The organism is Kaistella yonginensis (assembly GCF_030409525.1).
Lineage (GTDB): Bacteria > Bacteroidota > Bacteroidia > Flavobacteriales > Weeksellaceae > Kaistella > Kaistella yonginensis.
Map to the genome: position 1 here is coordinate 57,672 of NZ_JAUFQB010000003.1, position 57,671 is coordinate 115,342.

Annotated in this window: 49 protein-coding genes, 2 tRNA genes and 1 other RNA gene (1 of these 52 only partly in view); 25 read left to right on the top strand and 27 right to left on the bottom strand. The window is 35.8% G+C overall.

What is annotated here, in order from left to right; all coding sequences use genetic code 11:
- Positions 1 to 19: 19 nt before the first annotated feature.
- Positions 20 to 508, top strand: coding sequence for a DUF1573 domain-containing protein (locus tag QWY78_RS01180; RefSeq protein ID WP_290215838.1), 489 nt, complete (start codon positions 20 to 22; stop codon positions 506 to 508).
- Between the two features lie 75 nt (positions 509 to 583).
- Entirely contained in the window at positions 584 to 1,453 is an 870-nt protein-coding gene (locus tag QWY78_RS01185; protein WP_290215839.1) for a polyphosphate kinase 2 family protein, read from the top strand.
- 5 nt (positions 1,454 to 1,458) lie between these two features.
- Here the strand turns inward: QWY78_RS01185 and rnpB are convergent.
- Positions 1,459 to 1,787, bottom strand: an RNA gene (gene rnpB / locus QWY78_RS01190) — RNase P RNA component class A.
- Positions 1,788 to 1,886: 99 nt separating this feature from the next.
- Between rnpB and QWY78_RS01195 the strand changes: the two genes are divergently transcribed.
- The 6 genes from QWY78_RS01195 to QWY78_RS01220 all read left to right on the top strand — a co-directional run bounded on the left by QWY78_RS01195 (position 1,887) and on the right by QWY78_RS01220 (position 8,647).
- On the top strand, positions 1,887 to 2,723 hold the full coding sequence (locus tag QWY78_RS01195) for a mechanosensitive ion channel family protein (RefSeq protein ID WP_290215840.1): 837 nt from the start codon (positions 1,887 to 1,889) through the stop codon (positions 2,721 to 2,723).
- A 106-nt stretch (positions 2,724 to 2,829) separates the two neighbouring features.
- Positions 2,830 to 4,461, top strand: a complete 1,632-nt coding sequence (locus QWY78_RS01200; RefSeq protein WP_290215841.1) for a T9SS type A sorting domain-containing protein — start codon at positions 2,830 to 2,832, stop codon at positions 4,459 to 4,461.
- Positions 4,462 to 4,565: 104 nt separating this feature from the next.
- Complete coding sequence (locus QWY78_RS01205) at positions 4,566 to 5,042, top strand: Dps family protein (RefSeq protein WP_290215842.1); 477 nt, start codon at positions 4,566 to 4,568, stop codon at positions 5,040 to 5,042.
- Between the two features lie 91 nt (positions 5,043 to 5,133).
- Positions 5,134 to 6,315, top strand: coding sequence for a nicotinate phosphoribosyltransferase (pncB, locus tag QWY78_RS01210; RefSeq protein ID WP_290215843.1), 1,182 nt, complete (start codon positions 5,134 to 5,136; stop codon positions 6,313 to 6,315).
- Between the two features lie 51 nt (positions 6,316 to 6,366).
- Positions 6,367 to 7,878 carry a DNA recombination protein RmuC gene (locus QWY78_RS01215; RefSeq protein WP_290215844.1) on the top strand — a complete coding sequence of 504 codons (1,512 nt, stop codon included), beginning with the start codon at positions 6,367 to 6,369 and terminating at the stop codon, positions 7,876 to 7,878.
- A gap of 4 nt (positions 7,879 to 7,882) precedes the next feature.
- Positions 7,883 to 8,647 carry a TrmH family RNA methyltransferase gene (locus QWY78_RS01220; RefSeq protein WP_290215845.1) on the top strand — a complete coding sequence of 255 codons (765 nt, stop codon included), beginning with the start codon at positions 7,883 to 7,885 and terminating at the stop codon, positions 8,645 to 8,647.
- Between the two features lie 50 nt (positions 8,648 to 8,697).
- Here the strand turns inward: QWY78_RS01220 and QWY78_RS01225 are convergent, their stop codons facing one another.
- Positions 8,698 to 8,955: a hypothetical protein gene (locus QWY78_RS01225; RefSeq protein ID WP_290215846.1), complete on the bottom strand. Its 258-nt coding sequence runs from the start codon at positions 8,953 to 8,955 to the stop codon at positions 8,698 to 8,700.
- 180 nt (positions 8,956 to 9,135) lie between these two features.
- Between QWY78_RS01225 and QWY78_RS01230 the strand changes: the two genes are divergently transcribed.
- Together QWY78_RS01230 and QWY78_RS01235 are read left to right on the top strand one after the other, a co-directional pair.
- Positions 9,136 to 10,305 (top strand): hypothetical protein, encoded by a 1,170-nt coding sequence (locus QWY78_RS01230; RefSeq protein ID WP_290215847.1) that lies wholly within the window; start codon positions 9,136 to 9,138, stop codon positions 10,303 to 10,305.
- A complete protein-coding gene (locus QWY78_RS01235) occupies positions 10,289 to 10,873 on the top strand; it encodes a hypothetical protein (protein ID WP_290215848.1) in 585 nt (194 codons plus the stop codon). Before QWY78_RS01230 ends, QWY78_RS01235 begins: the two co-directional genes overlap by 17 nt.
- On the opposite strand, the gene QWY78_RS01240 is transcribed toward QWY78_RS01235, so the two are convergent.
- The 8 genes from QWY78_RS01240 to QWY78_RS01275 all read right to left on the bottom strand — a co-directional run bounded on the left by QWY78_RS01240 (position 10,810) and on the right by QWY78_RS01275 (position 17,864).
- Positions 10,810 to 11,397, bottom strand: coding sequence for a 5-formyltetrahydrofolate cyclo-ligase (locus tag QWY78_RS01240; RefSeq protein WP_290215849.1), 588 nt, complete (start codon positions 11,395 to 11,397; stop codon positions 10,810 to 10,812). The genes QWY78_RS01235 and QWY78_RS01240 overlap by 64 nt on opposite strands.
- Positions 11,398 to 11,457: 60 nt before the next feature.
- Positions 11,458 to 11,688 (bottom strand): ferredoxin, encoded by a 231-nt coding sequence (locus tag QWY78_RS01245; protein ID WP_290215850.1) that lies wholly within the window; start codon positions 11,686 to 11,688, stop codon positions 11,458 to 11,460.
- A gap of 25 nt (positions 11,689 to 11,713) precedes the next feature.
- Positions 11,714 to 12,961, bottom strand: a complete 1,248-nt coding sequence (locus QWY78_RS01250) for a peptidase U32 family protein (protein WP_290215851.1) — start codon at positions 12,959 to 12,961, stop codon at positions 11,714 to 11,716.
- Positions 12,958 to 14,316 carry an oxygen-dependent tRNA uridine(34) hydroxylase TrhO gene (gene trhO, locus QWY78_RS01255; RefSeq protein ID WP_290215852.1) on the bottom strand — a complete coding sequence of 453 codons (1,359 nt, stop codon included), beginning with the start codon at positions 14,314 to 14,316 and terminating at the stop codon, positions 12,958 to 12,960. Before trhO ends, QWY78_RS01250 begins: the two co-directional genes overlap by 4 nt.
- 219 nt (positions 14,317 to 14,535) lie before the next feature.
- Positions 14,536 to 15,840, bottom strand: a complete 1,305-nt coding sequence (locus tag QWY78_RS01260) for a dicarboxylate/amino acid:cation symporter (RefSeq protein ID WP_290215853.1) — start codon at positions 15,838 to 15,840, stop codon at positions 14,536 to 14,538.
- A gap of 329 nt (positions 15,841 to 16,169) precedes the next feature.
- Positions 16,170 to 16,589: an SH3 domain-containing protein gene (locus QWY78_RS01265; protein ID WP_290215854.1), complete on the bottom strand. Its 420-nt coding sequence runs from the start codon at positions 16,587 to 16,589 to the stop codon at positions 16,170 to 16,172.
- Positions 16,590 to 16,594: 5 nt separating this feature from the next.
- Positions 16,595 to 17,074: a BON domain-containing protein gene (locus tag QWY78_RS01270; protein WP_290215855.1), complete on the bottom strand. Its 480-nt coding sequence runs from the start codon at positions 17,072 to 17,074 to the stop codon at positions 16,595 to 16,597.
- Between the two features lie 178 nt (positions 17,075 to 17,252).
- Positions 17,253 to 17,864 (bottom strand): alpha-ketoglutarate-dependent dioxygenase AlkB family protein, encoded by a 612-nt coding sequence (locus QWY78_RS01275; RefSeq protein WP_290215856.1) that lies wholly within the window; start codon positions 17,862 to 17,864, stop codon positions 17,253 to 17,255.
- A gap of 62 nt (positions 17,865 to 17,926) precedes the next feature.
- Here QWY78_RS01275 and QWY78_RS01280 point away from each other — a divergent pair, with 62 nt between their 5' ends.
- Positions 17,927 to 19,783 carry a CocE/NonD family hydrolase gene (locus QWY78_RS01280; RefSeq protein ID WP_290215857.1) on the top strand — a complete coding sequence of 619 codons (1,857 nt, stop codon included), beginning with the start codon at positions 17,927 to 17,929 and terminating at the stop codon, positions 19,781 to 19,783.
- Between the two features lie 96 nt (positions 19,784 to 19,879).
- Here QWY78_RS01280 and QWY78_RS01285 read toward each other — a convergent pair whose 3' ends face one another.
- From QWY78_RS01285 to smpB, 3 genes are all read right to left on the bottom strand, one after another.
- Entirely contained in the window at positions 19,880 to 20,620 is a 741-nt protein-coding gene (locus QWY78_RS01285) for a YebC/PmpR family DNA-binding transcriptional regulator (protein ID WP_290215858.1), read from the bottom strand.
- 89 nt (positions 20,621 to 20,709) lie between these two features.
- Positions 20,710 to 22,173 (bottom strand): OmpA family protein, encoded by a 1,464-nt coding sequence (locus QWY78_RS01290; protein ID WP_290215859.1) that lies wholly within the window; start codon positions 22,171 to 22,173, stop codon positions 20,710 to 20,712.
- A gap of 77 nt (positions 22,174 to 22,250) precedes the next feature.
- Positions 22,251 to 22,709 (bottom strand): SsrA-binding protein SmpB, encoded by a 459-nt coding sequence (smpB, locus tag QWY78_RS01295; RefSeq protein ID WP_034719015.1) that lies wholly within the window; start codon positions 22,707 to 22,709, stop codon positions 22,251 to 22,253.
- 178 nt (positions 22,710 to 22,887) lie between these two features.
- On the opposite strand from smpB, the gene QWY78_RS01300 reads away from it, so the two are divergent.
- Positions 22,888 to 24,510 (top strand): ABC-F family ATP-binding cassette domain-containing protein, encoded by a 1,623-nt coding sequence (locus QWY78_RS01300; protein WP_290215860.1) that lies wholly within the window; start codon positions 22,888 to 22,890, stop codon positions 24,508 to 24,510.
- A gap of 166 nt (positions 24,511 to 24,676) precedes the next feature.
- Here the strand turns inward: QWY78_RS01300 and QWY78_RS01305 are convergent, their stop codons facing one another.
- Both QWY78_RS01305 and QWY78_RS01310 read right to left on the bottom strand, forming a co-directional pair.
- Positions 24,677 to 25,483, bottom strand: a complete 807-nt coding sequence (locus QWY78_RS01305; protein ID WP_290215861.1) for a ferritin-like domain-containing protein — start codon at positions 25,481 to 25,483, stop codon at positions 24,677 to 24,679.
- Between the two features lie 28 nt (positions 25,484 to 25,511).
- Complete coding sequence (locus QWY78_RS01310) at positions 25,512 to 26,222, bottom strand: ferritin-like domain-containing protein (RefSeq protein ID WP_290215862.1); 711 nt, start codon at positions 26,220 to 26,222, stop codon at positions 25,512 to 25,514.
- Between the two features lie 312 nt (positions 26,223 to 26,534).
- Between QWY78_RS01310 and recJ the strand changes: the two genes are divergently transcribed.
- A complete protein-coding gene (gene recJ / locus QWY78_RS01315) occupies positions 26,535 to 28,244 on the top strand; it encodes a single-stranded-DNA-specific exonuclease RecJ (RefSeq protein WP_290215863.1) in 1,710 nt (569 codons plus the stop codon).
- Positions 28,245 to 28,254: 10 nt separating this feature from the next.
- Here the strand turns inward: recJ and QWY78_RS01320 are convergent, their stop codons facing one another.
- Positions 28,255 to 29,406 (bottom strand): hypothetical protein, encoded by a 1,152-nt coding sequence (locus QWY78_RS01320; protein ID WP_290215864.1) that lies wholly within the window; start codon positions 29,404 to 29,406, stop codon positions 28,255 to 28,257.
- A gap of 81 nt (positions 29,407 to 29,487) precedes the next feature.
- On the opposite strand from QWY78_RS01320, the gene QWY78_RS01325 reads away from it, so the two are divergent.
- Together QWY78_RS01325 and QWY78_RS01330 are read left to right on the top strand one after the other, a co-directional pair.
- On the top strand, positions 29,488 to 30,009 hold the full coding sequence (locus QWY78_RS01325) for an NAD(P)H-dependent oxidoreductase (RefSeq protein ID WP_290215865.1): 522 nt from the start codon (positions 29,488 to 29,490) through the stop codon (positions 30,007 to 30,009).
- Entirely contained in the window at positions 30,006 to 31,847 is a 1,842-nt protein-coding gene (locus tag QWY78_RS01330; protein WP_290215866.1) for a monovalent cation:proton antiporter-2 (CPA2) family protein, read from the top strand. Before QWY78_RS01325 ends, QWY78_RS01330 begins: the two co-directional genes overlap by 4 nt.
- A gap of 34 nt (positions 31,848 to 31,881) precedes the next feature.
- Here QWY78_RS01330 and QWY78_RS01335 read toward each other — a convergent pair whose 3' ends face one another.
- On the bottom strand, positions 31,882 to 32,289 hold the full coding sequence (locus QWY78_RS01335) for a type II 3-dehydroquinate dehydratase (protein ID WP_290215867.1): 408 nt from the start codon (positions 32,287 to 32,289) through the stop codon (positions 31,882 to 31,884).
- Positions 32,290 to 32,474: 185 nt separating this feature from the next.
- Between QWY78_RS01335 and QWY78_RS01340 the strand changes: the two genes are divergently transcribed.
- The 3 genes from QWY78_RS01340 to QWY78_RS01350 are packed head-to-tail and all read left to right on the top strand — an operon-like array spanning position 32,475 to position 40,769.
- A complete protein-coding gene (locus QWY78_RS01340) occupies positions 32,475 to 37,472 on the top strand; it encodes a translocation/assembly module TamB domain-containing protein (protein ID WP_290215889.1) in 4,998 nt (1,665 codons plus the stop codon).
- Positions 37,472 to 39,823, top strand: a complete 2,352-nt coding sequence (tamL, locus tag QWY78_RS01345; protein ID WP_290215868.1) for a translocation and assembly module lipoprotein TamL — start codon at positions 37,472 to 37,474, stop codon at positions 39,821 to 39,823. Before QWY78_RS01340 ends, tamL begins: the two co-directional genes overlap by 1 nt.
- Positions 39,824 to 39,830: 7 nt before the next feature.
- Positions 39,831 to 40,769: a YihY/virulence factor BrkB family protein gene (locus QWY78_RS01350; RefSeq protein ID WP_290215869.1), complete on the top strand. Its 939-nt coding sequence runs from the start codon at positions 39,831 to 39,833 to the stop codon at positions 40,767 to 40,769.
- Between the two features lie 171 nt (positions 40,770 to 40,940).
- Here the strand turns inward: QWY78_RS01350 and QWY78_RS01355 are convergent.
- From QWY78_RS01355 to QWY78_RS01370, 4 genes are all read right to left on the bottom strand, one after another.
- A tRNA-Glu gene (locus QWY78_RS01355) sits at positions 40,941 to 41,015 on the bottom strand.
- A gap of 24 nt (positions 41,016 to 41,039) precedes the next feature.
- Positions 41,040 to 41,294: a 30S ribosomal protein S20 gene (gene rpsT, locus QWY78_RS01360; protein ID WP_290215870.1), complete on the bottom strand. Its 255-nt coding sequence runs from the start codon at positions 41,292 to 41,294 to the stop codon at positions 41,040 to 41,042.
- A gap of 88 nt (positions 41,295 to 41,382) precedes the next feature.
- Positions 41,383 to 41,454 (bottom strand) — tRNA-Glu (locus tag QWY78_RS01365).
- 60 nt (positions 41,455 to 41,514) lie between these two features.
- On the bottom strand, positions 41,515 to 42,804 hold the full coding sequence (locus tag QWY78_RS01370; RefSeq protein ID WP_290215871.1) for an N-acetylmuramoyl-L-alanine amidase family protein: 1,290 nt from the start codon (positions 42,802 to 42,804) through the stop codon (positions 41,515 to 41,517).
- Positions 42,805 to 42,861: 57 nt separating this feature from the next.
- Here QWY78_RS01370 and QWY78_RS01375 point away from each other — a divergent pair, with 57 nt between their 5' ends.
- Genes QWY78_RS01375 through QWY78_RS01385 form a run of 3 tightly spaced genes read left to right on the top strand, consistent with a single transcriptional unit; the run spans position 42,862 to position 46,322 of the window.
- Positions 42,862 to 45,447: a putative LPS assembly protein LptD gene (locus QWY78_RS01375; protein WP_290215872.1), complete on the top strand. Its 2,586-nt coding sequence runs from the start codon at positions 42,862 to 42,864 to the stop codon at positions 45,445 to 45,447.
- Positions 45,448 to 45,495: 48 nt separating this feature from the next.
- Positions 45,496 to 45,876, top strand: coding sequence for a RidA family protein (locus tag QWY78_RS01380; protein ID WP_290215873.1), 381 nt, complete (start codon positions 45,496 to 45,498; stop codon positions 45,874 to 45,876).
- Positions 45,876 to 46,322 carry a hypothetical protein gene (locus QWY78_RS01385; protein WP_290215874.1) on the top strand — a complete coding sequence of 149 codons (447 nt, stop codon included), beginning with the start codon at positions 45,876 to 45,878 and terminating at the stop codon, positions 46,320 to 46,322. The genes QWY78_RS01380 and QWY78_RS01385 overlap by 1 nt, the downstream gene beginning before the upstream one ends.
- A gap of 51 nt (positions 46,323 to 46,373) precedes the next feature.
- On the opposite strand, the gene QWY78_RS01390 is transcribed toward QWY78_RS01385, so the two are convergent.
- On the bottom strand, positions 46,374 to 47,888 hold the full coding sequence (locus tag QWY78_RS01390) for a trypsin-like peptidase domain-containing protein (protein WP_290215875.1): 1,515 nt from the start codon (positions 47,886 to 47,888) through the stop codon (positions 46,374 to 46,376).
- Positions 47,889 to 48,215: 327 nt separating this feature from the next.
- Here QWY78_RS01390 and QWY78_RS01395 point away from each other — a divergent pair, with 327 nt between their 5' ends.
- Positions 48,216 to 49,130 (top strand): dimethylarginine dimethylaminohydrolase family protein, encoded by a 915-nt coding sequence (locus QWY78_RS01395; RefSeq protein WP_290215876.1) that lies wholly within the window; start codon positions 48,216 to 48,218, stop codon positions 49,128 to 49,130.
- Positions 49,131 to 49,226: 96 nt separating this feature from the next.
- Here QWY78_RS01395 and QWY78_RS01400 read toward each other — a convergent pair whose 3' ends face one another.
- Positions 49,227 to 49,889, bottom strand: coding sequence for a copper homeostasis protein CutC (locus QWY78_RS01400; protein ID WP_290215877.1), 663 nt, complete (start codon positions 49,887 to 49,889; stop codon positions 49,227 to 49,229).
- Between the two features lie 73 nt (positions 49,890 to 49,962).
- Here QWY78_RS01400 and ctlX point away from each other — a divergent pair, with 73 nt between their 5' ends.
- Positions 49,963 to 50,886: a citrulline utilization hydrolase CtlX gene (gene ctlX, locus QWY78_RS01405; protein ID WP_290215878.1), complete on the top strand. Its 924-nt coding sequence runs from the start codon at positions 49,963 to 49,965 to the stop codon at positions 50,884 to 50,886.
- A gap of 79 nt (positions 50,887 to 50,965) precedes the next feature.
- Here ctlX and QWY78_RS01410 read toward each other — a convergent pair whose 3' ends face one another.
- The 4 genes from QWY78_RS01410 to nadD all read right to left on the bottom strand — a co-directional run bounded on the left by QWY78_RS01410 (position 50,966) and on the right by nadD (position 55,579).
- Positions 50,966 to 51,826, bottom strand: coding sequence for a hypothetical protein (locus tag QWY78_RS01410; RefSeq protein ID WP_290215879.1), 861 nt, complete (start codon positions 51,824 to 51,826; stop codon positions 50,966 to 50,968).
- 217 nt (positions 51,827 to 52,043) lie between these two features.
- Entirely contained in the window at positions 52,044 to 54,260 is a 2,217-nt protein-coding gene (locus tag QWY78_RS01415) for a TonB-dependent receptor domain-containing protein (protein WP_290215880.1), read from the bottom strand.
- A gap of 316 nt (positions 54,261 to 54,576) precedes the next feature.
- Positions 54,577 to 54,918 (bottom strand): DUF3817 domain-containing protein, encoded by a 342-nt coding sequence (locus QWY78_RS01420; protein WP_290215881.1) that lies wholly within the window; start codon positions 54,916 to 54,918, stop codon positions 54,577 to 54,579.
- A gap of 76 nt (positions 54,919 to 54,994) precedes the next feature.
- The gene (gene nadD, locus QWY78_RS01425) at positions 54,995 to 55,579 is read right to left on the bottom strand and encodes a nicotinate (nicotinamide) nucleotide adenylyltransferase (RefSeq protein WP_290215882.1); all 585 of its coding nucleotides are present in this window, start codon (positions 55,577 to 55,579) and stop codon (positions 54,995 to 54,997) included.
- 95 nt (positions 55,580 to 55,674) lie between these two features.
- On the opposite strand from nadD, the gene QWY78_RS01430 reads away from it, so the two are divergent.
- Together QWY78_RS01430 and QWY78_RS01435 are read left to right on the top strand one after the other, a co-directional pair.
- Positions 55,675 to 57,306 (top strand): BamA/TamA family outer membrane protein, encoded by a 1,632-nt coding sequence (locus tag QWY78_RS01430; RefSeq protein ID WP_290215883.1) that lies wholly within the window; start codon positions 55,675 to 55,677, stop codon positions 57,304 to 57,306.
- A gap of 204 nt (positions 57,307 to 57,510) precedes the next feature.
- Positions 57,511 to 57,671, top strand: partial view of a sensor histidine kinase gene (locus tag QWY78_RS01435; RefSeq protein WP_290215884.1) — the beginning only. The gene runs 1,585 nt beyond the window's last position; the window shows 161 of its 1,746 coding nt (coding positions 1-161); the start codon lies at positions 57,511 to 57,513; its stop codon lies off the right edge, out of view.

The window sequence follows — 57,671 nt, forward strand, 5'->3', positions numbered from 1 at the left end:
TTATAAAAATTTAAACAAAATGAAAAAAATTTTTGCAGGCTTATTTTTAGCCGGATCTTTCGCCTTAGCTTCTGCACAGACCATCTCTTTTGACAAAACCACTTACGATTACGGAAAAGTTAAAGTGGGCGCAGACGGACATCGCTTTTTCACTGTTAAAAACACAGGAGACAAACCTTTAATTATATCAAGAGTTCAGGCATCTTGTGGATGTACGACGCCAGAATGGAGCCAAGACCCAATTATGCCAGGAAAAACTGCACAGTTAAAAGTGGGTTACAACACTACATTGGTGGGTCCATTTTCAAAAATCATCGAAGTATATTCTAATGATGCTGCCAACAGCAGATCGGTTATTACGATTAAAGGTGATGTGAATGATAGCGTTGCCACTTCAAATGAATCGATTGCTCCACAACAAGCAGTGCAAGTTGAAGCTGCAGTACAATCTGCAAAAGCACAACCTGCCGCAAAAAAGCCGGCCCCTAAAAAACTAGAGGCGATGTAATCTTATTAACAGATAAAAAATTAAATCATTTCAGCAGTGAAATGATTTTTTTATTTTAGTACAAATATTAAACTTATGGATTTAGATTTTAGTGATGATTTTATCGTACAAGACAAATTCTCTATGAGAAATTTCTCAACGGAATATGAGGGAAATCTCTCGAAAAATGAGGAAAAAAAAATGCTGGTCGAAGAACAGGAAAAACTGCGAGAACTGCAGCAAAGATTATATAGCGATGGCAGCAAATCAATTTTGATTGTATTACAAGCGATGGATGCTGCGGGGAAAGATTCGCTTATCAAACATGTTTTTGGCGGTGTAAATCCACAGGGTTGCGAGGTTCATAGTTTCAAAACGCCAAGTTCGAAAGAATATGATCATGATTTTCTTTGGCGTCATTATATCGCGCTGCCAGAAAAGGGTAAAATTGGAATTTTTAATAGAAGTCATTATGAAAGTGTTTTAGTTTGCAAGGTTCATCCTGAATATAACCTTAATGAAAAAGTCTGGAAAGATGTTGATGATTTTGATGATGAATTCTGGGAAAACCGGTACGAAAGCATTAGAAACTTTGAAAAACATCTGGCAAACAACGGAACTACAATTGTGAAAATATTCTTGAATGTTTCCCAAGAAGAGCAGAAAAAAAGATTTCTCGACCGCATTAACGAACCCGATAAGAATTGGAAATTTGCGGCTTCAGATCTCTCAGAAAGAGCGCTTTGGCCTGATTATATGAAAGCGTATGAGGAAGCAATTAATGAAACTTCAAAAGAATACGCGCCTTGGTATGTTATTCCTGCTGATAACAAATGGTTTGCAAGAGTTGCTGCAATTCAAATTATCATCGACACCATGGAAAAAATGGATTTAAAATATCCAACACTTTCAGAAAAAGAGACCAACGCTCTAGCTGAGGCAAAGAAACAACTGGAAAAGGACTAAAAAAACCCACAAGAAAAACGATAAGCCGGATTCTGTTTTCTGACCGAAGTCAAAATGCCTGTTATTTATCTACGCTTTACATTGCTGCAAAGCTTGAGCTGTTTACCCCTCGGTTTTTGGAGCGAGCCACTCCTATCTCGACGAATCGAGAAATCCGATATACTTAACATTGCACCGCAAAGAGTTTACCTGGTTTCACTATAAATTAATATACATACTTTCTGTTGCACTGGTCCTGATCTCGCGACCGACGGATGTTATCCGCTTTGCTGCCCTATGGTGTCCGGACTTTCCTACCTCCGCTGGAGCGGAAATCAACAAGCCATTTTTCTTGTGGACTGCAAATATACATAAAGTTGAAAATCTAGAGTGCCATTTTTTTGGAAAGAAATTTGCAGGCATGACCCCTAAATTATATTAATATCTTTGATTTATGAATTACTTTGAAATTATTTTAGCTGTACTTGACCGTTGGTATAAAAGTTTTGCACAGGCAACACCAAAACTTGCAGTCGGAATATTGGTTTTCCTGTTTTTTTTAACCATGAGTTCATACCTAAGCAAACTGTCGGTAAAGATTTTTCATCGCTTTTTTCCGAAAAGCAAAAACAACTCTATTGTCACTTTAATTAAAGTTTTTAAATTTCTTATTATTTTATCCGGTGCATTTATCTCCTTTGAAATAATGGGACTTGGTGGATTTGTTTTAAAGTTCATTGGAAGTTTAGGAGTTGCTGGTGTGGTCGCTGGTGTGGCATTGAAAGATCTGGTATCATCAATGTTTTCTGGTGCTTTGGTTGGAATTGATAAATCATTTGCGCCTGGTGATTATGTTTCGATTAAGGACGTGACAGGGGTGGTAGAAAAGATCGGATTTTTGACTACCAAAATCATCACTGATGAAGGTAAAAAAGTTTTTGTGCCCAATCAATTAATTTTCAGCGCGCCATTTACCAACTATTCCTCTTCCGGACAGCGAAAAGTTTTTTTGGATTTACAAGTTTCAGCGACTCAAGATTTAGAGAAAACAATACAAGTTATATTGGACGAAATTAAAAGCTTCGATTTTACGGATCATTTGGATGAGGCTCAAGTCATTATTCTTAAACAATCATTTGGTGTTTTTTATTTTCAAGCGCGGTTCTTTATGAAAAGCGGGGAAAATATTATGAAAGTAAAAAGTGAAGCATTGCTTAAACTGAAAACCAAATTAGAAGAAGCGGGTGTAGAACTCGCTACCCAAATGAAAATTGATACAACAGGCTTATAGCGTAAAATTTAGTTTTTAAAGAGAAATGGAACTGGTAAATTTTGCTGAAAATTTTATAAATCAACTTTTAGCATATATTTGTATTCTCTAAAAATCTAAAAACGCAGTGAAAAAACTTTTATTTTTTATTCTTATCTCAACTTATACCTTTGGACAAAGCTGGAGTATTTCTTTTGCTGAAAGATCCGCTTTGGTCAATTTGTTTAATACGACCAATGGTGAACATTGGAGTGTAAAATGGGATTTAAATAAAGACCCTCGGTATTGGTTTGGCATTAAAATTAAAAACGGAACAGTAAGAGAAATTAATCTGAGCGGCAATGCTTTGCAAGGCAACTTCCCTGTATCGCTTGCTGGTTTTTCAAAACTCGAAAAGCTTGATTTGAGTTCTAACCAGCTATCTGGTGAGGTATCAACTGCAATATCTGGCTTAACCACTTTGGTTCGATTAGACCTTAGCAATAACAGGTTGACGGGTGATCCAACAGCAGCGCTACTAACTCTTTCAAACCTGAAGGAGATGTCAGTTGGAAATAACGAATTTATCTTTGCTGACATTGAAACCCTTTTGCAAAACTTTCCGAATATTGAAGTACTCGACTTGTCGCACACTGGATTAACTGCAGTGCCACAAAAAATTTCTACTTTAACAAAGCTAAAAGCACTTAATTTAAGCAACAATTCGATTTCGCAAAACGTCAATCCGCTATCCACCTTATTGAATCTGAAAGAATTAAACCTTTCCGGAAATCAATTAGCAGAATTGCCAACAGAATTATCTGCGCTAACTCAATTAATATCTCTTAACCTAAGCAACAATGCAATTTCAGCACATACAACCGGATCTTTAGGCCAATTGAAGAATTTAGAATGGTTGTCTTTTGCGGGAAACCAAATGATAAATTTCCCACCACAACTTTCACAATTAGCAGCATTAATTCATCTAAATCTTTCTGACAATAAAATTTCCAGTGGATTTGAAACCATCGTTGGTTTACAAAATCTAGAACAAATCTATTTGGACAAGAATTTAATTACAGGTGATTTTCCCAATGCACTGCTTCAACTAAAAAAATTGCAAATGATCTCCTTAAATGGAAATCAACTTTCCGGTGAAATCCCAGAAACCATTCCCGCCTTAACCTTTATTGATAACAATCGATATACGAAACAAGACCTTAAAACATTTTTATTAAAAAATCAGCCACGAACAGATTTCATTTATTCACCGCAACGATATGATGAGCCGAAAACAGTTTTTGCAAGTCTCGGAAATCCCGCGACCTTAACGCAATCACTTTCAGGCGAAGAATACCAATTTGCTTGGTTTAAAAACCTAGACCAAAGAACCCCTGTTCAGTCCGAAAACTACTATATCAGCAGTATTGAAGATGAAGATTATACAAAATACACCTGTGAAGCATACTATTTTGAAGTTCTACCAAATGAATTGATCGAGCTTTCTTTCTTCCGTGAACCTGTTACCATCGAAAAATCATTAAAAACTGCCGAGGTGAATACCGACTTAACCATATATCCAAATCCGGCAACAGATGTGATCAATATCAGAACCTACAAGTTAAATATTGAAAAGGTGTTTATTTTTGATTTAAGTGGGAAATTAATTATGACCGAGACCTCCAAAAAAATCAATATTAATCATTTACCATCTGCAACTTATATTATTTCTATTAAAACTTCTGAGGGCCTGAAATCCTTTAAGTTTATCAAAATTTAATTGTTCTTATGAATCACAACTAATGATTTGAATAGTTTTCATCAATCAATAAGTTGAGCAATTCCGCTCTCTATTAATTACCTTTGATTTTAATAAAAAAGATTATGAACAATTCAAAAATCATCGGTTTAAGCGAAACCGATTGTCAACAGATTTCCGCACAATTAAATATCCTTTTAGCAAATTATTCTATATTTTATCAAAATACCAGAGGCGCACATTGGAATATTAAAGGTGAAAAATTTTTTACGCTTCATCCTAAATTTGAAGAATTATATGATAATCTCGTCTTGAAAATAGATGAAATTGCAGAAAGAATTCTAACTTTAGGTTTCACCCCAAACCATAATTATTCAGAATATTTAAGTCTGTCAATCATCAAAGAAAGCAAAGAAGTTTCCGATGCAAACAAAGCGGTAGAAAACATCCTTGCCTCCTTTAAAATCGTGATTGATTTGCAAAGAGAAATCCTAGACCGAACTGAAAAAGCAGGCGATGCCGGGACCAATTCTCAAATGAGTGATTATATTACCGAGCAGGAAAAAGAAGTTTGGATGTACAACTCCTATCTTGGAAAGTAAGTCATAAAATACTATTAAATTTAAAAATCGCCCTTTATTAGGCGATTTTTTATTTTTGAATATTTACATTTGTTTGAACTTATATTAAATTATGATTGAAGTCCGCTTAAAGTCAATTCTCGATAATGATTTCTATAAAATCACCATGCAAAATGCAGTGATTAAGCTTTTTCCGAACGAAAAAGTAAAATACCAATTCATTAATCGTGGCAACCACCATTTTCCGGAAGGTTTCGCAGTGGAGTTGCGAAAATCTGTAGACGCAATGGCAGAGCTAAAATTAACCAAAGACGAGAAGCAATTTCTAAAAGAAACCTGTCCGTATTTGGATCTTCCTTACTTGGATTTTTTAGCAGGATATCATTACGACCCGAGTGAAGTGAAAATCGTGCAAACAAAAAACTCCTTAGTAGTTACGGTGGAAGGGGAATGGTACAGAACAATTCTATGGGAAGTCCCGATTTTGGCTTTAATATCTGAGCTTCATTATGAGATGAACCACATGGAGCGTAATTCTAATGAAGCAGTGATCAAAAAAACTTTGGAAAAAGCAACCCAACTTAACGTATTGAATGTAACTTTTGCAGAATTTGGCACAAGACGAAGACACTCCTACAAAGTACATGATTTGGTGGTAGATTCTTTGGTGAAAAATAATAAATCAGGTCATTTTATTGGCAGTTCAAATGTTCATTTCGCCATGAAATACGGCGTAAAACCTATTGGAACACACGCGCATGAATGGTTTATGTTCCATGCTGCAGAATATGGATTTAAAATGGCAAACGCTCTTTCACTCGAGCATTGGGTAGATGTTTACCGTGGAGATTTAGGAGTTGCTTTATCTGACACGTATACAACGGAGGTCTTTTTCCGACAGTTTGATAAAAAATTTGCAAAACTGTTTGATGGTGTTCGTCATGACAGCGGCGACCCGATTGAATTTGCCAATAAAACCATTGAACATTATAAAAGAAATGGTATTAATCCGCTGTTCAAATACATCATTTTTTCTGATGGACTTAATTTAGAAAAAGTAGAAGAAATTACAAAAGCCTGCGAAGGCAGAATTGGAATATCATTCGGAATTGGCACCAACCTTACCAATGATGTTGGTTTAAAACCCATGAATATCGTAATGAAACTCATTGGCGCACAATCAATTAATGGCGACTGGATCCCGACTGTAAAACTATCGGATGAACATGGTAAATACACAGGAGATCCGAAAATGATCGAACTCGCCAAAGAATTTCTTCGCATAGAAAACTAAGAATTTCTCTACTTTCTAGATTACTATATTTAACTTTTGTATTTTTGAAAAATGGATTTTACTTCTATTATTTTCGGTTTATTTTTCGGTGTCATTTTGGGTGCAGTGATTCCGTATTTCATCTTAAAAGCCTCACATATTCCTCGACAAAAATTTGATAATTTGAATCAAAATTATATTAAAACAAATTCAGATTTAGACAATTACTTAATCAGAAATAAGGAGATTCAGCACGATTGGCAACAAGAAAAACAGACCAATCACATTCAAGCAGAAGTTCTCCATCAGGTGAAAAATGATTTAGCGACAGTTTCAGCAGAAAATATTTCACTCCATTCCCAATTTGAAGATCAGCGGGAAATTAATGCAAGACAAACGGTTCAAATAGAAAACCTTTATACAGAAAAACAGAATTTCTTCGCAAAAAACGCAGAACTATCAGCTAATAATAAAGCGCTAAAAATATCATTAGAGAATCAAAAAGAAGAAATCCTAAAAATACAAGAATTGGCCAAAACTGAGTTTCAAAATTTAGCCAATAAAATTTTAGAGGAAAAAACAAAAAAATTCACGGAGCAAAATCAACATCAGTTGAAAACAATTCTCCATCCTTTACAAGAAAAAATTACCGATTTTGAGAAAAAAGTAGATCATACTCATAAAGAAAGTATTGATTATCACGCCGCTTTGCGGCAGCAGATTATGGGTTTACAAGATCTGAACAAGCAAATGAGCCTAGAAACACTGAATCTAACCAAAGCATTAAAAGGCGACCATAAAATACAGGGCAATTGGGGCGAATTGGTGCTAGAAAGAGTTTTAGAAAAATCTGGCTTAGAAAAAGGCAGAGAATATGATATTCAAAAAAGCCATCAAACCGGCGAAGGTCGTTTACAGCCAGATGTTGTTATTAATTTACCCGATGGGAAAAAGATGATTATCGATTCAAAAGTTTCCCTCAATGCCTATGAAAGATACATTAATGAAGAAAGTCAGGATCTAAAACCAACGCATTTAAAAGAACATGTTTTGTCGTTAAAGCGTCATGTTGAACAGCTAGGTACCAAAAATTATCAGGCATTATATCAAATGGAAAGTCCGGATTTTGTTTTACTTTTCGTCCCGATCGAACCTGCTTTTGCCATTGCTTTGAATGAGGATACTCATCTTTATAATAAGGCATTTGAAAAAAACATTATCATCGTTACCCCATCCACGCTTTTAGCAACTCTAAAAACGATTGACAGCATGTGGACAAATCAAAAACAACAGGAAAACGCTCTAGAAATAGCCAGACAGGCAGGTGCATTATACGATAAATTTGAGGGATTTGTCACTGATTTATTAAAAATCGGAAAGAAAATGGAAGATGCAAAAACGGAATACGAAGGTGCCATGAATAAATTGGTTACTGGAAAAGGAAATCTGGTCAACAGTGTTCAAAAATTAAAAATCATGGGTGCGAAAGCGAAGAAGTCTTTACCAGATCACCTAATTTCGCAAGGACAATCCCATAATGAATTGGAGTTAGACCTTAAGGAAGAACCACAAAATCGCAATTAAAGAAATGATAGAAAGTTTTCAAAACGAAAAAATAAAATATGTAACCCGTTTGATCACCGATAATCGATTCCGAAAAAAGGAAAGTATTTTCATTGTGGAAGGACAGCAGGAAAACGAGCGAGCCTTGCAATTAGGATTTGATTCTCAGGAATTTTTTGTGGCACAAGATATTTTCAGTGGCGACTTACCCATAGGAAAAGTTCATTTGGTAACAGCAAAAATTTATGAAAAAATTGCTTACCGAGGAACTTCGGAAGGAATTATAGGAATTTTTAAAACGAAGGAATCAAATTTACAAGATTTCGAGCCGGCAGAAAACTCAGCGGTAATCGTTGTTGAGGGTATCGAGAAACCTGGAAATTTAGGTGCTATTTTAAGAAGTTGCGAGGCTTTTGGAGTAGATGCACTGATAGTCACCGATACGAAAGTCGACTTTTATAACCCGAATGTAATCCGCTCTAGTGTAGGTTGTCTTTTTGGAATGAATATTTTTTCTTGTAGTAATGAAGAAACGTACCACTTTTTAAAAGAAAATGGTTATCAGATTTATACCACGATCATGGATCAGCAATCTGAAAACATACAGAACCGAAAATTAAAAGAAAAGAGCGCTATTGTTTTTGGAACAGAACATTCTGGCTTAACTGATTTTTGGATTGGCAAAGGAAAAAATACAATAATTCCTATGGCAGGAAGTATCGACTCCTTGAATTTAAGCAATGCAGTAGCGATAAGTTGTTTTGAGATTTTACGTCAGAAATTGACATAAAAAAAAACCGCTTCTCAAAGAGAAACGGTTAATTTGTAAGTAGATACTAATTATTTAGTAGCTTCTTTAGCAGCTTCACCAGCTTCTACAGCAGCATCAGCAGCACCTTCTACAGCAGTAGCGCCAGCTTCAACAGTTACAGCAGCAGCAGAATCAACTACAGCAGCAGCAGAATCAACAACAGCAGCAGCAGAATCAACAACAGCAGCAGAAGAATCAACAGCAGAAGCAGTTTCTACAGTTTCAGTTTTGTTACAAGCTACAAGAGCTAAAGCAGCGATAGCAGCTACGAATAATGACTTTTTCATAATAAATTAAATTTAATTGTTTTGTTGTATTAAAATTTGTTTGTTCTCATTCATCATTTTGAACAGGACAAAGATAGGGCGAGAAAAAAATTTGTATTGGAAAATTAATTGTAATATATTTGTAAAATCATTTTACAAAATTACGTTACTGAAAATCAATAAATTACATACATTTAGCAATTGAGCGATTTAGATTTATTACACTTCGAACAGCTAAAAAATGAGGTTCAATCTCAATATTTAGACAATCACACTCCTTCCTTTGATGATATATCAAAATGGAAAGGCATAGATATAATCTATTTTCAAGAAGATTTGAGAAAAATCGCAAAGGGAAATATGAGTGAGAAATCTTTTTATACCTACTTCAAAAATTCTCCTGTAACCAAACTTCCAAGAATAGATATGCTTAATATCCTGAGTATCTATGCGGGTTATGTGTCTTGGTACGATTTTAAAAAGAAGCATCTTTTTGCCAATGAAATTTTAAAAGAATTCGAAGATTCTGATGAAAACATTCAAGAAAAACTAGAGAAAGAGGTAGAAAAAGCAGAAAATATCGCAGAAGAGCATCAAAATGAGCAAAAGCGATCTATTCCCATTCAAAAAGAGAATCTAAAGCCCGAATTAATAACCGATTTACAAATTTCAGCTACTGATAATCAGTTGATTAGTGAAAAAGCGCCGGTTTTTAGCACTTATGATACTTCTGAGCAAAAATCAACTTTAACAATTGTAAAAAAATATATTTGGTTGGGTATTTCTGGTATTTTGGCTGTTTTGGTTGGACTTTTAGGTTTCAAAGATGAACTCTTCAGCAAAAAATTCTACTACAGCTTTATTGATGCGGATCGAAACTCAAGGATCAATGCTGAATTACAGGTTCAAATTTTAAAGGAAAATGAATCACCTATTTTGTATAATGCCAAACCAAACGAAGCCTTTGTGTACACTACAAAATCAAAAAACTTGACCATGGTGGTTTCATCTCCTTATTATAGAACAGATACCATACGCCGCAATTTAGAAACTGCACCAGAGGCAGAAACCATAGAGTTGAAACCCAATGATTATGCGATTATGCTTTTCTATTACTCCAAATCAATAAAAGATTTGAAACGAAAAAGAGAATCGTTAAATTATTTGATCAGTGACAACGCGCTTATTTACCAAGTGTATGAGAATGAAACTTATGGTGTAGAAACCATGGATAAACAGAGATATATTAATTTAGTGACTTTGCCGTCCACCTCATTGGAGAATTTAGAAGTTATCGATACAAAAGATGATAAATCCAATAAAATAATTATGATTAAATTTAAAATTGCCACCGATGAAAAGCAAAAATAATATCGTTATTCTCCTAATCAGTTTACTTTTACTAGTATTTTCCTGCAATAAAGAAACCACCCAAAGATCTGATTTAGAAATTATTAGAAACAACAATAATAAAAAATCATATCCTGTTACGAAAATGGACAGTGTTCAGGCGATTGCCTCGATTACCAAACAAAAGATTCAGGAGCTGCTTGATTTGTCTACCTTGTATACCTCTGGTAACCGCGATACAGAAATAGACTCCGTTATTTATGCGCAAATGAACAGTTACTTCGTCAAACAAGACTCTAACAATCTAGGGCCTTTGTTGCTGCAATTAGACAGTTTAAAAGTTCAAACCGCCAAGGTCGGAAACATCAAGGTAACCAAGGAAATCAGAGGAAATGACACGCTTGATATGGCGAAGTTTTATGTAGAATACTTCGATTTTAGAAACCGCTTAATTGGCTCATTCGAAAAAAACGCGCAATATGTATTGCAACCATCGCCCGTGAAATTTCAGAAAGAGTTTAAATTTTATTTCGTGAATTTCGATTCAAAACTACCAAAAGACAGTACTTCTGTCGGGGTGACCAGATAATTTAAGGGAACATCAAAATCAGAAACATCATCAATTTCTTCATTTGGCGGAAAGAAACTTACACCAATTTTAACTGCATTGCGATTAATTTCAGAAAAAAACCGATCGTAAAAACCTTTGCCATAGCCTACTCTATTTCCAAATTGATCTGCATACAAAAGCGGAGTAATGACGAAATCATAATTTTTCACGCCGCAATCTTCGCTTCCGGCAGGTTCTTTTATCCCCCAAGAGTTTTCTATTAATGGGGTTTCTGCTGTAATTTCCAGGGCGATCAATTTACCTTTTATGATTTTTGGAACAAAAACCTGAATGTTATTTTCAAAAAAATAATTAATAAAAAGTGTTGTATCAACTTCCCCTTTCTCTGGAAGTGATAAAAAACAGTGAACGATCTGGTTCTCTTTTACATAAAATTGAGCAATAAAATTTTCAAATATATTTTTCGATAAAATTGAAATTTCAGCAGGAACTAATGTTTTCTTCTTTTCTAAATAAACTTTTCGGATTTCAGATTTTTTCATTTTCAAAATTACTAAAAAAATGACGTTTCAAACTTAGAAACGTCATCTCAGAATTACTCTTTATATTTCTTTAACCGTAATAATCTTTACCGGACAGGCTTTCGCAGCTTTATCGCATACCTCAAAAGCCTCATGATTTGAAATCTTTAAGGTATAGAAACCTTTTTTATTTTCTGTGTTTAATAAAACGGATTTCCCATCTTTCTTAGACATCCGAAAAAACTCCGGAGCGAATTCAGCGCAATAATTACAGCCGATGCATTTCTCCCGTTGAAGCGTTACGATGATCATTTTTTATAATGCGTAATTGGTAAGATTAGTCAGTTTGTACAATTTTATACAATTTATCCGAAGGTCTTACTTTAAAATCTGTTTTAAAGGTGACCACATCTGCTTTTGAGGCTTTGGTGGCCTCTGGTTTTTCATCCACTCGCATGGCTTCTAATAGCAATTCCTGCGAGCCTGTTGTGGGACCCTGAATCAGAATTTTATCACCGATCGTTAAATCATAGGCTTCAATTAAAAATTCTGCAATATTTGATTTCGGGTAGAAATGCCTTCCTTTTCCGATGTACACTTTTTTCTGAGTCGCAGCAGACCCATTTTCTGCGGACCATTCCCCTAATTTCTGACCAAGATAATAACCGCCCCAGAAACCTCTATTGTAAACGGTTTCGAGTTGTTTCATCCAGTCTGCAACTTTTTCTTGGTTATACGTTCCTTCTGCAATAGCGTCGATAGCTTCGCGATAACATTTCGTAACAGTCGCCACATATTCAGGTGCTCTACCACGTCCTTCAATTTTGAGAACACGTACTCCTGCATCTACAATTTGGTCTAAAAAATTGATCGTACACAAATCTTTGGGCGACATCATGTATTCGTTATCCAATTCAATTTCAAAACCGGTTTCCTGATCGATGACGGTATATTTTTTACGGCAATTTTGTTTGCATGCTCCTCGGTTTGCAGAAGAATTTGCGGAATGTAAACTCAAATAACATTTCCCAGAAACCGCCATGCAAAGTGCACCATGCCCGAAGATTTCAATTTCTACCAAATTTCCTGCTGGTCCTTTCACTTGCTCTTTCACTACCTGATCACAGATTTTTTTAATCTGCGTCATGCTTAATTCCCGGCTCATCACCATAGTATCGGCAAATAGCGCGTAAAACTTAACCGTTTCGATATTGGTGATGTTAATTTGGGTAGAGATATGCACTTCCATACCGATTTGTCGGGCATAAGAAATTACGGCCTGATCCATCGCAATTACTGCGGTAAGATTGGCTGATTTTGCTTTATCCAAAAGGGTTTTAATTAAAGATAAATCGTGATCGTAGATAATGGTGTTCAAAGTAAGATAAGTGCGAACTCCTTTTTCCGAGCATCTTCGGGAGATTTCCGGCAGGTCATCTAACGTAAAGTTCATGGAAGCACGCGCACGCATGTTCAACTGTTCTACCCCAAAATAAATAGAATCTGCACCATTATCAATTGCTGCTTGCATGGAAGTAAAATCTCCCGCAGGTGACATTAATTCGATTGTTCCGCTGTTTGTCATGAACCTACTATTTTATATAATTTATCAGATAATCGGATTCTAAATGGAGTTTCAAAAGTGATTTGGTCTCCAACTTTTGCTGTTTCACAAAGATTACCATTAGCAAAAAGCTCGGTAATGGTTAATTCCTGCTCACCAGTTGTTGGTCCGGAAATCAAGACTTTATCTCCAATGGTAAGTTCGTGATTGTTAATTAAAAACTGTGCGATTTTTGACTTTGTGTAATAGTGTTCAGCTTTTCCCAATAACAATTTTTTGATTGCAATTTTTTGGCGAATATTTTTTGATTCCGTCTTTGCCGATGGTTTGTTGGGTAAATCACCAGAGTTTTTAAATTTCAAAGCATCAGATTTTCCTTTTCTGAAAACCTTATTTCCCACTTCTTTTCCCTTTCTTAATTTTACCTGTTCGCTTAAAGGCAAATGTATTATTTCTAAACATTCGGTAGCACAGCAATTTTCCATCGCAGCTTTGCAATCATCACATTGAATAAATAATAAATGACAACCATCATTGGCGCAGTTCGTATGATTATCGCAAGGTTTTCCGCATTGATGGCATTGCGAAACAACATCATCGGTGATTCTTTCGCCTAAACGGTGGTCAAAGACAAAGTTTTTCCCGATGAATTTACTGTCAATATTTTCTACTTTGATCTGGCGGGTATATTCAATAATTCCGCCTTCTAATTGATAAACATTTTTAAAACCCTGATGTTTAAAATAAGCGCTGGCTTTTTCGCATCTAATTCCGCCAGTACAATACATTAAAAGGTTTGTATCTTCTTTAAAATCTTGTAATTGTTCATTAATAATTGGTAAACTTTCTCTAAAGGTCTCTACATCTGGTGTAATAGCTCCTACAAAATGACCGACTTCACTTTCATAATGATTTCTAAAATCAACTACGATTGTATTGGGGTCTTCGAGTAAATTATTAAATTCCTGCGCTTTGAGGTGAATCCCTTTATTGGTGACGTCAAAGGTTTCATCATTTAAACCATCTGCAACAATTTTGTGCCTGACTTTAATGGTGAGTTTTAAAAAGGAATGATCATCGTGCTCAACAGCCACATTTAACCTGATTCCTTTCATAAATTCGTATTCTTCCAGCGTATCGCGGAACGCCTCTAAATGATCTGCAGGAATACTCAGTTGCGCATTGATTCCTTCGTGAGCCACGTAGATACGACCCAATGCATCAAGTGTATTCCAGGCTATAAATAATTCGTCGCGAAATTTTTTAGGATCTGTGATTTTGGCGTACGCATAGAAAGACAAAGTAAGACGTTGCTTACCAGCTTCATCAATAAGTTGAGCTCTTTCTTCTGCGCTTAAGGTGTTGTACAGTTGCATGCTATAAACGGTTTAAGTGAGAAAAATAATGGTGCAAAGATAAACTTTTTGAAGGACTAAGAAAACAGATTTCATCATTAAAGTAAAAAGCCAACTCATGAAAAGTTGGCTTCCTATTTTATTTCTGTTACTTGTTTTATTTAAAATTCCTCTTTTATTAATTAAGATTACGAATTTTCCATTGATTGTTTTTACTGCGCACTCGATCTATAAAATTCATTAATTATTTTGTGCATAATTATCATCCCAGTTTTTGATTTCTGGATCATGCAAAAGACCTTCTGTTTTTGCGATGACCACCGCAACCGTTGCGTCTGAAGTTACATTTACCACAGTTCTTAACATATCTAAAGGTCGGTCTACTGCAAAAATAAGAGCCAACCCAGCTTCCGGAATTCCTGCTTGGCCAAGAACGATCACCAACATCACCATACCCGCACTCGGCACAGCAGCAGAACCAATAGATGCTAGTGTTGCGGTTAGAATAATCATCAGCTGCTGTCCAAGAGTTAGATCAATACTCATCACTTGCGCAATAAAGATGGCAGCAATTGCCTGATAAATTGCGGTTCCATCCATATTAATGGTTGCGCCAAGCGGAAGAACGAAACTGGCTACTTCATCATCAACACCAACATGTTCGATCACCCGTTCCATGGTTACCGGTAAAGTTGCAGCAGATGAACTCGTAGAAAAAGCCAAGAGTTGCGCCGGCAAGATCCTTTTATAAAATTTCCAAGGACTTCTTTTTGTAAATAAATAATAAATAGAAGAGTAAAACAATACGATAAGGATTGCCAAACCTAACACCACGGTAAGTGCATAGGCCAGCAAACCTGTCAAAATTGATGAATCTGGAATCTCTACCATCAACGCTGCTAAAAGTGCAAAAACTCCGTAAGGGGCAGTAAGCATGATGAGATCAATTATTTTTAAAATAATTTCATTCATTCCTTTAAAAAAACCAACCACGGGTTTGGAGTCTTCGGGTTTAATTAAAATAATTCCGATTCCGATTAAGACACTGAAGAAAATAACCTGCAGCATGCTTCCGTTGTCTGTTAATGCTCGGAAAAAATTATCGGGAACAATATCGACCAACGGTTGCAATGGTCCAGTGTTTTTATGCGCATCTGCCTGCAAAATTTTATTGGAAACATCATCTTTAAAGGTATCTAAAAGCTGAGCTCCCGCTTCTGCAGAAACAAAAGTTCCGGGTTGAATAAGATTCGCTAGAATTAACCCGAGGGAAACTGCAATTGCAGTGGTAAAAAGATAAAACACAAGTGTTTTACCCCCTATTTTAGAAATTTTAGAGATGTCTTTTAAATCTGCGATTCCCGTGATTAAAGAAACCACGATGAGCGGAACAGCTATTAATTTTAAAGAATTTATGAAGATTACACCGAAAGGTTTAACCCAATCTTCTACAAAAAAATTGAAACCCAAATGGTTCATCGTAAATCCAAAGATGATCCCAAGAATCATTCCTATTAAAATTTTCCAGTGTAATGCTAGTTTCATAGATGTTTATTTGAGCGATTATTCATAAGAGGTGGTACAAATATAAATTAAATTTTAAGAGTTAGGTGTTCTGCGAAAAAAATAAATGAAGGGAGAAAATTTTATATTTAATCAAGAAATTTTAAATAAGTGACTTCTCGGACAAGCGATTGCAATGAAAATCCTTTTTTTTGCAGAGGCTATAGCGGCGGTGAAAAAAGATTGTAATGGAAAGCGCGGTCTCGTCTGAAGATTTGGCGATGGGTGTGGCTTGGGGAAATCTGCAGACGAGATGGCCTACAAAAAAACCCCTGAATAATCAGAGGTTTCGTATTTTAATCGTGTTAAAATTAGGCTTGTAAATATCTTGCGTAAGCGTATCCTTCTTCACCATCGGCAGTCTTTACTTTCCACCAATCATCAGAGGTTTGCTCAACCAAAGTAACCGACTCTCCTTTCGCAGCTTTGCCAACGATGGCAGCTTCTGTAGAAGGTTCTTGACGGAGATTAAGGTTTGAAGATTCGGTCGCTACCATTAAAGTGGCACCAGCTGCTAATCCTGCAACTTGCACATCCACATTAATATCAGAGGCGGAATACGTAGAATCAATTGCTCCTAAAGCATTCCACACCGCATCTTTTGCGGCGGTGTTGCCTGCATTTCCGGATATGTATAAAATCCCATCTTGCTCAGAAACTTGTAAATTTGAAACTCCAGCAGACTGTGCTGCAGAAATTACACTTGCGTATTTATCTTGTAATGCATTCATTTTGATTATTTTACAGTATAATTATAGTTTACTTTTCCAACTTTCAAAGCATCTACAGACATTTTGATTTTTCTTGCTTGTTCTGGAGATACATTCCCGCTCAAGGTGAGTTCACCGTTTACGACTTCAACTTTTACTGATGGGAAATCTTTTACCGCATCAGAAACTTTTTGCTGAACTGCAGGGTCTACCGCAGAAACTGTTTCTACGACTACTGGTGCTTCAATTGTAGACATGTCCATCACATCTTTCACCCCAGGGATTGCTTTAAGAGAAGCGATCATTGCATCTTTTGACGCTTGATCGGCAAATGTTCCACTTAAATGTGCAGTTCCGTCTTTTACTTCTACGGAAGCACTAGGATTTGAAGTTACTACTGTTGTTGCTTGTGTTTGTAAGTCTGCATCGGAAACTTTCTTTTTACAAGAAATTGACCCGAAAGATACAGCAAGTGCCAAGGCAGCCATTGCGATTGTTTTTTTCATAATTGAATTTTATTTAAAGTTAAAAAAATTTAGTCTCAAATTTAATAATAAATTAGTAATCAGATTCATCGGAAGTTATAAAATTTTCATAAAATTTCGATTAGAGAATGTATTTCATCAGTGAATGACTGAATTCTCGATTACTTATATCAAAGATAGCCATAAAAAATTAAATTTATTAATTCTTCTCGATGCATCTAAAAGTTAAATTAATTCTGGCTGATAAAACCTTCTTAGTGGGCGGCAGTCGGTGGAGCCAAAAACTTTGAGTTTGCTCTTTCATCACGAGTAAGCTGCCATTTTCTAAAAATATTCCGACCTTTTCCTGAGTGATTTTATGTTTAAATAAAAATTTCCTTTCTGCACCAAAACTCACGGAAGCAATCGCACCGTTTTTCTTTAAATCCCTTTCGGCATCGCTGTGATAGGCCATACCTTCACTGCCGTTATGGTAAAGGTTAAGCAGACAAGAATTAAACTTTTCCTCGGTTTTCTCTTCAATTATTTTTTTTAATTGCAATAATTCTGGCGTCCAGGGAAGTGCTTTTTTGGTGGTTTTTGAGTAGGTATAGTCAAACGGTTCATCGCCATACCAAGCGACTTTTCTTTTGGTTAAAATTTTTTTACCACAAATAATGGCTTCATCATTTTTCCACACAATTGTTTCTCGTAGTTTTTCGCTAAAAAAATCTGCTTCTTCTTGATTAAAGATTTTGCCGTGATAATTGACGGTTCCGTCTTGGGGCAACACATTAAAATCAGGATCAGGGATGTTTTCAAATAATTCCATCTTTTGCATTTTCTGGTTCAAATTTCTACAAATTTTTTCATAAATTCGTTAAAATTTTATTTATGAAAAAACATCTTTCCTTCTTTTTCATGGTCTGTTTTCTGTGGGGAATGTCTCAAAATAGACCAAATAATACCTTTGTACAAGATCATTTTACGAAAAAGGAAGTTTATATTCCGATGCGAGATGGCACAAAACTATTTACTTCGATTTATATTCCAAAAGATATTTCAAAAGCACAAAAATATCCTTTCCTCATGCAACGAACATGCTATAGTGTTGCGCCCTACGGTGAGAATGAATATAAATCTTCTTTAGGCCCGAATAAATATCTAATGAAGGATCAATATATTTTCGTTTATCAGGATGTGCGGGGACGATATATGAGTGAAGGAATATTTACCAACATGACGCCGCAAGTGGAACATCACACTAAAAAAGATGTAGATGAAAGCACGGACACCTATGACACCATCGATTGGCTCTTGAAAAACATTGCTTACAACAATGGCAAAGTAGGGCAATACGGAACTTCATACCCTGGCTTTTATGCCGCAGCGGGTGCACTCTCTGAACACCCCGCTTTGGTCGCATCGTCACCACAAGCACCGATTTCTGACTTTTGGAATGATGACTTTCTGCATAATGGTCGATTTATGCTGGGCTATTTCCGAACCTTTCCTGTTTTTGGAATTCAAAAAACAAAAGCTGAAAATAAGGCTTGGTATATGGATACTTTCGTAAAACAAACTTCTGAAGATGGATTAAAATTTTACCGAGACATGGGTACTTTGAAAGATGGTTATGAAAAATACTACCAAGATAATTTCTTTATGACAGAAATTATGAATCATCCAAATTATGATGACTACTGGCAAAAGCGAAGCTTGCTTCCACATTTAAAAAACATTAAACATGCTGTGATGACCGTAGGGGGTTGGTTTGATGCAGAAGATTTATCTGGTCCCCTAAATATCTATAAAACGATTGAAAAGACCAGTCCACTAGCCAAGAACACGATCGTGATGGGACCATTTTCGCACGGTGCATGGTCAAGAGAAATGGGAAAGCATTTTCACAATGAAATTTATTTTGGAGACAGTATTGCAACGTATTACCAGACCAAGTTAGAAACGCCATTTTTTAAGCATTATTTAAAAGGAAATTCAAAGGCTGATGCAGGACTACCCGAAGCAGTACTTTATGATACTGGAAAAAAAGAATGGAAAGAGTTTTCTATTTATCCGCCAAAGAACAGCCAAAAAATTAGTTTTTACTTAGCAGATGGAACGTTGAAAAATAATCCATCTGGTAGCAGTTCTGAATATTATAGTGACCCAAACAATCCTGTTCTTAGTTCGGATAACTTAAAGGATTTTAATGGTTTTACGCCCAGAAATTATATGAGTGAAGACCAGCGATTTGCAGTAGGCCGTCCTGATGTACTAACTTTTACAACAGATATTTTAACCGAAGATCTTACGTTGACTGGGGAGATAATAGCCAAGCTCAATATAGCATCAACTTCCACTGACGCAGATTTCGCGGTGAAATTAATTGATGTTTATCCACAAGATTATTTGCCAAAAGAAAAAAAAGAAGGCGTGATCTATGGAAATTACCATCAGATGGTCCGTAGCGAAATTATGCCAGCAAGGTTTAGAAACTCGAGAGAAAAAGGGGAAGCATTAATTGCCAATAAAAAAACAACTGTTGACGTAAAATTACAAGATGTTCTGCATACTTTTAAGAAAGGCCACAAAATTCAGATTCAGATTTCTAGTACGTGGTTCCCGTTATTTGCTATCAACCCTCAGAAATTTCTAGCGAATCCTAATTTTGCAACGAAAGAAGATTATACAAAAGCCTTTATAAAAATTTTTGGAGATAGCTCACTGGAGATTTCAGTTCTTAAATAACTATTTAAAATAAAGAGAAAAAAGCCAAAACAATACTTATTGCTTTGGCTTTTTATTTGAGTGAATTCAAGAAAAATTGCTGAATATAAAGAAGAGCTATATTGAATTTAGCAAATCATCGGTCATCTCCATATTATGATAAACATTTTGCACGTCATCATCTTCTTCAAAACGTTCGAGCATTTTCATGTTTATTTTAAAATGTTCTTCTGAAACCTCTTTCGTATTATTTGGTATTCTTTGAACTTCTGCACTTTTAGGTTCAATACCCAACTCTTCTAATTTATGGGAAAATGCACCAAAATCCTCGAAGGCAGTGGTAATAAAAACCTCATCATCATCGTGGTCAATTTCTTCTGCGCCGCCATCAATCATTTCCATTTCAAATTCGTCCCAGTCCATTTTTATTAAGGAACGATCTAAAGAAAAAATTCCTTTTCGGTCAAAGATAAAGGCAAGCTCACCATTTTTTCCAAGGTTTCCATCAAACTTATTGAAGATAGCACGAACGTTAGCTACCGTTCTTGTAGGATTATTGGTGGTACAATCCACAAAGAAAGCGACTCCACCATGTCCGTAACCTTCGTAAGTAATTTCTTCATACTGTTCTGCATCGGCGCCGCTGGCTTTCTTAATTGCTCGTTCGACATTGTCTTTGGGCATGTTGGCTCCTTTTGCATTTTGTATACATCTTCGTAGGGAAGGATTTGTGTCAGGATCTGGGCCTCCAGCTTTAACCGCAAGTGCGATGTCTTTACCAATTTTTGAAAACGTTTTGGCCATTTTATCCCAACGAGCCATTTTAGAAGCTTTTCTATATTCGAACGCGCGTCCCATATTGTACAATTTAATTTTTACAAATTTACAAAAAATGCATAAAAAACGCCCTCAAGATGAGAGCGTTTCTTAATATTTAGAAAAAATAATTATTTTCTTTTTTTCTTAACTGATTTTTTAACAGCAGGTGCTTCAACGTCATTTTTTTTCATGTTGTCGAAATCTGGACCATCTAAAGAGATAACGATTACTCTTCTATCAGCCATTCTTTCTGCATCAGATGCATTTTCTGCAACCTGAGCTTGAGTTTCGCCTACACCTCTTGATTTCAATACAGAAGGACTAACGCCTCTTGCTTCTAAAGCAGCAACTACAGATGCAGCTCTTTGTTTAGACAATTTCAAGTTGAATGCATCAGATCCTTTTTTGTCTGTTTGACCTTCTAGTACATAAGTTCCACCATCTGCAATAATTACTTTTGCAGCAGCGTCTAACTTAGGGGCGGATTCTGCTCGAAGTGTAGCTTTACCAAAATCAAAGTAGATATTATTTAAAGCTTCAGTAGCTTCGAAAGCAGTTTGAGTTTTAGGTTTTGGACAACCATTATACTCTGCAAGACCGAATACGGTAGGACAAGCATCATCTTTGTCTAACACACCGTCTCCGTCAGTATCTGGCCAAGGACAACCTTGGTTTTCAGCAGGACCGGCAACATCTGGACAGTTATCATCTTTGTCTACAACACCGTCACCGTCAGTATCTGGCCAAGGACAACCGTTGTTTTCAACTGGACCAGCAACATCTGGACATTGATCATCGATATCTGGAATTCCGTCTCCATCAGTATCAGGACAACCTTGGAATTCAGCTAATCCTGGAGTATCTGGACATTTGTCATCTTTGTCTAAGATTCCGTCTTTATCTCTATCCATGTTACCGAATCTAAATAATAAAGATGCAGAAGCTTGGAAAAAGTTAGCCACATCTGATTTATCAGTTGGCGTAGAAACATAATCTCCTTGAACACCTAAACCGAAGCTTTTAGTAATCCAGAAATTAGAACCTAAACCAGTAGAAACGGTAAAGTGATCTTTTCTTCTTTGTGTACTTGGTTGGAATGAGAAACCATTGTAAGTTTGGCCATTCACATCAGTTAAAGGAAAAGTTACACCTGAATAGTCGTGTCTCATATAGTTTGCACCAACTCTTACGTATGGATCAAACCAAGAATCTTCATTCCAAAGACCGTTGAATTTAAATTGAAGACCTAAACCTGTCATTAGGAAAAACTCTTTTCCCATTCCGATTCTTTTGTTGTCAACATTCCCTACGGAAGTTTGCCAATCAATAACCGCATACTTGTTTAAGTTTCTTGCAACAGTTAACTTTGATAATGGTGGGGTGATTGTAAAATTGTCCATATTATACAACTCTCCTCTATCACCACCTCCGAATGCTGTAGAGAAAACATCTCCAGCACTTCCTCCTGCTGCAACATGATTTACTCCGTGAGCACCAACACCGATTAACCACGGGTTACTGGTAGTCTGAGCGAAAACAGTAGAGGCAACAGTTAGTGCCAATGCTGAAATTCCTAATTTTAGATTTTTCATAGAATTAAATGATTAAATAATTGATAATGCAAAATAAATATAAATTTTCTTTATAAACAAAGATTTTTCATCTTTTTTTAACTTTTCTTTAATATTCTGTCAAGATTTCGTTTATTTTCTCTTTCTTTTATGCTTTCGCGCTTATCAAAGAGTTTTTTTCCACGACCGAGTGCAATAAGAATCTTGGCTTTTCCTTTATCATTAATATATAATTTTAAAGGAATAATAGTATTACCAGCATCTTTCAGTTTTTTTTCAAACTTTTGCAATTCTCTTTTGTGCAAGAGCAACTTCCGTTCCCTTTTAGTTTTATGATTGTAAAATGTTCCCAACTTATACTCATCAATCATCATATTAATGATATAGAGTTCACCATCAATAAACTGACAAAACGATTCGGTAATACTCGCTTTTGAGGAACGCAAAGATTTAATTTCCGTACCCGTAAGTACCATCCCTGCTTCAATCTCCTCAGAAAGTTCGTATTCAAAACGTGCTCTTTTATTATAAATTGCAATCGATTTTTCAATTTTCATATTGCTGATTAATTTGATATGTTTGCTTATGTTAATTTTTATAAAATTTTAACATAATACTTTAAATTTTTGGCATTTAGGCAGTCCTTATTAATTATTGTCCTTAAATAGAGACTTTACGAAGAGTGCCTGAAACCCAATTTCTTTTCGTAATTTTGCACCAAATTTACAAAACTATATGTTAACAGTATCTAATTTATCTTTACAATTCGGAAAAAGAGTACTTTTTGACGAGGTAAATATTATGTTTACGAAAGGAAATTGTTATGGGATTATTGGTGCCAACGGTGCCGGCAAATCAACTTTCCTAAAAATCTTAACCAAACAACAAGATCCTACTACCGGTTCGGTTTCGCTGGAACCTGGAAAAAGAATGTCTGTTTTGGAACAAGATCACTTTGCTTACGATCATTTAACCGTTATCGAAACGGTTTTAAGAGGAAACAAAATATTATTTGACATCAAATCAGAGATGGATGCGCTTTATGCAAAAGAAGATTTTTCTGATGCAGATGGAATAAAAGCAGGAGAACTCGGCGTGGTATATGATGAAATGGGCGGCTGGAACTCTGAATCCGACGCCATGACCATGTTGTCTAATGTTGGTATTAAAGACGATATGCATTATCAAATGATGGGTGAACTGGAAAACCAGAATAAAGTAAAAGTCCTTCTTGCCCAAGCATTATTTGGCAACCCCGACGTTTTGATTCTCGATGAGCCCACCAATGATTTGGATATTGAAACCATCGCTTGGTTAGAAGATTTTTTATCAACCTACGAAAATACAGTAATCGTTGTTTCGCATGACCGCCACTTCTTGGATACGGTTTGTACTCATATCGGTGATTTGGATTATTCGAAACTAAATTTATATACCGGAAACTACTCTTTCTGGTACCAGGCTTCGCAATTAGCCACCAAACAACGCCAGCAATCCAATAAAAAAGCAGAAGAAAAGAAAAAAGAACTCCAGGATTTTATTGCCAGATTCTCTTCTAACGTCGCAAAAGCAAAACAAGCAACTGCACGTAAGAAAATGATCGATAAATTGAATATCGAAGATATTAAACCTTCATCCAGAAGGTACCCTGCGATTATTTTCGATACCGAGCGCGAAGCTGGAGATCAGATTTTAGAGGTTAAAGGTTTAGAAAAAACCAAAGATGGCGAACTGCTTTTCTCCAATATTGATTTAAATTTAAAGAAAGGAGATAAAGTAGCCGTTATATCTAAAAACTCTTTGGCAATTACCGAATTTTTCCAAATCTTAAGCGGGAATACCGAAGCAGACAAAGGAACATTCAATTGGGGGATTACTACCAATCAGTCATATATGCCCTTGGATAACTCAAGCTTTTTTCAAGAAGACATCAATTTGGTAGACTGGTTAAGACAATTTACGAAAAATGATGAAGAGCGCCACGAGGAATATATGCGAGGCTTTTTAGGAAAAATGCTTTTCTCTGGAGACGAAGCCCTAAAATCCTGTACCGTACTTTCAGGGGGTGAAAAAATGAGATGCATGTTCAGTAGAATGATGCTGCAACGCGCAAACATTCTTTTGATGGATGAACCAACCAATCACTTAGACTTGGAAAGTATTACGACCTTAAACAACTCCCTCGTTAGTTTTAAAGGAAACATTTTGCTTTCTTCTCATGACCACGAAATGTTGCAAACAGTCTGTAACCGTATCATTGAGTTAACTCCAAAAGGAATCATCGATCGAGAAATGACTTATGACGAATACTTAGCAGATAAAAAAGTTAAAGAATTACAACAGCAAATGTATTCTTAAATTCTATTCTGATAAATTTTTTATCCTTTAGAAAAAGGGAAAAGAAAATTTCTATTTTTAGAGATAAATTACAAACCGTTCAAGAAATTGAGCGGTTTGTATTTTTAAAGAAAATCCCTTCCATAAATAAATCTTCGAAGGGATAAAAAAACGATATTGGATTGTGTTACGCAATAAATAAACTTGCAATCGCAGTCGCTTGCGCTCCTGTAATGGTTTCATCGAAGGAAGCAGATCCTGCTGCAGCACCAAACAAAGTAGAAGTATTGAATCCTGCTTGAGTAATATTTTCTTCACCTGCGTAAACCGCGTCGGTCGCTGCAGGCATATTTCCGCCATTTTTCAGTTCGATCCAACCTTTGTTTGCACGCATTCTTCGTACTTTCGAAGCATGTCTTGCTTCAACGGAATGTATTTGCAATGCGGCTTGTAAAATAGCTTTGTTAGATGCTACATTTCCAGCTTGTCCCTTGTACGCGCGAACTCCTGTATCTTCAAACGCTTGAGCCAAAATCATAAATTGTTGATAATCGGTAAAAGGTTGAAAATTTCCACCAGCTGTAAAATCAAATGTAGGTTTCAGTCCAGGAGTTTCTCCCAATGAAGATATTGCTGCTTTTAAAAATGCAACGTGGGCAGTTTCATGTTGCGCAATCTGTTGAAAAACTCCTTTATCTGCAGCTGGAATTAAACCAGAAGTCATCAAACCTGTTCTGTAATATTCATCTTCCAAATATTCTAAAATCAAAGCCAATTGCAAGGCATCTGTTAATGCAGAAGCCGGAGCTAAACTTGAAGTTGGAGTTTCTGCTTTTGCAGAAGTAGCCATCAATGATCCCAAACCAAGCGGAATACTAGCAATTGCAGCTTTTTTTCCGAAGTCTCTAAGTTGAGAAAGACTTCCTAATCTTGAGGTTTCGGTGGTGAAAAATTTATCATCCGAAAGTTTATCTAATATATTAAGTAAGTTCATAATAAGTATATTTTAAAAGTTAATAAGATTACCCAATTCCTTGTTCTTTCCAAGTAAATGGTGTTTTGAAAAATCCTCCTGCAGCTGCAACGATATCTTTTGGTTCTTTTGCCACATCCAAACCATTGGCATCAACCACATCATTACCAGAAAAATCACCGGATCCAGGATTGATAATATCCCGTATTGCCGAAGCATGTCTCGCTTCTACACTTACAATTTTACCAGCAATGACTAAATAGTCGAGATTTTTGATATACTTTCCAGCACCATTATATGCTGCAACACCAGTATCTTCTAATGCTTTTGCGGTAGCAAGAATAGAGTTTCTGCTATTAAAATCGATGCCGTCATATTTAAATTCTAATTTCGGAGTAGGCATGGCTCCCGCTGCAGTAATCGCTGCCTTGAAAAAATCACGGTGAATTACTTCATGATTATAGATATCGATAAATACTTGCTTTTCTGAAGCAGAAATACCTGAATAAAAATTATTAACCACTTTCGTATAAAAATCTGCTTCTAATTGCTCCAGGGCATAAGCATAATTTAAAATCCCTACATCACCTTTTCCCAAGTCGAAGAGCTGCTCTCCTTCCATAAATTGGTAATCGTCTTCTCTACAACCAGCTAAAGTGAGTCCTGCAACAACAAGTCCTACTCCACCCAATTTTAGAAAATTTCTTCTGCTTGTATCCAAAGTAACTCCTTTGTTCGATACATGAATCTGTTTTTCCATAATAAAAATTTTAAAATTTAATATTTAATGATTGTTCTTTTAGCTACGATTAAATTTTACCTACAGATTTATAAATGCTAAAAAAAGAAGAATAAAAAGCTAACACCCTAGTAATCAGTCATAAAAATTTCAAATAATTTTACTAAAAAAACCAAATCTTGAACCTGTAATTTTTAAAACCGCATGATTACGGCTTAAATATTATTAATAAAATAGCACTTAGACCAATTCATTGACTATTTCCTCTTTGCATTATTAAAGGAATAATTTGCGAAAAATTAGCTCACAATTTTTTCTTATTTTTGTAGTATTATGAGTCAAAAATGGATTTACAAACCGGAACCCGATGAAGATATTGTGGACGGAATTATGTCGTCGCTCGGATTTGGAACATTTGAGTCCAAAATCCTCGTTCTTCGCGGTATTGATGATTATCAAAAAGCAAGAGCGTTTTTCAAACCCAACCTCAATGACATCCATAATCCTTTCTTAATGAAGGACATGCAGCTTGCAGTAGATCGAATCGCAACCGCCATTGAAAACGGTGAAAAAATCATGGTCTATGGTGATTATGATGTAGATGGAACCACGGCGGTGGCGCTGATGTACTTGTATTTAAGTAAGATTGTACAAAAAAAATACCTCGATTATTATATTCCAGACCGAAATATTGAAGGATATGGGATTTCTAAAACCGGTATTGATTACGCCAAAGAGAATGATTTCTCTCTCATTATCGCATTGGATTGCGGTATTAAAGCTTTAGACAAAATAGAATATGCGACGGAACTGGGTGTGGATTTCATCATTTGTGACCACCATTTACCGGGTGAAGAAATTCCCGCTGCAGTCGCGGTTTTAGATCCAAAAAGAAAAGATTGCCGATATCCCTTCAAAGAACTTTCAGGTTGTGGTGTAGGTTTTAAACTTTGCCAAGGCCTCAATACCCTCTACAAAATCCCAGAATCTGAATTATTTGAACTTACCGATTTGCTGGCCATTTCCATTGCCGCAGATATCGTGTCGATGTCGGGAGAAAATCGCGTCCTCGCAAAACAAGGATTAAAAGTTTTAAGAAAATCCAGAAACTTAGGCTTGCGAATGTTGATTCCTGAAGATAAACTCGCCACGTTTGAAATATCCAATATTGTTTTTGAGATTGCCCCAAAAATCAATGCAGCAGGACGAATTTCGCAAGGGAAGGCGGCGGTAGAATTAATGGTTTCGGATAATTTAAAACATGCAACCCAAATTGTAAACGACATTATTAATCTCAATGATTCACGTCGTGAAATGGATTTGAGCAGCACGACCGAAGCACTTATACAAGTAGAAACAAGTGGACAAATACCCAACTTTTCAACGGTCGTTTACGGTGCAAGTTGGAACAAAGGCGTTATTGGAATTGTCGCTTCACGATTAACAGAAACCTATTATAAACCTACGGTCGTTTTCGCAGATGGAAACAATGGTGAAATTGTAGCTTCAGCTCGTACCGTTTCAGATTTCGATGTACATAATGCCTTGGAAGAATGCTCTGATTTGTTTATGAAATTTGGCGGTCATCCTGCGGCAGCTGGCTTATCGATGGAAAAGGAAAAGTTAGATTTATTCAAAGAAAAATTTGAGAAAGTCGTCTCCGCGAAAATTCAAGAGCATCAAAAAGAGCCCAGTATTAAAATTGATGTCGAGGTAGAAATTGAAGATTTGAACAAGGATTTCTTCAACTTTCATCGAAAACTTGCGCCATTCGGTCCCGATAATATGAAACCCGTTTTGGTTCTAAAAAATCAGAAAGTTGCGGGGTTCGTAAAAACAATGGGCAAAGAAAACAACCATCTTAAATTTTATATCAAACAGGAATCCACAGGGAGAAACATTGAATGTGTCGGTTTTAAATTAGGGAAATTTGCCGATGAGTTTAGGCAGAAAAAATTCAACATTGCTTTTACGGCAGAAGAAAATCACTGGAAAGGAAATGTAACTTATTTTCTAAATATCAGAGATGTAAAGTTTAATTAAGGTAGGGCTGCTAGAGTATCTCATGCCTTTTAAATTCTTTAGTTTCATCAAAAAGATATCGATAAGTGGCCAGTTTTCTGGTAACTTTTGTTTCTAAATTCTCTGCAATTTTAATCATTTTAGGATTAAAATCCCCAATCCACTGCATTTCATAATCTTCAAAATCAGTAGCTTCCCGAAAATGTTTGGTTCCTTCCCAAATCATGAACCCATCAATCCCTTTTCGTTGCCATTCAGGAATAATTCCGAAAACCAAGCCGACCATTTTTTTATTCTTGCTGAATTTTTTGATGATGAGAAATAGGATTTTCTGCACCCATCCAAATTTGCCTTTAAAAAATTTAATCCATTGGTTCATGTCTGGAATATTCATCCACATAGCGATGGGTTTTTCATTTTCGTACACAAACCAAGAGATGTGTTCATTAATAACGGGCTTTAATGTATTAAACATTTTCATCGTTTGCATTTCTGTCAACTGTTTGCCTTCTCCATGGCTCGCCCAGGCTTGATTATACACTGCCGTAAAATCGCGTGCAAATTTTTCTAATGATTTTAACTGAAGTGGTTTTGCAGTAATATTTTTGTTTTTGGAAATCCTGTCATGCATTGCCAAAAAATTATCAGCAACCGGATCATGAATTTTGCGACCAAAACACAATTGGTTGAAGAAAATCTTGAAACCATAGGTTTCAAACAATGATCTATAGTAGGGTGCGTTATAATTCATCGCATAAAGCGGTTCGGAAAAACCGTCGATCAAAAGTCCCCAAAACTGATCGCGTTCCCCGAAATTGATAGGCCCATCCATGGCTTCCATTCCTTTTTGCTGAAGCCAATCTTTCGCAAAGTCAAATATAAAGTGGGCGGTTTGCTGATCATTAATACAATCAAAAAAACCAATCCCGCCAGTGGGTTGACTCTGTTTGTATTTTTTGTGCATAAAAACTGCAATCTTTCCAATGGTTTCATCATCCTCATTTTTAAAAAGAAATCGCTCACATTTTCCTAATTTAAAAAACTTGTTTTTTTGGGGATTAAATATATTGTTGATATCTTGATCCAGCGGTCTTATATAATTTTTATCATGAGCAAAAAGCAGATTCGGAAACTTAAGAAATTCTAAAGCGGACTCTTTTGAGACGACATGTATTACCTTCATTTTTCAAAAATAATAAAGTTTTACTGCAATAAATGCGGAATTTTTTGATTTTTTCACTATTTTTATAAAAATTCAAATTTCGTGAAAAAAACGCTTGCTGTATTTGCCCATCCTTACTTCGAATATTCGACCACTAATCTGGCGTTAATAAAAGCGTATGAAAGTTCTGACCTGCTGACTTTTAAAGATTTATACGAAGAGTATCCCGATTTTCATATTGCGACTTTTAAAGAAAGAAAGAGAATTAGGGAGTATGAAAGGTTGGTTTTTCACTTTCCTTTGATTTGGTTCGGGTTACCACCTTTGCTTCGCTTATGGATTGATGAAGTTTTTGATATGAGCTGGAAAGCTGAAAGCGATCATCCTTTAATGAATAAAGATGCCATTATTATTGTAACCATGGGTGCAGCTGAAGATAATTATCAGAAAGAAGGTTTATATAAAACCACCATCGAAGAATTGATGAAGCCGCTCACTTTATCTTTGGAAGTTAATGGGATTGAGGTGAAAGAGATTATTGCCATTTATGATTCAGATGATTTAGAAGCGCCACAATTAGAAGAACTCACCGGTACAATTATAAAAACTCTAGAAAAATTATGAATGAAAGTTCATTAGCACAAACTGCCTTAATCTTTTTGGGTGCAGCAATAGTTATGGTTCCATTGGTCCGAAAATTAGGGTTAAGCTCTGTGATTGGATTTATTTTGGGCGGAATTATTATTGGCCCGTTTGGTTTAAAACTTACCGGAAGCGACACCAATGATATTATGCAAGCAACTGAATTTGGTGTTATCATGCTGCTTTTCTTGGTGGGTTTAGAAATCGAACCTCGTAAATTCTGGAAAATCCGAAAAAAAATAATAGGAATGGGCTTGGGACAAATGGCCATCACTGTTGCGATTTTATTTCTTATATTTTATCTAACCGATTGGCGGACCGATCAAGCTTTGGTGGCTGCTTTATGTTTCAGTTTATCTTCTACAGCGATTGTTTTACAAACTTTAAAAGAGAAAAATATTTTCAGAACTGATGTTGGGGAAGCTTCATTCTCTATCCTGTTATTTCAGGATATTGCCGTGATTCCAATTTTAGCATTACTGCCGGTTATTGCCCAAAAATCGGATACCGATGAAAACTTACTGCTTCTGCAATATCTACCCGACTGGCTTCAACCTTTTTCGATTATTTTAGGAGTTCTTGCTTTAATTGTCTTGGGTCGATATATATTCGTTCCGTTTTTACGGTATGTTTCACGCTCGGGCATGAATGAATTGCTCACCGCCTCTTCTTTATTTTTGGTCATCGGTGTTTCCGAATTAATGCATGCGGTAGGGCTCAGCCCTGCTTTAGGTGCATTTATCGCTGGGGTAATGTTAGCAACGAGTGAATTCCGCCATGAACTCGAAAGCCAAATTGACCCTTTCAAAGGTCTGCTCTTGGCGGTCTTTTTTGTGAGCGTAGGTTCTACGATCAACTTTACGGTAATTATGGGTGATCCTATGTTTATATTCACCACCACGATTATTGTTTTAATTGTAAAATTCGCAGTGCTGGTAGGTGTTTTAAAGTTTTTTAAATTAAAATTATACCAAAATTTTCTAGTCGCTTTTGGATTATCTCAAATAGGGGAATTTGCCTTTGTACTAATTAATTATTCCACCAAACTTTATTTATTTGATCCAAAACTTAATGCGCAGTTAATGGCAATTACGGCGATCACAATGTGTATCACACCTATACTTCTACTGATTAATGAAAAGTTAATTGAACCTAGAATACACCAATTTAAAAATGAAGCTCCAGTATTGGAGGGCGCCATAAAACAACAAAGAATCATTATCGTAGGTTTCGGTCATTTCGGAAGTACGGTCGGCAGGTTACTACGCGTCAATGGAATCGGTGCTACGGTTTTAGATAATGATCCGGAGCGGGTCAATTTATTAAAATCGAAAGGATTCAAAGTGTATTACGGTGATGCTTCTAAACCTGGGATCCTTCGTTCGGCTGGAGCAGAAACTGCAGACTTGCTCATTCTATGTTTAGACAATGCCGAAAAAAATAAATTTATTTTAGAATATGCTCGGGAAAATTTTCCGCAAATGCAAATTTTCGTTCGTGCTAAAAATCGTTTAGATGCCTATGATTTTATTAATAATGGCGTTGAAAATATTTACCGTGAAACCCTCGGAACTGCAGTAAACATGGCAGTTGACATTTTAAAGGCTACAGGAATGCGTGCATATGCAGCCAGAAGACTAGGGCAGCGATTTATGGTCATCGATAAAGCAATGACCCGAAAATTAGCCAAAGAACAATTGAGCGACAAAGTGACTTTTACAATGAATGAATATTTGGATCGTGAGGCAGAACTTTTGTCAGAAGACAGCCATTCTTTCGATGAATCACAGTGGAATGAATATGAAGAATATCAGAATTAAAGGTCCTGTTTTTAACTAAAATTTGAATTACATTTTACTGAAAGGTTAGAATCGCCAGTCGATATCCTTTAAGTCCGAAACCGCTTAAAATGCCGTCGGTATTTACTGCCGTCACTGATTTCTGCCGAAACTCCTCCCGTCGGTAGATATTACTGATATGTACTTCTATTTTTGGTTGTGAAATATTTTTTAAACAATCAGCTATGGCATAGGAGTAATGGGTGAATGCCCCAGGATTAATGACCAATCCTTCAAAATCATTTTGCTGTAAACGGTTGATTATTTCACCTTCAATATTCGATTGAAAATAAAGAATTTCATGCTGGGAAAAATCTTTTTTAAGACCTTTCAAATAATCATCCATAGAAACATTTCCGTAGACTTCAGGTTCGCGCGTTCCCAGTAAATTCAAATTGGGTCCATTCAGTATTAAAATTTTCATGTAGAAATTTTTACAAATATAGCGTTTTCCATAAAATAATTTCTTTTAGGCGTAAAAATTGATGGTTACAAATCGGTTCAAAAGATAACTACTCTATGTACTACTCCGCAGATTTCTAATTTTTAGAATCAATACCGAAAACGTACTTTTGTCTCAGTTCTAACCTTTAATTTTTTCATGTGAATATCTATCAAAAGATTTTAAAATATACTGCAATTACACTCGCTGCGCTGATCGCATTGGTGATCATTCTGGTCTTAAGTTTGCAACTCCCATCGGTACAAAATTTCGCTAAAGGAAAATTGGTAAATTACCTGGAGAAGAAAATAAAAACCAAGGTAAGTTTAGAACGGGTTTACATCGGATTTCCTAACAGTTTGGTCATGGAAAATCTGTATTTACAAGGGCAAAAGGTTGACACACTTTTGTTTGCGCGGAAATTAGATGTAGGATTAAACATCCCAAAACTCCTGAAAAATACGGCTGATATTACCTCTATTGATTTAGAAGGTGTGAAGGCCAATGTCGTACGCAATGAAAACGGCGGTTTTAATTTCGATTATATTATCGATGCTTTTGCCACCAAAGACGAAGAAGAAACCCCATCTAAACCATTTATAATTTCTTTAGATAAAATTAAATTAAAAGATATTGGTATTTCTTTTATTGATAATCAGTCGCGGAATGATATTAATCTCTACTTTAAATCATTCGATACGCGGGTGAAAACTTTCGACCTCGAAAAGAATTCTTACGCAATGAATGACATCAATATGGATGGACTTCGATTGAAATTAAAACAAGATCTACTGCAAGAAGTGGCTGTAAAAGTCGAGGAAAAAGTTGATTCTCTGCAGAAACAAAATCCTTTACAATTAGGATTAAACAAAATTAAACTCACCAATTTTAATATTGATTATGGTGATGATAACACCAAAACTTTTGCAAGAATCATTTTTAAAGAACTCAGCACCAAAATAAACAATCTTGAGCTAGAAAACAGGAATTTCGGTATTGAAAATATTTATTTAAAAGGTGCAGATATCAACGCTAAATTATTTCTACCCGCACAAAATGCCAATCCGAAAAAAGAAGAAAACACTTCTTCTTCCACTGCCGAAAAATCGGTAGTATTTCTTTTGAAAAAATTAATTTTAGACGACGTACAAGTGGTTTACAATAACACTGCGATTGCACCCACCAAAAGTGGAATCGATTTCAACCATTTGAACTTTTCAAAATTAAACCTGAATCTTTCTGACTTCAAAATGAATGACGGAACTTTTGTCGGCACCGTAAAATCAGCCGAAATTGTGGAAGGCCGTGGTCTGAATATTCAAAAATTCAAAACCGATTTCGTGTTTGAAGATCAACAGGCTTATTTAAAAGGACTTTATTTACAAACTCCAAAAACAGTTTTACGTGATGAAGTTATTATAAATTACCAATCAATCGAACAACTTTCTGCAAATCCCGGTGCTGTAAAAATTACAGCCCATATTCAAAAATCTCAAGTGGGTTTTTCTGATATATTAATGCTCGCTCCGACTTTAAGAAATACGGCACCATTTAATAAGTATCCGACTGCTATCCTTAAGGTCGATGCTCGTTTGAAAGGTACAATCGATGATCTACTCATTCAAAATTTAGAACTTTCCGGCATCGATCAATTAAAAATTCAGGCATCGGGAAATATTAAAAACGCAACGAACCTGAACAATTTATATTATGATTTGAATGTTCGTGAACTTTCTTCTTCCGCAAAAACCATTTACAATTTCGTCCCGAAAAACGCAATCCCAAGCAATATTACACTCCCTTCTTTTATAAAAATCGTAGGAAAGGCAAAAGGAACGACAGAAATTGTGAACGCGAATTTGCTCATGACCTCCACTTTGGGCCATGCGGGGATTCGCGCCTCGGTGAATATGAAAAAGAAAAATGCGGAACGATATGATGTCTTAGCCAATCTTCAAAACTTACAAATCGGTAAGATGATTCAGAATAAAGATTTGGGTTTTATTACCGGACAAATTGCGATAAAAGGACAAAGTTTCGATACAAACAACGCCAATGCAGACCTCAAAGGAAATATAAAATCGCTTGCTTACAATGGTTACACCTACCAAAACATGATGCTAAACGGGGAGGCAAATCGTGGTAATTATGTAATCAACCTCGACTCGAAAGATCCAAACGCAAATTTAAATGTACGAGCTTCTGGGAATTTTACCGAAAAAAATCCATCGATTAAAGCCAACGGAACCATCCGAAAATTGGATTTAAATAAACTTGGCTTTTATGAAGATCAGATGATTTTGGCCGGCGATTTAGATGGTGATTTCACGAGTATAAACCCCGATGCAGCAAATGGCTTTTTGACTTTAAAGAACTTTGCCATTTCTGATACGAAAGATGTTTTCCCGTTGCAGGAAGTATTTCTCTCGGCAGTTTCTACGGCGAATCACAATCAAATTACGCTGCAGTCCCAAATTGCAGATGTTGATTTAACTGGGAAATATAAGTTGACCCAGATTTTAGGCTCACTGCAAAATACCATTAATGAATACTATCAACATCAAAAATCTGGCAGCAAAGAAGAAAAAATAGCTCCTAATCAGTTTTTTACATTGACTGCTAAAATTAAAGACGATCAACTTCTGCGCAAATTTGTACCCGAATTAACAGAATTTGAACCGATAACCTTGACTGGAAATTACGATGCCGATTCAAGAAAGCTAGAATTTAACGGACAAATTCCTCAGGTAACTTATGGTGCGAACACAATCACCGGCGGCGCTATTACCATTAATAATGAAAATGACGCGTTGGTTTATGATCTCAAACTGGCAGCATTTAAAAATAAAAATATTGCTTTAATGAAGATTAGTGTAAATGGTGATGTTAACGATAACCTCATCACCTACAACGCTTCTACAAAAGATGATAAAGATGCAACCAAATTTTTGATTGCAGGTAACGTAGAAAAAGCAGGCGATCTTACAACAATCAGTTTAAATCCTGATGGTTTAACCTTAAATTATGATCAGTGGAAAGTCTCTGCCGATAATTATTTACAGTTGAGCACCCGTGGAATTTTGGCCCATGATTTTGCAATCTCTAATAACGGAAGTGAAATCAGCGTACAATCGGAAACCACTGTTCCAAACAGTCCCTTGAATATTTCCATTAGCGATTTTAAGATTGAAACCATTACGGAAATGATTAAAAAAGATTCTCTTCTTGCCAAAGGAAACATTAATGGTACGGCGCAACTTCGGGATTTGAAAAACAATATGACCATCAGCGCTGATGTTGACGTGACCGATTTATTTGTTTATGGCAGTCCTGTGGGGAATGTAGATATTAAAGCGAATAATCAAACTGCAGATTTAATAAGAGCAGAGGTTGCGCTATCAGGTTTTGAGAATGATGTAAAACTGCTTGGAACATACAATACCACAACCAGTGGTTTAGATATGAACCTTAACTTAAACCAAATTCAAATGAAAACGGTGCAAGGACTATCCATGAATTCCATAGAAAATGCAGAAGGTTATCTCTCTGGAAACTTAAAAATTACTGGAACCGCGGAAGCTCCGAATATTTTGGGTAGCGTTAAATTTAATAATGTTGGATTGGGTATTACTCAGTTGGGCAGCAGATTTAAAAACATTAATGATGAAATTAAATTTACAAACCGCGGAATTGATTTCAATGATTTTACGATTAATGATGAATCTGGAAACACGGTAGTCATTGATGGTGCCGTTCTTACGAAAAGCTACAAGGATTTTGCCTTTAATTTAGAGGTGAACGCAGATAATTTTAAAGTGGTCGATTCTGAAAAAGAGAATGATAAAATAATGTACGGAGTTTTAGCCGTTGATGCGAAACTGCAAATTCGTGGCGACATAGACTTACCACAAGTTGATGGTGATCTTACGGTAACAGATCAAACGGATTTTACATTTGTTTTGCCACAGTCATCCCCTTCATTACAAGATCGCGAGGGAATTGTGGAGTTTATTGACCAAGACCAAATTGCGTTGCAGAAAACCATTAAAGCAGATTCACTAACCAATCAAAGTAAAATTAATGGGTTGGATATTAATGTAAATATCGAGGTGAAGAAAGAAGCCAAGATCTCCCTAATTATTGATAAAGCAAACGGCGATTTTGTAAAATTACAGGGCGAAGCGCAGTTGACAGGCGGCATTGACCCTTCCGGTAAAACTACTTTGGTCGGTGTGTACCAAGTTGAAAAAGGAGCCTACGAAATGTCGGTCAGTTTACTGAAAAGGAAATTTGAAATTGAAAAAGGCAGTACCATCACCTGGACGGGTGAACCGATGACGGCCAATCTAGATATCACCGCGGTCTACAAAACAGATGCTGCTCCACTCGACTTATTACAACAGCAATTGACTGGTGTTTCGGGCAGCCAGTTAAATCAATATAAACAAAGAATTCCTTTTAGCACCTTATTAATAATGAAAGGTGAACTGATGAAACCAATTATTACATTTGACATTACGACCTCTAAGGAAAATAATTCGGTTTCCGCAGAAGTGATCGACAATACCACCGCGAAACTCGACCAATTGCGGCGCGACGAATCTGAAATGAACAAACAGGTTTTTGCTTTATTGCTATTGAATCGTTTTATAGGTGAAAATCCGTTTGAAAGCGATGCAGGTTTATCGGCTTCCACTTTAGCCAAGCAGAGTGTGAGTAGAATCTTGTCTGAGCAACTCAATAATTTAGCGAAAGATTTAATCGGTGGCGTAGAACTTAATTTCGATTTAGAATCTACGGAAGATTACTCCAGTGGAAATAAAAACGAAAGAACCGATTTGAACGTTGGTTTAAGCAAAAGATTATTTGATGACCGCCTGAATGTGACGGTAGGAAATAACTTTGCCTTAGAAGGTGATGCCCGACAAAACGAAGAAATGACCAATATTGCTGGAGACATCACATTTGATTACAGCTTGTCTAAAGATGGCAGATATATGTTGCGGGCGTATCGTAAAAACGACTATCAAGTTGCCTTACAAGGACAGATTATCGAAACCGGACTTGGATTTATTATCACTTTAGATTATGACAAATTCCGTGAAATTTTCGAACGGTCTAAAAAAAATAAAGAATTTAGAAAACAAAAAACGTCTTCAAAATAATGATAAAATTGAAAACATCATATTATAAAATATTTGCAACGCTGTCATTTACAATCATGCTCACCTCGTGCAGCAATACCAAATTTCTGCAAGAAGGTCAATTATTGTACACGGGTGCAAAAATAAAGATTAAAAATGATACGCTTTCCAAGAAAGAAAAATCGAATCTAAAAGAAGCACTTCAGGATCAACTCCGCCCCAAACCGAACGCGTCTTTTTTAGGTTTACGACCGCGTCTTTATATATACAATAGTACCAAAGAGCCAAAAAAACAGAAAGGAATTGGGTATTGGTTAAAATATAAAATTGGAGAAAAACCGGTTTTATTAGGTGATGTTGATCGTGAATTCAACAAAAAAATCATCGTTAATTATTCGGAGAACAAAGGGTTTTTCAATGCAAAATCTTCTTCAGACACGATTGCTAAAAACAAGACAGCCCAGGTAAATTACACGTTAAAACCTGGCGCAAGATATCTCATCAGTCAAGTTAATTATCCGGAAGATTCTACCATAATCAATTCTGAAATCATTTCTATTAAGGAAAAAACATTTTTAAAACAAGGAAACCCCTTCGATTTAGAGGTAATTAAAGCAGAGCGCGAACGGATTGATGAGCATTTGAAAAATCGCGGCTTCTACTATTTCAGTCCGGATAATATCATTATTCAAGCTGATAGTACGGTAACAAAAGAACCAAAGGTTGAACTTTTTGTAAAGCTGAAAAAGAATACCCCAGAATTGGCAAAAGATCAATTTACGATCGATAAAACCATCGTTTTTGCTGATTATAATTTGGAAGATGTGAAGTTGGGGAAATACGGGATACCGTACATCACTGATTCTGTAGAAGTTTATGAGGATTTATATATTATTGATCCAAAAAATAAATTCAAACCTAAAATTTTTGATCGCACGCTCTATTTTAATAAAGGGGATTTGTATAATCGAAAAGATCACAATCTTTCGTTGAACAGACTGATCAGTTTAGGTGTTTTTAAATTTGTAAAAAATGAATTCGTCATCTCCGATTCTTTGAATCATCGGTTTGATGCCTATTATCTTTTAACGCCGAGACCATTTCAATCCCTGCGTTTGGAAACTTTAGGAAAAACCAATTCCGCCAATTACACAGGTGCCGAGGTTAACCTGAACTGGACGCACCGAAACTTTTTTCGGGGTGCTGAACAATTAAAAGCCTCCATTTATGGGGCAACCGACATACAAATCGGTGGGCCAAAAGACGCCAACAATATTATTCGGTTTGGGGCAAATGCGCAATTGTCTATCCCAAGAATTGTGGCCCCTTTCAAATTTCATTCTTCCAGTGCATTTGTACCGCGTACCAATGTGACCATCGGTTATGAATATTTAAGCAGGACGCAACTTTATACGCTTCATAACTTCAATACCTCTTTTGGTTATGTCTGGAAAGAAAATGAACGTAAAGAACATGATTTAAAAGTAATCGAGGTGACTTTGGTAAAGCCGCAAAATGTGACCGATAAATATTTAGAACAAATCAACGGAAATCCTGATCCCAATAATTATATCGAACCAAAACCAGCGCTACAACGGGTCATTGATAACCAATTGATTTTTGGTCCTACCTACAGTTATACGTATACCAATACAATGCTTCCTAAAAAAAATACTTTTTATTATAAAGGGAGTTTAGATTTGGCCGGCACAATTACCGGTTTGGTTAGTGGTGCCGATGCAAAAGCCGGAAAACAGAAAGAAATATTCAATATTCCCTTCAGCCAATATGCAAAAATGGAACACGATTTCAGGTATTACAGAAAAATTAATGACAAAAGTACCGTAGCAACCCGATTTATTGCAGGAATCGGTTATCCTTATGGGAATTCTACGACCATGCCTCACGTGAAACAGTTTTTCGTAGGAGGGAGCAATAGCATTCGGGCATTTCGGGCAAGAACGTTGGGACCCGGCAGTTATGATCCCCGAAATCAAGAGGCATCTTTCTTTTTCGATCAATCAGGAGACATCAAAATCGAATTCAACGCTGAATATCGGGCGAATATTTACAAATTTTTGAATGCTGCAATTTTCGCGGATGCTGGAAATGTATGGTTGATGAATGAAGATCCCGAAAAACCAGGCGGAAAATTCTCTAAAAACTTTGCAAAAGAACTTGCGGTTGGTGCTGGGGTTGGTTTAAGATTAGACTTTTCTATTCTTATTTTAAGACTTGATGTGGCAATGCCGCTCAGAATACCGTATTATGAAGAAGGAAATCGTTGGACTTTCGATAAAGTTGATTTTGGCAGTAAAGATTGGCGAAAAGATAATTTAATCTTAAATATTGCCATAGGATATCCATTTTAAACGAATTATGAAGAAAAACTTACACTTTTGGGGGAAAACTTTAAAGGAAACATTTATACAGTGGAATAACTCGTCAGCGACAAGAGATTCTGCAAGCTTAGCATATTACTCAATTTTCTCTATACCTGGTTTATTAATTATCATTATTTGGATTGCTGGAAATTTTTTAGGTGAAGAAGCCATACGTGGGCAAATCACCAACCAAATTAATGATTTGATGGGTGAAGAAGCAGCCTTAAGTATTCAGGAAATGATTGCAAGCGCCCTGATTGATAAAGAAAACATATTGATGAAAACGATAGGAGTTGTTTCTTTGATATATGGTGGAACAACGGTTTTTTTTCAGCTTCAAAAATCTTTAAATAAACTATGGAATGTAGAAGCAGCACCAAAAAAAGCCATCCTAAAATTTCTACTCGATCGCGCCAATTCCTTGGGAATGATTGTAGTGATTGGTTTTCTACTCATGATTACAATGGTTTTATCATCGATGATCAGCTTACTGAATAATTTCATCATGTATCAATTGGGTTATGAAACCTACCTGCTGATGACCTCTGTGAATTTTTTGTTTGGTTTTATTTTGGTTTCATTGGTTTTTGCGTTTATGTTCAAAGTTCTTCCCGATGCTGAGATTTCATTTAAAGCAGTCTGGCCGGGAGCACTTCTTACGGCTACCTTATTTACTATTGGTAAATTTTTACTCAGTCTCTATTTTGCAGAACTAAAGCCAACATCAGTTTTTGGTACGGCGGGTACGGTGATTCTAATTATGATGTGGATTAATTATTCGTGTATGCTTATTTTCTTCGGAGCTGAATTTACGAAAGTCTATTCCAAGAATAAAGGGTATAAAATTATTCCCTCCAAACATGCAAAATGGAGTGTTGAAAAACTGTATGCGGACTCACTAAAAGAAAAGCAAAGCATTGCAAAGGAAATGTAGCGTTTATTAATTTTAATACATTTACGTTTACAAATACGACTTGCCCTCCGCTAAAAGTTTATTTAGAATATTAATTGGGAATAGTCTAATCATTTCAGATCCCTTTTTTTTAAAATTAGACACTTATCGTGAGTGCATAAAAAAACTTCCGAAAAACTAATTTCGGAAGTTTGGTAGCCCGTAGGGGAGTCGAACCCCTCTTACCAGGATGAAAACCTGAGGTCCTAACCGATAGACGAACGGGCCAGTGCGTCTTTGAATTTTATATAATTACGCTAATTTATTAACGTGCTTAGTCAACTTACTTTTAAGGTTGGCCGCTTTGTTCTTGTGGATGATGTTTTTCTTCACCAACTTATCCAACAAAGAGATTACTGATGGCAACTGTGCAGTTGCAGCAGATTTATCCTCCTCATTTCTCAACCCTCTCAAAGCTGTTCTAGCAGTCTTGTGATAGTATCTGTTGATTATTCTTTTCTTTTCGCTTTGTCTGATTCTTTTCAGAGCTGATTTATGATTTGCCATATCTTTCTAAAAACTTGGGTGCAAAGATAACAATCTTTTTTTGATTACAAAATATTTTTTTAAAACTTTTCAAAATTTTCATTTATTGTAGCCTATAAGGGAATCGAACCCCTGTTGCAAGACTGAAAATCTTGAGTCCTTACCACTAGACGAATAGGCCTTTGCTTTGAGGACTGCAAAAATAGAAATTAAGTTTTAATCCTGCAACCCCTTTAGGTATTTATCTAGAAATTTTTTGAATAGTGGTGTTTTTAATGCCTTTGTCTTCGAGCTCTTTTTGCATTTTTACCGCTTCTTCCAAGCTGGAAAATTTGCCATAGGTATAATAAAACTTACCTTTCTCCTTTACGCGGATCACGTCTTTTAAGCTATTAAGCATAAAGGAATTAGCGCTTAATTTCTGATCACTCACCGCAAGTTCCAAAGTATAAAATCCAACACCTAATTTCTGGTTCGGGATAAATGAAATGGCCGTTGCATTTTTAAACCCAGCGTCTTTTGCCGTTTTTAAATTATTATCTCTTACAGAAGCGAAATTAGTTACACTATAATAATATTTATACAGATCGTTGTCTTTGATTGGAAGAACGTAATTAAGCCCCTTTAAAGCAGGGTCACCGGTGTTATATTTCGTTGGCGAAGACATCAATAATATTCTGAAGTCATTTTTTAGGGGTTTCTCCTCTGGCTTCACCACTTCTTTGGGTTGGTTGGATGCCCCCCCATTTCTTTCGATTGCTTTTTTATAACTTACAATTGCATCGTAAATACTTTCTGCAACTTCGTTCTGACCTTTTTCTGAAGCCAGATACATTCCCTCTTCATAATTGCTGATAAAGCCAGTTTCAATTAATACGGATGGCATTGCATTTAATCTTAACACGTGTAAGTTTTGCTGCTTCACTCCTCTGGATAAGCGTTTGTCTTTCTTTTCGAAATTGCCTTCTACGAAACTCCCAAATAAAAGACTGCTTTCCAAATATTTACTTTGTTGAATTTTCAGTGCAATTAATGACTCAGGCGATTTAGGATCATAAGACGCAAAAGTTTCGCGGTCTTTTTCATCCAGATAAATTACATCATTCTCCGCTTTTGCCACTTCCAGATTTGTTCTGTTCTGATCGGGTCCCTGAACAAAGGTTTCTGTTCCGTACGGAGAAGTTTTCGTACTCGCATTGCAGTGAATAGACACAAATAAATCTGCTTTACTGCGATTGGCTAAAGTTGTTCGCTCTGTTAAAGAGGGGAATTCATCAATTTTTCGCGTATAGATGATTTTAAAATCTTTATTTTTTTCAAGCATGCGCCCTATTTTCAAAACAATCGCAAGGGTCACATCTTTTTCTCGCAAAGTGCCGACTTCACTGTAATACCGATTTGCACCATGATCTGAGCCGCCATGCCCCGCATCTAGGACAATGGTAAACTTTTTCTGAGCGCTCGGAAGAATGAATATCAAAGAGAATAAAAGGAATAAGTACTTTTTAAAAGAAAAACTATCCGTAATCATCTGTAAATTTTAAAAATTATATTAATTTTGACGGCAATATATAATAGATAAAGCGCTTTGGTCAAAACTGGCTTCAAAAATATACTACAAATCTTAATTATCCTAATTTTTAACAATTTTTTAGCACATCTTCATGCTCAAAATTTGTCTGGAAATAAGATAGTTAATGAAACGATGCCCAAATCTGACACCCTGGTTCAAAAAAAAGAACAGTTAGAGGCGGTGGTCAAAACAAAAGCAGAACGTATCAGAAACGACATCCCCAAAAAGATGACCTACCTGAATAAAAATGCGCAGGTAAAATACCAAGACATGACCATTGATGCCGATTATATTTCAATTGACTGGGATAAATCCTTGGTATTTGCCAGAGGAGAGCTGGATTCTTTAGGAAAAATTAAAAATCCTGCCGTTGCCATACAAGGAGGGAAAACCTATGAATATGATGAGTTCACCTACAACATCAAAACACGCCAAGCCATTGCTTTTAACGCACGAACTGAAGAAAGCGAAGGTGTAATCGTCGCCGAAAAAACCAAAAAATACAACGATTCGGTCTTCTTTATGAAAAGAGGAAAATATACCACCGACGAATATTTCATAAAGAAAAAAGACACCATTGCCGATTACTATTTGCTCGCTCCAAACATTAAATTAATTAAAGGTAAAAACAAATCACAGGTAATTACAGGACCGATTCAAATGTATATTGAACAGGTGCCGACGCCTTTAATCATGCCATTTGCTATTTTACCCTTCTCCGATAAAAGAAGTGCCGGTATTTTAATTCCGAGTTTTGGAGAAAGAGAAGATGTAGGATTTTTCCTAAATTCCTTGGGATACTACCAACCTATTGGCGATCATTTTGACTTAAAAATCCTGGCAGACATTTACACCAAAGGCAGCTGGAATTTAAAACCCGAAATGAACTACAAAAAGAACTACAAATATACCGGGAATTTTTCTGCCGATATGGGTACCACCGTGCGCGGTATAAAAGGGCTGGGTGATTATTCGAAAACCGGCACCTATCGAATAGCCTGGCGACACCAGCAAGATTCAAAAGCAAATCCTTTTCTTACCTTCTCGGCCTCGGTGGATGTAGTGAGTAATAAGTTTTATAATAATACGGTTAATAATAATTACGCTTTTAACCAAAATAATCTGAATGCCCAGCAAAACTCAACTGTAAGTGTTGTAAAGCGGTTTCTCACTTTGCCAATTACCATTACAGGAACTTCTTCTTACTCCCAAAATTTCTCTACGGGTTTGGCAGATTTAAAACTTCCGGTGATGAATGTGGCGATTAATCAGTTTTATTTATTTAAACCAAAGACAGGAATCAGACAAGGTTTAGTAGAAAACATTACCGTAAATACCGGCTTAAACTTGAATAATTATGTGCAAACAAATGAAGGCGAACTGTTTAAAAAAGCGATGTGGGAAAAAATGCAAACGGGTCTTAAAAACAATATTTCTTTAGGAACAAATACCACGATTGCAAAATATTTCACCTTTTCTATTTCAGCAAATATTGACAATGCTCTAACAACCAAAACGTTGACCCGATCCTATAATCCGATTGACAACAAAGTAGAAGATGTTCTCAATAATAAAATTGCAGGATATTCTTCTTTCTCGACCAGCACAAGTTTACAAACGGTTCTGTACGGCATGTTGAATTTTAAAAAGAATTCATCTGTTCAAGCGATTCGTCATATGATGACACCACAAATCGGCTTCAGTTATTCACCAGATTTCTCAGCTTCCAGCTTTGGATATTACAAGAATTATTATAACGATCGTGGCGAAATGACGCCCTACTCTATATTTGACCGTGGGATCATTGGCTCACCCAATTCTGGTTTGGTGCAGGCCTTAAGCTTCTCTATCAATAATAATTTGGAGATGAAAGTGAAATCTAAAAAAGATTCTACCGGAACTAAAAAATTGAAGATTTTTGAAAGTTTAAATTTCAACACCAATTATAATTTCGCTGCTCCAACTCATAAATGGTCCATGTTTAGCTTCAGCGGACAAACCACTTTATTTGAAAAATTAAACCTGAATACGAGCTTAACTTTAGAACCGTATCAAATTATATTTGCTCCAGAAAGCGAAATGGGTATTAGAACAGAAAACTTTGGTCATTTTAGTGTACAAGGTTTCAATGCGCAACTTTCTTATCCGTTGAGCGACGCCATCTTCGGTGAAAAAGAAGAGCTCGCCAAAAAATTTAAAACCAAAGGAGAAATAAGAAATGAAGATTATTATTTTGATGAAGATAATTACGCGCGGTTTAAGCAACCCTGGTCTTTAAACATCAATGCACAATATGGCTACACCCGAAGCTTAACACGTTTCGGAAACAATGTGGCCTCATTAGGTCTCGATGGAAGTATTAAACTATCACCATTTTGGAATATCACCGGTAACCTATACTATGATATTATTACCAAAGAAATTGCCAATACGCAGTTAGGATTCTCACGGGATCAAAGAAGTTTTACCATTAACTTTAACTGGATTCCCTATGGGCAGTATAAAGTATACGATTTCTTTATTGGAATTAAAGCCAATATTCTGCGCGATGCTGTGAAATATAAAGACCGCAGCTTCACTCAACCAAATGCACCGTTTTAAATTTTAAAGAATTAAACTTAAGTTTTATATTTGCCAAAAATCAATCCTATGAAAAAGATCATTTCCACCTCGAAAGCACCGGCCGCTATTGGCCCATATTCCCAAGCGAATTTTGTGAATGGCACTTTGTATATTTCAGGGCAAATCCCAGTAAATTCTGAAACAGGAAAAGTAGAAGAAGGCATTGAAAAAGCAACCCACCAGGTCATGAAAAATCTGGAAGCCGTACTTACGGAAGCCGGATTAACCTTTAGCAATGTGGTAAAGGCAACGATCTTTTTGAAAAATATGGATGATTTTGCGGTGATGAATGACATCTATGCATCTTACCTAAATCCGGACAGTTATCCCGCGAGAGAAACCGTACAGGTTTCTTGTCTGCCGAAAAATGTAGATATTGAAATCTCTATGATAGCACATCAATTTTAATGAATTTTTTAAGAAATACATTTGCAGTAATTTTAGGCCTCACCGTGGCCGCGCTTCTTATCACCATTGGTATAAGGATTAACTCTTCGTGGATCACCTATGAAGGATTTTCCGCCTTTGAAAAATGGGAAAGCGTTTTAAAATCGGTCGAGCATAAACCCTATTTTTTTGTTGCACTGCTAATTTCATCTGGGATTGCAGCAACAGTTGGTGGCGTAGTAACTGCAATTATCGTAAAATATGCAAAAGTAGCCTATGCAATTTTGATTGGATTTATCCTCTTGTTTATTGCGATGCTCGATATTATCATTTTTCCGTACCACCCTACTTTTTACAAAATCTTAATCTTCCTAACCTTCTTCCCTTTCTCTTGGATAGGTGGCAAGATTATCGAAGTGATCTATGAACGAAAGAAACGCAGAAAACGAAAACTCCTTAACAAATAAAAAAAACGCAACCAGTTTAAGTTGCGTTTTTCGTTATTATAGTATTCTTGATTAAGGCATTTTGAACCCTCGGGTTGTAATTCTTCCATATTCATCTACGTATTTGATCTGAACGTTTCCGCTGTAAGAATCCAATATCTTTTCAATATCTTTTTGTGAGTTTACTGGTTTGCCATTAACTTCAATCACGATATAATTATCAACAACACCAATTTTTGCCATCTCACTGCCGTTCTCTACGTTTCTTGCGATTACCCCACTGTTTAAGCCGTAATCGGTTTTAAACTTCTCACTCAACGGCTCAAATTCTGCTCCAATTTTTTCGGTTACTGAAAGGTCGGCTTTACTTCTTAAAGTGGTTCCTCCTTTTTGGTCTTTCAAGGTAACATTAATGGTATTTTGTTTTCCATTTCTTAAATAAGTTACCGCAACTTTATCACCAGGTCTTTTACTGCCTACGGCAAATGAAAGATCATAATAACTTGAAACAACGGTATTGTCGACTTTAGTAATAATATCGCCATTTCGTAAACCAGCATCTTCTGCACCGCCTTTCTCCGCAACTTCAATTAGATAAACACCGCTTGCTGATTTTAGATTGGTTTTTTTCTGTTGGTTATAGGCTGAAACCTGTCGTTCATCTGATAAATCCAACGGAACAACGCCCAAGAATCCTCTTTGCACCAAACCAAACTGCTTAATATCCTCTACAACCTTTCTGGCTAAATTGGATGGAACCGCAAATCCATACCCTTCATAATATCCAGTTTTAGAGGAAATCGCAGAGTTGATTCCGATTAACTCCCCGTTCGGATCAACCAAGGCACCACCAGAATTCCCAGGATTAATTGCCGCATCGGTCTGAATAAAACTTTCAATTGGTGTTCTTGATTGCTGACTTAACAAGTCGATACTTCGTCCTTTTGCGGAAACGATTCCAGCAGTAACCGTAGAATTTAATCCCATCGGATTACCCACGGCTAAGACCCACTGGCCAACTTCTACATTATCGGAGTTTGCAAAATTAAGGTAAGGCAAGCCTTTTTCTTCAATTTTTAATAAGGCAATATCTGTGGTGGGATCCGTTCCAACCAAATTGGCAACATAAGATTTCTTATTAGAAAGCACCACTTCTAATTTGGTGGCACCTGCAATCACGTGGTTATTAGAAATAATATAACCATCAGGAGAAATGATTACGCCCGAACCCATTCCCGTGGGCATATTGGGTGGTGGCGATTGTTGTTGCTGTTTCGGATTACCTCCAAATGGGTTCCCAAAAAACAAATCGAACAAATCCTGATCATTTGCTCTTGTTTTTTTGTTTGAAAAATTTTTGATGCTCACTACGGCTGGAACTGTCATTTTGGCAGCCTTCACGAAGTCATCGCCCACTCCTGTCATATTAAATGAGGCATATTTTGCGTCGTTATTCTTGGGAGCAAAATAATTAAAATCTGCATGATTGCCTTTTACATTAAAGTAAGTGATGGCGCCAAAGGTCGTGGCTCCCGACATTACTCCTACAACAGCATAGGGAATTAGTTTTTTTAAGGTATTTCTCATCGTCATAAATTATTTAAAACGTTATATTTAATTATCTACTAAACAAATTTAGTGCTAAATCAGTATTCATAAAAAGTAGTTTGTTTCAACTTTAACTAAACATTAACAAGAATGACCCTAATTTAAACATTTTTTAATAAAATTGGGTATTGCAACGATTTATTTAACATTTCGATTGTCACTGTTTCTGGTCATAAAATATAAATCAAATAGTGCTGAACAAAGAAATCTTTGTTATATTTGAATTCTGCACAATTGTATTGCAGTTGAAAAATAAAATTATCTCTCATTTTTTACTTTCTTTACATTTGAAATCAGCATTATCGTATGAAACTCAACATTAAAAATGAAACCGGAAGACTTAAATCTGTCGTTTTGGGACAACCTCAATCAATGGGAAGCGTTCCATCTTTGGAAGAAAGTTATGATGCAAAATCCTATGACACGATTCAAAAAGGTATTTACCCTAAAGAAGAGGATATCGTGCATGAAATGAATGAATTTGAAAAAATATTAAAGAAACACGATGTAAAAGTTTTTCGTCCGGAAATTATTGAAGACTACAATCAGGTTTTCGCGAGAGATGTGGCGTTTGTTATTGAGGATAAAATGATTATCTCCAATGTAATTGCAGATCGTGCAGATGAACAAGAAGCCTATCGTAAAATATTTGAAGAGGTAAAGTGGCGCGATATCATCAATCTGCCAGACACCGCCCATATTGAAGGGGGCGATGTTATTGTCTGGAACGATTTCATCTTCATAGGAACTTGTTTTTCAGAAGATTATCGGAATTTTAAAACCGCCAGAACCAACGAATACGCAATTAATATTTTGAAAGAATATTTTCCAAAAAAGAGAATTCTTGATTTTGAGTTGAAGAAAAATGACCGCGAACCTTATCTAGGAATACTGCATTTGGACTGTACTTTTAATCCCATCGGGAAAGATAAATGTATCATCTATAAGAATGGCTTTGTAGATGAAAGCGATTATCATTTGATCCTGGATATTTTCGGTGAAGAAAACTGTTTTCATGTTACCGATGAAGAAATGTTTGAAATGTATCCGAATATCTTTTCGATTTCACCAGAGATTGTGGTTTCTGATCAAGCTTTTACCCGAATGAATAATCATTTACGAAACGAATGGGGAATGACGGTTGAAGAAATTCCGTACCGTGAAATTTCTAAAATGGGCGGACTGCTGAGATGTTCTACTTTGCCTTTGGTGAGAGCCTAAATTTTAAAAAAATCTTTTTTAACCGAAAGTCATCGATTCGACCAAGTCAAAAGTAGTACAATAAGAATGTAAAAACAGATTGCAAAAAAACTGATTCTACGAACTTAATTTTTTCAATTTCTTAATTTCATCATCGGTCACGAAGGTGTCATATTTTAAAATCGCAGAGGAGTGAAAGCTAGTTCCACCCGTAAACGCTTTCAGTTCTTCAATATTTTCAGAGCGCACACCACCACCGATTAGAATTTCTATTTTATCCGAATATTTTTTAATTAAAGTTTTCAGTTGCTCTTTTCCTTCCAAGGCTGTTTTTTTTCCACCCGAAGTCAAAACGGTTTTGAAACCCAATTTAATTAAAATCTGAAGGGATTTTTCTAAATCTTCAGTTCGGTCAAAGGCACGATGAAAAGTACACGGTGTTTCTCCGGCCAAATCAAGCAACGCTTTATTTCGTGCTTCATCAATTTCATTATCCGCATTTAAAACTCCAAAGACGAAACCATCGGCACCGCCTTCTTTAAAAGTGATAATACTGTTTTTCATTTCCAAAAACTCGTCAGCAGAATAGAAAAAGGGACCACCTTTCGGCCGGATCATTACATAAACGGGCGTTTTATAATGCCTTTTTAGATGGAGAAATTCGTAGAAATCAGGTGTTACTCCGCCTTTTTCTAAATCATGACAGAATTCTATTCGGTCGGCCATCGATTGACAGGCAGTTTCCGCAGACGTAATTTCAAAGCAGGCAATTTCTAACATGGGTTTTTTATTATCTATAAATTTAAGTATTTTTGCGAGATAAAGGACCATTCCTCATTAAAACTTATCATTCATGCAAACAGCCAATACCGTTCTGATGGTAGAACCGATCGCTTTCGGTTACAACTCTCAAACAGCAGAAAATAATTACTTTCAAGTTGAACAGAAAGAAACCGACATTCAGGAAAAAGCACTCGCTGAATTCAACAACTTTGTCGGAAAACTTCGGAACAAAGGGGTTCAGGTGATCACCGTGAAAGACACTTTAAACCCACATTCACCAGACTCTATTTTCCCTAATAACTGGGTGAGTTTTCATGAAGACGGAAAAGTCGCACTTTACCCTATGTTTGCTCCAAACCGACGTGTAGAACGAAGAACTGACATTTTGGATACTGTGCAAAATGCCGGCTTTAAAATTACAGAAATCCAAGACCTATCTTCTGCTGAAAAGGAAGACAAATTTCTGGAGGGAACAGGAAGTATGATTTTTGATCATGACTACAAAGTGGCTTATGGTTCTGTTTCTCTCCGTTTAGACGAAAAATTATTCCTTGATTTCTGCGAGAAATTTGACTTTCAGCCTGTGGTTTTTCATTCTTATCAAAATGTGGGAAATCAAAGACTACCGATTTACCACACCAATGTGATGATGTGCGTAGCCAAACAGTTTGTAGTTATTTGTTTGGACTGTATCGATGATGAAATGGAAAGAGAAAAAGTTCAGGAAGTCATTAAATCAACCAACAAAGAAGTGATCGAGATTTCGGAAGATCAGATGCAGCAATTTGCGGGAAATATGTTGCAAGTTCAAAATCAGGAAGGAACACCATTTTTGGTGATGAGCGAAACGGCTTATAAATCGTTAACAACGAAGCAAATAGAAAAGATAGAATCTTACTGCGAAATTATTTATGCCGATTTGAATACGATTGAAGTAAATGGTGGTGGAAGCGCAAGATGCATGTTAGCCGAGGTTTTCTTGCCAAAGAATTGATTTTCTTCAATAGATTTTTTTTAAAACTGAAAAGAAAGTTATTCTCAAAAAAAGCCACTGACGAAGTGACTTTTTAGCTTTATTTAATTTTTTCGATCGTTCTTCTCACCAAAATATGATCGTAAGAATCGGTATGGCAAGGTTGCACATCTTCGGGTATTTTTTCTCTGATGAAGTCATTATAATCAAAACAGTTTTTGAAAATATTGAATTCTCCATTTTTAACATCCCACACAATTCCCTTACTTTTATTGAGGGTAGAAGCCATCACACCACCGGCAGGCCCCATATTATAGGCAAGTCCTTTGGCCCAAATATTTGCCAGCACAACTTCAGTATAAAAATAATTCTCACCTTCTATGGTCACTTTCACAAAACTGTTCGGGAAATCGGAACCTTGTGCGCGATCCGTTTTATTTCTGTTGTTTAAAATACTTTGAACATTAAAATAGAGGTTTCCGTTTTGAACGACTGCAAATACATTTTTTATTTTTTTATCGGTGCTTTCATCGTAGAAAAAACAGTCTAAAGCATCATCATTTACGGTAGATTTTTCGAAACCGATCAAACCTTTCTTGATTAATTTCTGACTCTTCGAAGGTTGCTTTGCGGTAAATTCAGCTTTTGTCAGATAGATGCCATCGGGCAAACTTGTTTTGTTCGAGTTATTTTCTCCTGTTGAAGTTGATGAATTGATTGTAGTTTTCGGCGTATCTAGAGGTTCTTCAGAAATTTCTTTGATGGAAGGTTCGAAAAGTTCTTCCTGTAATTTGTTTGAATAATTAATATAATAGGCTTTCCCATTTTTCCAGGTTAAATCTTTAAAAGGAATTTTGTCTCCAAGCACAGTTGTAAGAATTCCTTCTTTTATGGATTTCCTTTCTTGTGCAGAAACCATTACACTCATAAATAATACAACGAATAAGTATGTATATTTCATCTCTTAAATTTTTGTAAAACTATTCAAAATAATTCAATATTAAAACATTATTTTTCTCATGAAATTGAAGTTTATTTAACAATTTTGCTGGTTTTGAAAAGATTCCCAATTTCTACATTAAAGGATTTAATTTCTAAATAAATTCTTCGCTACAAAAAAAAGCCTTCAGAAATTCTGAGGGCTTTTCGAAAAAAATAACTGAATATGAAAACTTAATTTATCTGGTTCTATTATTAATATCTTTATCTGCACTATCGATTGTACGTGTTTTTTTCACTTTCTGGTTTCCGAAATTATAAACCACGGTTAGTTTTACGCCTTGTTTATATTGATTTTGCTCTACAAAATTGTAGTTCCCATTTTTTTGGTAATCTTCGATTTTAATAAGGTACGTGTTGAAAACATCATCCACGCCGAGGGAAAAAGTCCATTGATCCCACATTTTTTTTAAGTTAAGATCCAAGCGCATCAAGCCATCTAATGATCCCAATTCTATTTGCTGTTTGTTGATGTAGAAGTAATTTGCGCCCAAGAACCAGGTTTTGTTTTTATCTAATCTGATGTTATTATTGGTTTGAATAAGAACACTCGTTGAACTGTTTGTATTTTCATACAAAGGGAAAACATCGCCGGTGATTGGATCCATACTCAAACTTCCATCGTTGATGTTGTGTTGTACGCCGACATTAAAATTGGTCGTCCAGATTCCTTTGAAAAAACTTTTTTGCATTCCTAACATTGCACTCATTTCCTGTTGATCGCCAAAATTGGTTCTAATATAGCGCAGTTGATTTTGCCCATTAATAACGCCTTGCAAAGGAACTTCAGTAATATTATCTTTTTTAAGAGCGTGGTTTAAAATCAGGAAATATGAATTTTTATACATATAGGTCAGTTCCTGGGTATAAACAGAAGACGCTTTCACGAAAGGATTATTTTGGGTATAATTAAATTCCGTTAAAATGGTGCGGATCGGATTTAATTCATAAAAATTGGGTCTTCTCATCCGGCTGGAAAATGCGTAGGAAATAGTATTGTTATCATTAAGCGCATAATTCAAACTTAAATAAGGCAAAAGTTGATTATAATCTCTTTTAATATTTCTTAAATTGACATCTTGCGCATTATCCGATTTTCCTTCGCTGTTTGTCATTTCATATCGCGCGCCCACTTTACCGGAAAGTTTTGGGGAAATTTTTCCTTCTAAAGTTAAGTAAGCACCAAAGATATTTTCATCATATAAAAAAAGATTAGGCCAAGATTGCGGAATTGCGGTGCGGAAATCGATTGCAGTATATTTCGTGTCGTTATCTGTTTTTGTTTTATTAAAGTTAACGCCGGTCGCAAGGGTAAAGTCTTTTTTAAATTTTTGAATATAATCTGCCGTCGCTGAAAAATTGTCGATCAATTGCGGCTGTTCCTGATTAATTCTGATTAACGGATTTAATTCTGTCTGATTTACATCAGATAAATACGTGATGTTTTCTGAGCGTTGCAATCTTTTATACAACAATCCCGCAGCGTTTACATTAAACTTACTCCCTAAAGAATCCAGTTTCAATTCATAATTTAAGTTGAGGGAATTGTTGTACGATCGGGCATCTTCTTTATTTTTCGTCCAGGAATAATCGGTTGTATTGCTTTGCGAATTTTTTACTGTACTGAATAAATTTACGGTAGAATCATAACTTCTGTTTGCTCGAGAGTTGAAGGTGAGGGCAAAACTATTATTGTCATTCAACTCATAATCGATATTGAGATAGCCTCCCAAATTTTTGTTGGGATCGGTAATTCGCCCTTCAGATTGATTGGTCGCTATAGTATTTCCGTTTTTCAACAGATAAAATTGTTCTTGAATATTTTCACTCACATTGATATTTGCGTTGATTCCAAGTTTTTCTTTTCGATAATTTACACTTAAACCTGCAGCAGTAGAATTGTAATAATTTTGTTGGTTGAACATTCTCATATTTCCGTTTAAGCCATCGCTGCTTTTCTTCTTCAAAATAATGTTGATAATTCCATCGGAAGACTCCACTTTAAATTCACTTCCGGGCACGGTGATTACTTCAATTTTCTGAATGTTTTCCGCTGGGGTATTTTTTAGAAATTGCTCCAGTCCGTCGGCATCCAGTTGTGTAGGTCTTCCGTTGATATAAATAACAGCGTTTGATTTACCAGCAATTTTTAAGGTCTTGTCGTCCGTGGACGAAACCAGTGGTGTTTCTTTTAAAAGTTCAAAGGCCGTATTTCCTTTTGCAACGGGTGAAGCTGCAACATCATAAACAAAACGGTCGCTTTCTTTTTTAAACACTTTTTTTGTCATGGTCACTTCTTGGATTTGCTGAATTTTTACAGAGTCAGCTTTCGCTTGTTTTTGGGCAATAGCAACAAATCCGGAAAGAAGCGCTAAGGGAATCATTAGTTTTTTCATGGGTTAAAGCTTTTAGAAAAAGAAGGAAGACTAATTATTAGTTTTATGGTTATCAGTGATCATTATTAGTTTGGGCTTCCTTCCTTTCTTTGGATATTGGTTTTTATGAATCTTACATTGCAAAGATATAAAAACTATTTAGTATTATGCAATACAAAGTACTATAAAAATAAAGTCAAAACTTATAACCATTTGATTATCAGTTGAAAAAAATTAATTATGAATTACCAATCTTTACCAGAGGTGCTGATATTTGCATTTAAAACAAAAAAAAGAGTAGAAAATCCACTCTTTTTTTTACGTTTTTAAAAACCATTTACTCTTCTCGGTCAAAGCGCGCCAAAGTTTTATCAACCCAAATTGTAGCGAAAGGGAAAAACACAGAAATAAGTGCGAAGACGGTATCTTCATCATCCCATTGATAAATTTTTCTTGTCGGCAAAAAAAGCAACAGATAAAGAACGAAAAACAAACCATGAATATTACCGACAATAATGATGTAGATCGTGGGCAAAAGACCTTCTCGATCATAGCGAATCCAAATCATCGCTGTAAACAGGAAAAACCAGGAAACCGCCTCGGCAAAACAAATTTGTTTAAACCATTTTTCGATTTGTTCTGGACTGTATTTGGCAAATAATTTTTCGATATAACTCATAATGAAAATAAAAAAAACTGTAATAAAAATTGAAGTGCAAATTTACGGATTATAAACCTGGATTAAGTAGTGCTTTCTATTTATAAAAATTACTTCCATCTAAATATTCAAAAACTTCGGGTGGCAACATGGGTCTTACGTTTTTACCCTCCTTAATCATCGCCCGAATTTCTGTGGCAGAAAGCTCAATGATTGGCGCTTTTATTACAGAAACATTCTCGTGATCTACGTACTGATACTGCTTATTCGTTTCCTCAAAAACTCTAGGATAAACAATGATCTGATGATTTTTAACTAAAACTTCTGCGTTTTTCCATTTTGAAAGTCCGTTTAAATTGTCTTCGCCCATAATCAAGGAGAAAGAATACTCGGGATATTTTTCGTGAAGATAAGTCAAGGTATCAATCGTATAACTCGGGATTGGCAATGAAAACTCTACATTAGAAGCCCGTAATTTTGGGTAATTTTTTACTGCAAGTTGCACCATGTCTAAGCGGTTATGATCTTTTAATAAAGATTTTTTATCTTTAAACGGATTTTGCGGACTGACCACAAACCAAAGTTCATCCATATCCGTATTCTCAATAATATAATTCGCCAAAATCAAATGGCCAATATGAATGGGGTTAAAACTCCCGAAAAACAAACAGATTTTTTTCATAGATTTAGAACTGAATTCGACCACGATGCGCACGTTTCTATTTAAGTTGTTAAAGATAAAAAAATATTGCTGAACGTATAATAAATGCAGACTAATTGAGTTCAAACAAAGAAACACTTTCATTGAAAATCCTACTTCCCATTTCACTCCTGTTTTTTTGTGTTTTTTTTAAAGCGCAAGTAAAAGAATTTTGGCTGATCGACCTTCAAACCAATAAAAAAACACTGGTAAAAGATTCTGTTTCTGCCGTGAAATTCTTGGATTCTTTAACCCAAAACTCTTATTATTTTACAGAGGTTAAAGCAGTAAACAAAGAAGCAAATTCTACGCAAATTTTCTTTGATAAAGGAAAAAATTACAATCAAGCTGAAGTTAAACTTGATGACGAAACGGTAAAAAACTTTAAATATAAAAGAGAATTTTTTGCAAAAAACTTAGATTCTTTAAAGAAAGAAATTAGTGAGCGCTATAGAAATCAAGGTTTTGTTTTTAACCGGGTAAAATCTCAATTTAAAGGAATGAAGAACGGTATTCCCCAGGTCGAACTTTTCGTGATAAGAAGCGACCAACGCAAAATAGATGGTCTCGTTTTTAGAGGCTATGAGCGACTTCCGATCCGTTTTGTGAAAAATTTAGAAAAGGAATATCTACAGAAAAAATATCAACCGAAGACTTTAATTCAATTAAATCAATCGCTCCAAAACCATCCTTTTCTGCTGCTAGAAAAACCGCCACAAACTTTATTCACCAAAGATTCTACCTCTATTTTCCTGTTTACCCAAAAGAAAAAATCCAATAGTTTTGATGGTATTATCGGATTTGGAAATGATAAAACAGACAAATTCACCTTTAACGGAAGTCTTAATTTAAACTTCAGGAATATGTTTAATGGTTTTGAAACCGTAAACCTATTTTGGCAAAGAAATCCGGATAAAGGGCAGACATTTGATCTCCAAACTGATATTCCCTATCTTTTTAAAACCAATATTGGAGGTAATTTTAAAATCAATATTTTCCGACAGGATTCTACTTATGCCAACGTAAAACTTACGCCTGCTTTCTATCTTCATCTGAATCGAAATCAAAAAATTGGCGTTCGCGGAACATTTGAAACATCAACCGTTCTTGACTCGCTCTATGTGCAGGGGCGGGATTATGATAAAAAAGGAATTGGCCTTTGGTACGACTACACCGAGCCTTCAGAAATTGAACTCTTTATTTACAAAACGAAAATACGGGCAGAAGCAGACTATATAACCACCAACTATGCGGTCGACAATGTCACTGGCAACCAAACCAATTATTATTTTTCTGGGGAACGAAATTTTCATGTTAAGGGAAACAACTATCTCAACTTACGCGGAGAAACCGCTTTGCTAAATTCTAAAAATAATTTTGCAATTAATGAACTATTGCGTTTTGGTGGCTGGAATTCTTTTCGTGGATTTAATGAACATTCTCTTTACGCCAATTTTTATTATTTCGGAACGGCTGAGTATCGTTACTTGGTCGGCAATCAAGCTTTTTTCGATGTATTTGGACAGTATGGCGAATTGCACAATAAAAATTTAGGTTTTAAACCAAAGCTTTATAGTTTTGGACTCGGTTTTAATTTTATACTTCCGATTGGGTTGATGAGTTTTCAAATCTCTAATGGGAATGAATTTGGAAATCCGATTAAATTTGGCGACACCAAAATACATTGGGGAATCTTGAGTAGGTTCTAGAGTGATAAAATCATGAACTTATACAAGTTGGTAAAAAATCTTTAGAAAAAATATAAAAATGATTAAAATCAGCTTAATATTATAATTTTAAGAGAATTCTCTATAGATTATCTGTAAATTTGCTATTGTGCCTTCTCTGTTCTACAAAAACAGTAAAAAAAGCAATTGATGACAAGTATAAAAATAAAGTAGGTATCGATAGAAATGAAAAGCAATACTAATAAAACACCCTTCCTCAATTCGAAATTTCGGAAATTAATTCACTATGGCCTTATTTTAGGAATTTTACTGCTCCAAATTATAATCGCTGTATTTTTCTATAAGGAATTGGTGAACAAGAAACATTTAAACTTTATCGAAAAGCA

What these genes read in the sequence shown, in the direction of transcription:
- ctlX (WP_290215878.1), top strand. Translation starts at nt 49,963, where the DNA reads ATGCAAACAGCCAATACCGTTCTGATGGTAGAACCGATCGCTTTCGGT.
- QWY78_RS01390 (WP_290215875.1), bottom strand. Translation starts at nt 47,888, where the DNA reads ATGAGAAATACCTTAAAAAAACTAATTCCCTATGCTGTTGTAGGAGTA.
- QWY78_RS01330 (WP_290215866.1), top strand. Translation starts at nt 30,006, where the DNA reads ATGAATGAAAGTTCATTAGCACAAACTGCCTTAATCTTTTTGGGTGCA.
- QWY78_RS01420 (WP_290215881.1), bottom strand. Translation starts at nt 54,918, where the DNA reads ATGAGTTATATCGAAAAATTATTTGCCAAATACAGTCCAGAACAAATC.
- QWY78_RS01215 (WP_290215844.1), top strand. Translation starts at nt 6,367, where the DNA reads ATGGATTTTACTTCTATTATTTTCGGTTTATTTTTCGGTGTCATTTTG.
- recJ (WP_290215863.1), top strand. Translation starts at nt 26,535, where the DNA reads ATGAGTCAAAAATGGATTTACAAACCGGAACCCGATGAAGATATTGTG.
- QWY78_RS01280 (WP_290215857.1), top strand. Translation starts at nt 17,927, where the DNA reads ATGAAAAAACATCTTTCCTTCTTTTTCATGGTCTGTTTTCTGTGGGGA.
- pncB (WP_290215843.1), top strand. Translation starts at nt 5,134, where the DNA reads ATGATTGAAGTCCGCTTAAAGTCAATTCTCGATAATGATTTCTATAAA.
- QWY78_RS01275 (WP_290215856.1), bottom strand. Translation starts at nt 17,864, where the DNA reads ATGGAATTATTTGAAAACATCCCTGATCCTGATTTTAATGTGTTGCCC.
- QWY78_RS01260 (WP_290215853.1), bottom strand. Translation starts at nt 15,840, where the DNA reads ATGAAACTAGCATTACACTGGAAAATTTTAATAGGAATGATTCTTGGG.
- QWY78_RS01380 (WP_290215873.1), top strand. Translation starts at nt 45,496, where the DNA reads ATGAAAAAGATCATTTCCACCTCGAAAGCACCGGCCGCTATTGGCCCA.
- QWY78_RS01270 (WP_290215855.1), bottom strand. Translation starts at nt 17,074, where the DNA reads ATGAAAAAAACAATCGCAATGGCTGCCTTGGCACTTGCTGTATCTTTC.
- QWY78_RS01290 (WP_290215859.1), bottom strand. Translation starts at nt 22,173, where the DNA reads ATGAAAAATCTAAAATTAGGAATTTCAGCATTGGCACTAACTGTTGCC.
- smpB (WP_034719015.1), bottom strand. Translation starts at nt 22,709, where the DNA reads ATGAAAATTGAAAAATCGATTGCAATTTATAATAAAAGAGCACGTTTT.
- QWY78_RS01225 (WP_290215846.1), bottom strand. Translation starts at nt 8,955, where the DNA reads ATGAAAAAGTCATTATTCGTAGCTGCTATCGCTGCTTTAGCTCTTGTA.
- QWY78_RS01180 (WP_290215838.1), top strand. Translation starts at nt 20, where the DNA reads ATGAAAAAAATTTTTGCAGGCTTATTTTTAGCCGGATCTTTCGCCTTA.
- QWY78_RS01415 (WP_290215880.1), bottom strand. Translation starts at nt 54,260, where the DNA reads ATGAAAAAACTAATGATTCCCTTAGCGCTTCTTTCCGGATTTGTTGCT.
- QWY78_RS01195 (WP_290215840.1), top strand. Translation starts at nt 1,887, where the DNA reads ATGAATTACTTTGAAATTATTTTAGCTGTACTTGACCGTTGGTATAAA.
- nadD (WP_290215882.1), bottom strand. Translation starts at nt 55,579, where the DNA reads ATGAAAAAAATCTGTTTGTTTTTCGGGAGTTTTAACCCCATTCATATT.
- QWY78_RS01395 (WP_290215876.1), top strand. Translation starts at nt 48,216, where the DNA reads ATGAAACTCAACATTAAAAATGAAACCGGAAGACTTAAATCTGTCGTT.
- QWY78_RS01300 (WP_290215860.1), top strand. Translation starts at nt 22,888, where the DNA reads ATGTTAACAGTATCTAATTTATCTTTACAATTCGGAAAAAGAGTACTT.
- QWY78_RS01220 (WP_290215845.1), top strand. Translation starts at nt 7,883, where the DNA reads ATGATAGAAAGTTTTCAAAACGAAAAAATAAAATATGTAACCCGTTTG.
- QWY78_RS01400 (WP_290215877.1), bottom strand. Translation starts at nt 49,889, where the DNA reads ATGTTAGAAATTGCCTGCTTTGAAATTACGTCTGCGGAAACTGCCTGT.
- QWY78_RS01235 (WP_290215848.1), top strand. Translation starts at nt 10,289, where the DNA reads ATGAAAAGCAAAAATAATATCGTTATTCTCCTAATCAGTTTACTTTTA.
- QWY78_RS01370 (WP_290215871.1), bottom strand. Translation starts at nt 42,804, where the DNA reads ATGATTACGGATAGTTTTTCTTTTAAAAAGTACTTATTCCTTTTATTC.
- tamL (WP_290215868.1), top strand. Translation starts at nt 37,472, where the DNA reads ATGATAAAATTGAAAACATCATATTATAAAATATTTGCAACGCTGTCA.
- QWY78_RS01245 (WP_290215850.1), bottom strand. Translation starts at nt 11,688, where the DNA reads ATGATCATCGTAACGCTTCAACGGGAGAAATGCATCGGCTGTAATTAT.
- QWY78_RS01320 (WP_290215864.1), bottom strand. Translation starts at nt 29,406, where the DNA reads ATGAAGGTAATACATGTCGTCTCAAAAGAGTCCGCTTTAGAATTTCTT.
- QWY78_RS01185 (WP_290215839.1), top strand. Translation starts at nt 584, where the DNA reads ATGGATTTAGATTTTAGTGATGATTTTATCGTACAAGACAAATTCTCT.
- QWY78_RS01350 (WP_290215869.1), top strand. Translation starts at nt 39,831, where the DNA reads ATGAAGAAAAACTTACACTTTTGGGGGAAAACTTTAAAGGAAACATTT.
- rpsT (WP_290215870.1), bottom strand. Translation starts at nt 41,294, where the DNA reads ATGGCAAATCATAAATCAGCTCTGAAAAGAATCAGACAAAGCGAAAAG.
- QWY78_RS01335 (WP_290215867.1), bottom strand. Translation starts at nt 32,289, where the DNA reads ATGAAAATTTTAATACTGAATGGACCCAATTTGAATTTACTGGGAACG.
- QWY78_RS01385 (WP_290215874.1), top strand. Translation starts at nt 45,876, where the DNA reads ATGAATTTTTTAAGAAATACATTTGCAGTAATTTTAGGCCTCACCGTG.
- QWY78_RS01305 (WP_290215861.1), bottom strand. Translation starts at nt 25,483, where the DNA reads ATGAACTTACTTAATATATTAGATAAACTTTCGGATGATAAATTTTTC.
- QWY78_RS01310 (WP_290215862.1), bottom strand. Translation starts at nt 26,222, where the DNA reads ATGGAAAAACAGATTCATGTATCGAACAAAGGAGTTACTTTGGATACA.
- QWY78_RS01410 (WP_290215879.1), bottom strand. Translation starts at nt 51,826, where the DNA reads ATGAAATATACATACTTATTCGTTGTATTATTTATGAGTGTAATGGTT.
- QWY78_RS01205 (WP_290215842.1), top strand. Translation starts at nt 4,566, where the DNA reads ATGAACAATTCAAAAATCATCGGTTTAAGCGAAACCGATTGTCAACAG.
- QWY78_RS01240 (WP_290215849.1), bottom strand. Translation starts at nt 11,397, where the DNA reads ATGAAAAAATCTGAAATCCGAAAAGTTTATTTAGAAAAGAAGAAAACA.
- QWY78_RS01285 (WP_290215858.1), bottom strand. Translation starts at nt 20,620, where the DNA reads ATGGGACGCGCGTTCGAATATAGAAAAGCTTCTAAAATGGCTCGTTGG.
- QWY78_RS01250 (WP_290215851.1), bottom strand. Translation starts at nt 12,961, where the DNA reads ATGACAAACAGCGGAACAATCGAATTAATGTCACCTGCGGGAGATTTT.
- QWY78_RS01265 (WP_290215854.1), bottom strand. Translation starts at nt 16,589, where the DNA reads ATGAATGCATTACAAGATAAATACGCAAGTGTAATTTCTGCAGCACAG.
- trhO (WP_290215852.1), bottom strand. Translation starts at nt 14,316, where the DNA reads ATGCAACTGTACAACACCTTAAGCGCAGAAGAAAGAGCTCAACTTATT.